This window comes from Leptospira saintgironsiae (assembly GCF_002811765.1).
Classification (GTDB): Bacteria; Spirochaetota; Leptospiria; order Leptospirales; family Leptospiraceae; genus Leptospira_B; species Leptospira_B saintgironsiae.
Window position 1 is genome coordinate 1 of record NZ_NPDR01000010.1, and the last position, 57671, is coordinate 57671.

51 protein-coding genes and 2 pseudogenes (1 of these 53 running past the window's edge) are annotated in these 57671 nt (G+C 39.9%); 28 read left to right on the forward strand and 25 right to left on the reverse strand.

From position 1 onward, the window contains the following. From CH362_RS16955 to CH362_RS16965, 3 genes and pseudogenes are all read right to left on the reverse strand, one after another. A pseudogene (locus CH362_RS16955) lies at positions 1-613 on the reverse strand (PDZ domain-containing protein); the annotation flags it as partial. Next, positions 610-2079 (reverse strand): S1C family serine protease, encoded by a 1470-nt coding sequence (locus tag CH362_RS16960; RefSeq protein ID WP_100711512.1) that lies wholly within the window; start codon positions 2077-2079, stop codon positions 610-612. The pseudogene CH362_RS16955 and the gene CH362_RS16960, both read right to left, overlap by 4 nt. Further along, complete coding sequence (locus tag CH362_RS16965; protein WP_100711590.1) at positions 2072-2956, reverse strand: LIC11113 family protein; 885 nt, start codon at positions 2954-2956, stop codon at positions 2072-2074. The genes CH362_RS16960 and CH362_RS16965 overlap by 8 nt, the downstream gene beginning before the upstream one ends. A 194-nt stretch (positions 2957-3150) precedes the next feature. Between CH362_RS16965 and CH362_RS16970 the strand changes: the two genes are divergently transcribed. From CH362_RS16970 to CH362_RS16990, 5 genes are all read left to right on the forward strand, one after another. Next, complete coding sequence (locus tag CH362_RS16970) at positions 3151-4002, forward strand: sulfurtransferase (protein WP_100711513.1); 852 nt, start codon at positions 3151-3153, stop codon at positions 4000-4002. Positions 4003-4064: 62 nt separating this feature from the next. Then, positions 4065-6221 (forward strand): alpha-glucosidase, encoded by a 2157-nt coding sequence (locus tag CH362_RS16975; RefSeq protein WP_100711514.1) that lies wholly within the window; start codon positions 4065-4067, stop codon positions 6219-6221. Positions 6222-6285: 64 nt separating this feature from the next. Further along, positions 6286-6699 carry a thiol-disulfide oxidoreductase DCC family protein gene (locus tag CH362_RS16980; RefSeq protein WP_100711515.1) on the forward strand — a complete coding sequence of 138 codons (414 nt, stop codon included), beginning with the start codon at positions 6286-6288 and terminating at the stop codon, positions 6697-6699. Positions 6700-7227: 528 nt separating this feature from the next. Next, positions 7228-8013, forward strand: coding sequence for a M23 family metallopeptidase (locus tag CH362_RS16985; protein ID WP_425269078.1), 786 nt, complete (start codon positions 7228-7230; stop codon positions 8011-8013). Between the two features lie 5 nt (positions 8014-8018). After that, positions 8019-8837: an HAD family hydrolase gene (locus CH362_RS16990; RefSeq protein ID WP_100711516.1), complete on the forward strand. Its 819-nt coding sequence runs from the start codon at positions 8019-8021 to the stop codon at positions 8835-8837. Between the two features lie 34 nt (positions 8838-8871). Here the strand turns inward: CH362_RS16990 and CH362_RS16995 are convergent, their stop codons facing one another. Both CH362_RS16995 and CH362_RS17000 read right to left on the reverse strand, forming a co-directional pair. Beyond that, positions 8872-9717, reverse strand: coding sequence for a hypothetical protein (locus tag CH362_RS16995; RefSeq protein ID WP_100711517.1), 846 nt, complete (start codon positions 9715-9717; stop codon positions 8872-8874). 31 nt (positions 9718-9748) lie between these two features. Further along, positions 9749-10456, reverse strand: a complete 708-nt coding sequence (locus CH362_RS17000) for an RluA family pseudouridine synthase (protein ID WP_100711518.1) — start codon at positions 10454-10456, stop codon at positions 9749-9751. Positions 10457-10552: 96 nt separating this feature from the next. On the opposite strand from CH362_RS17000, the gene CH362_RS17005 reads away from it, so the two are divergent. Then, the gene (locus tag CH362_RS17005; protein WP_100707703.1) at positions 10553-11167 is read left to right on the forward strand and encodes a helix-turn-helix domain-containing protein; all 615 of its coding nucleotides are present in this window, start codon (positions 10553-10555) and stop codon (positions 11165-11167) included. After that, positions 11133-12146, forward strand: coding sequence for a hypothetical protein (locus CH362_RS17010; RefSeq protein WP_425269079.1), 1014 nt, complete (start codon positions 11133-11135; stop codon positions 12144-12146). Before CH362_RS17005 ends, CH362_RS17010 begins: the two co-directional genes overlap by 35 nt. Positions 12147-12186: 40 nt before the next feature. On the opposite strand, the pseudogene CH362_RS17015 reads toward CH362_RS17010, so the two are convergent. Further along, positions 12187-13491, reverse strand: a pseudogene (locus CH362_RS17015) (sodium:proton antiporter); the annotation flags it as partial. 408 nt (positions 13492-13899) lie between these two features. Here CH362_RS17015 and perRB point away from each other — a divergent pair. Continuing rightward, positions 13900-14349 (forward strand): peroxide-responsive transcriptional repressor PerRB, encoded by a 450-nt coding sequence (perRB, locus tag CH362_RS17020; RefSeq protein WP_086449223.1) that lies wholly within the window; start codon positions 13900-13902, stop codon positions 14347-14349. Positions 14350-14355: 6 nt separating this feature from the next. Here the strand turns inward: perRB and lpdA are convergent, their stop codons facing one another. Continuing rightward, entirely contained in the window at positions 14356-15774 is a 1419-nt protein-coding gene (lpdA, locus tag CH362_RS17025; RefSeq protein ID WP_100711521.1) for a dihydrolipoyl dehydrogenase, read from the reverse strand. A 57-nt stretch (positions 15775-15831) separates the two neighbouring features. Further along, the gene (locus CH362_RS17030; protein ID WP_100711522.1) at positions 15832-16575 is read right to left on the reverse strand and encodes a class I SAM-dependent DNA methyltransferase; all 744 of its coding nucleotides are present in this window, start codon (positions 16573-16575) and stop codon (positions 15832-15834) included. Positions 16576-16642: 67 nt separating this feature from the next. On the opposite strand from CH362_RS17030, the gene CH362_RS17035 reads away from it, so the two are divergent. From CH362_RS17035 to CH362_RS17050, 4 genes are all read left to right on the forward strand, one after another. Beyond that, on the forward strand, positions 16643-17743 hold the full coding sequence (locus CH362_RS17035) for a hypothetical protein (protein ID WP_100711523.1): 1101 nt from the start codon (positions 16643-16645) through the stop codon (positions 17741-17743). Further along, a complete protein-coding gene (locus tag CH362_RS17040) occupies positions 17734-18246 on the forward strand; it encodes a chemotaxis protein CheX (protein ID WP_008591954.1) in 513 nt (170 codons plus the stop codon). Before CH362_RS17035 ends, CH362_RS17040 begins: the two co-directional genes overlap by 10 nt. 20 nt (positions 18247-18266) lie before the next feature. Further along, positions 18267-19292: an alpha/beta hydrolase family protein gene (locus tag CH362_RS17045; protein ID WP_100711524.1), complete on the forward strand. Its 1026-nt coding sequence runs from the start codon at positions 18267-18269 to the stop codon at positions 19290-19292. A 253-nt stretch (positions 19293-19545) separates the two neighbouring features. Beyond that, the gene (locus CH362_RS17050; RefSeq protein WP_100711525.1) at positions 19546-21036 is read left to right on the forward strand and encodes a DUF342 domain-containing protein; all 1491 of its coding nucleotides are present in this window, start codon (positions 19546-19548) and stop codon (positions 21034-21036) included. On the opposite strand, the gene mtnA is transcribed toward CH362_RS17050, so the two are convergent. Beyond that, positions 21037-22116 carry an S-methyl-5-thioribose-1-phosphate isomerase gene (gene mtnA, locus CH362_RS17055; protein ID WP_100711526.1) on the reverse strand — a complete coding sequence of 360 codons (1080 nt, stop codon included), beginning with the start codon at positions 22114-22116 and terminating at the stop codon, positions 21037-21039. A 162-nt stretch (positions 22117-22278) separates the two neighbouring features. Here mtnA and CH362_RS17060 point away from each other — a divergent pair, with 162 nt between their 5' ends. Together CH362_RS17060 and CH362_RS17065 are read left to right on the forward strand one after the other, a co-directional pair. Beyond that, positions 22279-23304, forward strand: coding sequence for a rhomboid family intramembrane serine protease (locus CH362_RS17060; protein ID WP_100711527.1), 1026 nt, complete (start codon positions 22279-22281; stop codon positions 23302-23304). 136 nt (positions 23305-23440) lie between these two features. Continuing rightward, entirely contained in the window at positions 23441-23884 is a 444-nt protein-coding gene (locus tag CH362_RS17065) for an LIC11177 family protein (RefSeq protein ID WP_100711528.1), read from the forward strand. Between the two features lie 84 nt (positions 23885-23968). Here CH362_RS17065 and CH362_RS17070 read toward each other — a convergent pair whose 3' ends face one another. Both CH362_RS17070 and CH362_RS17075 read right to left on the reverse strand, forming a co-directional pair. Next, positions 23969-24958 (reverse strand): HpcH/HpaI aldolase/citrate lyase family protein, encoded by a 990-nt coding sequence (locus CH362_RS17070; protein WP_100711529.1) that lies wholly within the window; start codon positions 24956-24958, stop codon positions 23969-23971. Between the two features lie 102 nt (positions 24959-25060). Further along, complete coding sequence (locus tag CH362_RS17075) at positions 25061-25993, reverse strand: ornithine carbamoyltransferase (protein ID WP_100711530.1); 933 nt, start codon at positions 25991-25993, stop codon at positions 25061-25063. A 294-nt stretch (positions 25994-26287) separates the two neighbouring features. Between CH362_RS17075 and CH362_RS17080 the strand changes: the two genes are divergently transcribed. Next, a complete protein-coding gene (locus CH362_RS17080; protein ID WP_100711531.1) occupies positions 26288-27913 on the forward strand; it encodes a peptide chain release factor 3 in 1626 nt (541 codons plus the stop codon). Positions 27914-28125: 212 nt separating this feature from the next. Continuing rightward, positions 28126-28731 carry a CsgG/HfaB family protein gene (locus tag CH362_RS17085; RefSeq protein WP_100711532.1) on the forward strand — a complete coding sequence of 202 codons (606 nt, stop codon included), beginning with the start codon at positions 28126-28128 and terminating at the stop codon, positions 28729-28731. A gap of 244 nt (positions 28732-28975) precedes the next feature. On the opposite strand, the gene CH362_RS17090 is transcribed toward CH362_RS17085, so the two are convergent. Continuing rightward, positions 28976-31057, reverse strand: coding sequence for a (Fe-S)-binding protein (locus CH362_RS17090; protein ID WP_100711533.1), 2082 nt, complete (start codon positions 31055-31057; stop codon positions 28976-28978). A 267-nt stretch (positions 31058-31324) separates the two neighbouring features. On the opposite strand from CH362_RS17090, the gene mqnC reads away from it, so the two are divergent. After that, positions 31325-32425 carry a cyclic dehypoxanthinyl futalosine synthase gene (gene mqnC / locus CH362_RS17095; RefSeq protein WP_100711534.1) on the forward strand — a complete coding sequence of 367 codons (1101 nt, stop codon included), beginning with the start codon at positions 31325-31327 and terminating at the stop codon, positions 32423-32425. 92 nt (positions 32426-32517) lie between these two features. After that, positions 32518-32916 carry an LIC11299 family lipoprotein gene (locus CH362_RS17100; protein WP_100711535.1) on the forward strand — a complete coding sequence of 133 codons (399 nt, stop codon included), beginning with the start codon at positions 32518-32520 and terminating at the stop codon, positions 32914-32916. Here CH362_RS17100 and CH362_RS17105 read toward each other — a convergent pair. From CH362_RS17105 to CH362_RS17130, 6 genes are all read right to left on the reverse strand, one after another. Then, positions 32864-33994: a GGDEF domain-containing protein gene (locus tag CH362_RS17105; RefSeq protein ID WP_244280629.1), complete on the reverse strand. Its 1131-nt coding sequence runs from the start codon at positions 33992-33994 to the stop codon at positions 32864-32866. The two genes, CH362_RS17100 and CH362_RS17105, sit on opposite strands and share 53 nt — an antisense overlap. Before the next feature lie 400 nt (positions 33995-34394). Then, the gene (locus CH362_RS17110) at positions 34395-34697 is read right to left on the reverse strand and encodes a DUF3817 domain-containing protein (RefSeq protein ID WP_100711537.1); all 303 of its coding nucleotides are present in this window, start codon (positions 34695-34697) and stop codon (positions 34395-34397) included. Positions 34698-34699: 2 nt separating this feature from the next. Continuing rightward, positions 34700-35164, reverse strand: coding sequence for a hypothetical protein (locus CH362_RS17115; protein ID WP_100711538.1), 465 nt, complete (start codon positions 35162-35164; stop codon positions 34700-34702). Between the two features lie 10 nt (positions 35165-35174). Beyond that, positions 35175-35795 (reverse strand): TetR/AcrR family transcriptional regulator, encoded by a 621-nt coding sequence (locus tag CH362_RS17120; RefSeq protein ID WP_100711539.1) that lies wholly within the window; start codon positions 35793-35795, stop codon positions 35175-35177. 69 nt (positions 35796-35864) lie between these two features. Next, a complete protein-coding gene (locus tag CH362_RS17125; RefSeq protein ID WP_165780287.1) occupies positions 35865-36698 on the reverse strand; it encodes a GerMN domain-containing protein in 834 nt (277 codons plus the stop codon). 57 nt (positions 36699-36755) lie between these two features. Then, positions 36756-37427: an HAD family hydrolase gene (locus tag CH362_RS17130; RefSeq protein ID WP_100711541.1), complete on the reverse strand. Its 672-nt coding sequence runs from the start codon at positions 37425-37427 to the stop codon at positions 36756-36758. Between the two features lie 98 nt (positions 37428-37525). Here CH362_RS17130 and CH362_RS17135 point away from each other — a divergent pair, with 98 nt between their 5' ends. Genes CH362_RS17135 through CH362_RS17145 form a run of 3 tightly spaced genes read left to right on the forward strand, consistent with a single transcriptional unit; the run spans position 37526 to position 40595 of the window. Beyond that, positions 37526-38800: a KamA family radical SAM protein gene (locus CH362_RS17135; RefSeq protein ID WP_100711592.1), complete on the forward strand. Its 1275-nt coding sequence runs from the start codon at positions 37526-37528 to the stop codon at positions 38798-38800. Then, positions 38797-39921 (forward strand): D-alanine--D-alanine ligase family protein, encoded by a 1125-nt coding sequence (locus CH362_RS17140; protein WP_100711542.1) that lies wholly within the window; start codon positions 38797-38799, stop codon positions 39919-39921. The genes CH362_RS17135 and CH362_RS17140 overlap by 4 nt, the downstream gene beginning before the upstream one ends. After that, positions 39918-40595 carry an iron-containing redox enzyme family protein gene (locus tag CH362_RS17145; protein WP_100711543.1) on the forward strand — a complete coding sequence of 226 codons (678 nt, stop codon included), beginning with the start codon at positions 39918-39920 and terminating at the stop codon, positions 40593-40595. Before CH362_RS17140 ends, CH362_RS17145 begins: the two co-directional genes overlap by 4 nt. On the opposite strand, the gene CH362_RS17150 is transcribed toward CH362_RS17145, so the two are convergent. The 4 genes from CH362_RS17150 to bfr form a co-directional block, all read right to left on the reverse strand. Then, positions 40592-40939, reverse strand: coding sequence for a DCC1-like thiol-disulfide oxidoreductase family protein (locus CH362_RS17150; RefSeq protein ID WP_100711544.1), 348 nt, complete (start codon positions 40937-40939; stop codon positions 40592-40594). The two genes, CH362_RS17145 and CH362_RS17150, sit on opposite strands and share 4 nt — an antisense overlap. Next, positions 40939-42117 (reverse strand): acetylglutamate kinase, encoded by a 1179-nt coding sequence (locus CH362_RS17155; protein WP_100711545.1) that lies wholly within the window; start codon positions 42115-42117, stop codon positions 40939-40941. The genes CH362_RS17150 and CH362_RS17155 overlap by 1 nt, the downstream gene beginning before the upstream one ends. An 18-nt stretch (positions 42118-42135) precedes the next feature. Continuing rightward, entirely contained in the window at positions 42136-43302 is a 1167-nt protein-coding gene (locus CH362_RS19540) for a THUMP domain-containing class I SAM-dependent RNA methyltransferase (protein WP_100711593.1), read from the reverse strand. A 702-nt stretch (positions 43303-44004) separates the two neighbouring features. Next, positions 44005-44472: a bacterioferritin gene (gene bfr, locus CH362_RS17165; RefSeq protein ID WP_100711546.1), complete on the reverse strand. Its 468-nt coding sequence runs from the start codon at positions 44470-44472 to the stop codon at positions 44005-44007. A 131-nt stretch (positions 44473-44603) separates the two neighbouring features. Here bfr and CH362_RS17170 point away from each other — a divergent pair, with 131 nt between their 5' ends. From CH362_RS17170 to CH362_RS17185, 4 genes are all read left to right on the forward strand, one after another. Next, positions 44604-45728: a thiolase family protein gene (locus CH362_RS17170; protein ID WP_100711547.1), complete on the forward strand. Its 1125-nt coding sequence runs from the start codon at positions 44604-44606 to the stop codon at positions 45726-45728. Next, complete coding sequence (locus tag CH362_RS17175) at positions 45729-46751, forward strand: glycosyltransferase family 9 protein (protein ID WP_100711548.1); 1023 nt, start codon at positions 45729-45731, stop codon at positions 46749-46751. It abuts the gene before it with no gap. Between the two features lie 2 nt (positions 46752-46753). Next, positions 46754-48043: an aminopeptidase P N-terminal domain-containing protein gene (locus tag CH362_RS17180; protein ID WP_100711549.1), complete on the forward strand. Its 1290-nt coding sequence runs from the start codon at positions 46754-46756 to the stop codon at positions 48041-48043. A gap of 324 nt (positions 48044-48367) precedes the next feature. Further along, positions 48368-48799 (forward strand): hypothetical protein, encoded by a 432-nt coding sequence (locus CH362_RS17185; protein WP_100711550.1) that lies wholly within the window; start codon positions 48368-48370, stop codon positions 48797-48799. 210 nt (positions 48800-49009) lie between these two features. On the opposite strand, the gene CH362_RS17190 is transcribed toward CH362_RS17185, so the two are convergent. After that, the gene (locus tag CH362_RS17190) at positions 49010-50188 is read right to left on the reverse strand and encodes a M20 metallopeptidase family protein (RefSeq protein WP_100711551.1); all 1179 of its coding nucleotides are present in this window, start codon (positions 50186-50188) and stop codon (positions 49010-49012) included. Positions 50189-50314: 126 nt separating this feature from the next. On the opposite strand from CH362_RS17190, the gene CH362_RS17195 reads away from it, so the two are divergent. Further along, positions 50315-51532, forward strand: a complete 1218-nt coding sequence (locus CH362_RS17195) for a PQQ-dependent sugar dehydrogenase (protein ID WP_100711552.1) — start codon at positions 50315-50317, stop codon at positions 51530-51532. 2 nt (positions 51533-51534) lie between these two features. Here CH362_RS17195 and CH362_RS17200 read toward each other — a convergent pair whose 3' ends face one another. After that, a complete protein-coding gene (locus CH362_RS17200; RefSeq protein ID WP_100711553.1) occupies positions 51535-53109 on the reverse strand; it encodes an FAD-dependent thymidylate synthase in 1575 nt (524 codons plus the stop codon). 152 nt (positions 53110-53261) lie between these two features. Here CH362_RS17200 and CH362_RS17205 point away from each other — a divergent pair, with 152 nt between their 5' ends. After that, a complete protein-coding gene (locus CH362_RS17205) occupies positions 53262-54251 on the forward strand; it encodes an aldo/keto reductase (protein ID WP_100711554.1) in 990 nt (329 codons plus the stop codon). 3 nt (positions 54252-54254) lie between these two features. Next, the gene (locus CH362_RS17210) at positions 54255-54854 is read left to right on the forward strand and encodes a TetR/AcrR family transcriptional regulator (RefSeq protein WP_100711555.1); all 600 of its coding nucleotides are present in this window, start codon (positions 54255-54257) and stop codon (positions 54852-54854) included. Positions 54855-54890: 36 nt separating this feature from the next. On the opposite strand, the gene CH362_RS17215 is transcribed toward CH362_RS17210, so the two are convergent. Next, positions 54891-57671 carry the 3' portion of an efflux RND transporter permease subunit gene (locus CH362_RS17215; protein WP_100711556.1) on the reverse strand. The gene runs 510 nt beyond the window's last position, so the window shows 2781 of its 3291 coding nt (coding positions 511-3291); its start codon lies off the right edge, out of view — the gene reads right to left on this strand; the stop codon is at positions 54891-54893.

The following is a 57671-nucleotide window of genomic DNA, read 5'->3' on the forward strand; positions in this document are numbered from 1 at the left end:
GGAAAAGGAGAAGCAGAAGAAAATCTACTCTGGTAAAATCTACGAAGAAGGTCCGCACCTGCGTTCCAGGTGTTCCGTCGGTAAATCCACAGACTTTTTTACCTGAAAAAAGAAAACTCCTGGTCCCGTCTTGATTTTCCTTTCTGGAAAGTTTAGAAAGAGGTAAAATTGATTTAGAAAATTCTAAACTTCCCCATTCAAAATTTGTGAAGAAGGAGGAACATGTCCCTAAAGTTCTGGCACCTTCTTCCAATAAGGCGATAGGGGAGGCCTTTTTAGATCTTCCAAAGTTCTCAGGAAGGAGAACGATACCAAGTCCAGTATCCAGATCTACTTTTTGGAAATATGCTTTTCTTCCCGCGGATTCTTCAGGATGGATTTCCGCAAATAGAGGAACTTCTCCTGGTTTTAAAAGTGCGAGTGCAGTTCTTTCATCCAAACGGATTGCAGAGATCTTTTTCTGGTATGGAGTTCCTTTCTGGAAAGGATTATGATGAGAATACTTCCTAAAGTGGACCAGAAGTGAAAATTCTGAATCTGCTTTAGCTTCTAAATTTTCTAAAAATCCTAACAGTGAGAAGATTAGAAGGAATACTAATTTATGAGATCTCATTTTCCCTCCTTGGATTCGTCAGACTTGATATCGAATCTTTTTCTGACCCTTAAGTCTATTGTCCTAACAGTTTTGGCATCCAGAACCAAAGGAAGTCCAACACCTCTAAATTTTAAAACTAAGGTTCCATTGGAGAATTTTTTCCAATAGTCTTTAAATTCAGAAATATTAGCAGGGGTTTTTCCATTAATGGATTCTAATATTTTAAAACGATAATTTAAATATTTAGAGTTAAGAGGATCTGGGAATAAAGTGGTTAAGATCAAATCTCTTTCCGTAAATTTGAAAAGGTCATCCTGTATAAAATAACTGTAATGGTATCTGAGTGCAGTTTCTACTCTTTGGCTTTCTTTACCAAATAACGCACGGTTTACTGGTTGGAATAAAAGTCCTGCTCCTAAAAAACTTCTGATCTGACGATCTCTATACAATTCAAGAGAATCTGTTTTTTTTAGTTCTGCTTGGATCTTGAAGTTTTTTCCATTTCTATAAAAATACAGAGTCAGTTTTTGGCCTACAAAACCAGGCTCAATCAGATCTACGATTGTTCTCCCAGTAAATTCCAGAAGGCCACCTTCATTATTTAGATATGCCTCATCTACCTTATACAAAAAATCATCAGTTTGCAAAACATCCGAAAAAGAAGAATTCGGATATACCTTATTCACAAGTACACCTTGCAGATTCTGAGGAACTCCAAGGTATTTTTTTACGGACTCAGAATTCCCATTTTGGAAAGTAAAACCTACGAATGGAAACCCATCGTATTGCCCGTCTTGTATATCTTTTAAGAAATGTTGTACCACTTCTGGCGGAATAAGATATGCAGTATTTCCTTGGATTTGGCTTACCTCGAAAATGATCCCCGCCACTTTTCCATTTTGGATAGCTGGCCCACCTGAATATCCAGGAAGAATATTTGCACCTACACGGATTACTTTTCTGTAATCTAAGCCTGTAAAAGAATATCTGAGCCTTTCTACACGATTGACGAGTCCATTCTCCAAGGTGAGATTTTCTGCACCCTCCGGATACCCTAACATCAAAAGATTACTTCCGAGAGAAGGGGATTCATCTGCGATTTCCAGAGGTTCTACAGTGGAAAAAAATTCTTCGTCTTCGACTGAGATCAAGGCTAGATCACAGTCGAAACCGATAAATTCTACTTTTGCGTTATAATATTTGCTGCTATTAAAACGTTTTACCTTCAAATACTTGGATTCTGAGATCACATGAGCATTTGTTAATATTCTATTTCCTGCAATAATGAAACCTGAGCCCACATCTCTGGACAGATCCTGGTCCCCGAATTCCAAAGGATCAGTTGCATCCGGATAAATATCGCTTCTAACGATAACAACACCATTCAATAATGTTTTAAGATCGGAGTTTCCATTTGTTTGAGAAAATACAGGAAAACTAAAAATTATGACTATCCCTGCGCGAAGTATCCAAAACTTATTCATGAAACAACTCCGCGTCGGACCATACAATTTTATCCTTTTCTACTGATTCTAATTTCAATTTTGCCAGGTAACGTGCTCCTTCTTGGAGTTCTTCAGTTGGTTGGTTATCCACTAAAACATTTCCGCTCAGATCGGCTTTGATCCTGATCCAGGAATAAGGAGAATCTGGTAAACAACTTGCCTGGAAAGAATAATACAAAGATTTATCCCAATAAAAATCTGCATCCTTCCCCAAATAAAGAAGAGGGCAGGAAGAATCAAAAAAGATCTCTTTTCCTTTAGGGGTGGGGCGATCTATCGGGTGTTTGGCAATACTTAAAAAATATTGCAGACTAAAATTCACAGTGGAGGCTTTGTCTACTAGTTTAGTTTCTGGATTGGACTTATCACCAGGCATTGATTTGGAACTCGCTGCTTTTAAATTCTCCCCAGAAAATTCAAGCTCCCAATAAACAACTTTGCCTAACTTAACTGGGCCTTTCACTCTGAAGGAATCGATTTTTTCAGGAGAGCGTAATCTTTCTTCTCCCGAATAAAAGAAACCATTCAGTTTTTTTCCAGGACAATCCAAATAAAGAACCTGTAATTCTTCCATTTCAGGAAGAGATCTGAACTTACACTCGCCAATATGAACGGTTCCATGTTGTTTGAACCATTCTTTCAAAGGCCTCGCGTCTTTTTCTTTGGAGTATTTTCTCCAAGCTTCCTGAAATTCTTTCTCAGCAAAGTCTCCAATCCGGGAATTTGTCTTTTGGAGCTGAGCTTCTTCTGCGAAACTTCCAGAATCCGGAATAAAAACGGAAAAAAACAATAAAACTCCCAGGCTCACAAAAGAAAGAAGGAGTCTTTTCGTTCTTAAATGGAAAATATTCTGCATCGGGGAAAACATTCTTAATTATTATCGGTTCGGGAAAAAGCGGATTTGACAGATCTGAAAATAGAAGAGGAATTTCCGTAGAATTCTTATGATTATGTCTCGAAATTCCAAGAATACCAAAAAAAAGTTAAACTCTTAAACGGGACTCTGGAATATGGTTAAAACTAAGAGTAAAAAATATAACGGTATTCATCTTGTCTCACTGGAGTTTTCTTAAAACCGACCTGAACGAAAAGCAGGACTTATTCATCGATTGTCGCTCCCAAGCGCAATATCAGGAATCCACCTTAAAGGGTGCGTATTATTTTCCATTCGTCAAAAAGGCTTTTGCTTCTGATCCGGACTCTTCCAAAAAATTATTGGGCCCGATCGAAGAGATACTTGCTATCGCTAAAAAAGAAGAGAAGTCCAGAATTTTGGTTTTCGACGAAGGAATGGGGATGTTCGCATCCAGACTCGTTTTCCTATTGAGATGCGCAGGTTTTCAAAATGCGTTTTTGATAGGACAACGTTGGCCTGTGGATGGAGCAAAGGAAAAAGGTTCTAAAGAATTAGATATAGGTCCTTCTTCCAAAGTCCGTAAACTGGAAGGAGTGATAGATAAAGCTTTCTTAGAAAAGAACCTGACTAGACTCCAAATTTTCGATACTCGCACACCAGAAGAATACGATGGGAAACTTCCACGTTTGACTGCTCCTGAACCAGGAAGTCTTTGCGGAAGATTGCCAGGTGCTTTCCTTTGGGATTGGAGAATGTTGTATGACGCGAACGGTGAGCTCGTGGACAAAACCTTCTTCAATAAAAAGTTAAGAGGTTTCCCTTTCATGCCAGAAAGGACCACTGTTATCTATGATTATAACGGAGCAAGATCGTCCTTGCTCGCAATGATGCTCAAAGAAGTAGGATACAACGACGTGAACGTTTATGTTGGTTCTTGGTTTGAATGGAGAAAATCCAATCTACCTAAACAAGCAGCGAATATTTACGGACAGACTGGGGCAGGAGCTTCTGCACCAAGAGTCGGCGGTGTAGACAGAAAAAGTTAAAAAAAGAAAGACTTCTAAGGCTTATTAAAAGAATCTCTCGTTAGTTTCTAAGAGGAATAACGATGAGGTTCTTTTTTATTATCAGCATACTATTCGCATTTTTATTGGATTGTGGATCCAGATTTGAAAAAATCTCTCCATTTTCCATTCCTCCTCAAGAATTCGATCTTGGCAACGGGGTCAAAGCTGTATTTCTACCGACTGAACTATCGTTCATTACTTCCAAAGGTAGGATCCTAGAATTTTCCGTCCAAGATCCATTTCTTTCTTCTGCAAAAGGAGAACAGATCGTAAATTATAGAAAGGCAACATTCAAGATCAAAGATAAGATCTTATTAGAATGTGGATCTCAAACGATTGAAAGTCTTGGATTAGAATCTGGTGCATTAATACTAAAAGGAAAACTTACCGGAAAAAATTGTGAGACATCTTACTCAATTCGATTCGTATCTTCTTCCAATTCCGGATTAGATTGGAAGGTAGAAATTTCTAACCCAGAATTAAATCGTACATTTATAAAATTCAAATCGGACGAAAGAGAAAGTATCTATGGACTTGGTGAACAATTTTCTCATCTAAACCTAAAAGGAAAAAAACCTTTTTTATTCTCTGAAGAACAAGGAGTGGGAAGGGGAGACCAACCGATTACCTGGGGAGCAGAATTATTAGAAGGCGCTGGCGGAAATGAATACAGCACTTATACTCCCATTCCATTTTTCCTCACTTCTCGAAACAGAGCATTCTTCTTTGAAAATAGTTCTTATTCAGTTTTCGACTTTGAAGAAGATTCCGAAATTGCAATAGAATTCAGAGAAAGAGGACTGAATGTTAAGTCCTGGAAAGCTGCAAATCCTAAAGAAATTCTAAAACAATACACTTCTCATACCGGAAGATTTCCGAATTTACCTGATTGGGCTTATGGAACCTGGCTTGGGATCCAAGGCGGAAAATCAGTTGTATTAGAAAAGATAGAAGAAGCAAAACAAGCTGGAAATCCGATTAGCGCACTTTGGATCCAAGACTGGGTAGGACAAAGAAAGACAGTATTTGGCTCCCAACTTTGGTGGAAATGGTTTCCGGATGAGACCAGATATCCTGATTTCAAAAACTTCGTAAAAGAATTGAACCAAAAGAATATTCAGGTTTTAGGATATATCAATCCTATGCTTGCTACAGAAGGGCCTCTATTCGAAGACGCGGTCAAAAATAATTATTTAGTAAAAGATAAAGAAGGAAAAGATTATATAGTCCAAACTGCGGGATTTCCTGCAGGATTACTCGATCTTACAAATCCTAAAACTCGGACCTGGATCAAAAATATAATCAAACAAAATCTAATAGGTAACGGACTCTCAGGCTGGATGGCAGATTTTGGAGAATGGTTGCCTACGGATGCAGTATTATTCTCTAAAGAATCTGCAGAGATCTATCATAATCGATATCCAGTAGAATGGGCAAGGTTAAATAGAGAAGCCATCCAAGAAGCGGGAAAAGAAGGGCAGATCGTATTTTTCACTCGTGCAGGTTACAGTTATTCTAATAAATATTCCACTTCCTTTTGGGCAGGGGACCAGATGGTAAGTTGGGGAAGACATGATGGGATCGTATCATCTCTGATCGGAATATTGAGTGGGGGAATGTCTGGACTTAGTTTAAATCATAGCGATATAGGCGGATACACTACCATCCCGAGTCCTATTAAAGATTATTTCAGATCAAAAGAATTGTTTTTACGTTGGTCAGAATTGAATGTATTCACTCCAGTTTTTAGAACTCATGAAGGAAACAGGCCAGGGAAAAACCACCAACCATATTCCGATCCAGACACAATAAAAGAATTTGCAAGATACGGACAGATGCATCTCGCATTAAAAGAATATTTCAAATTTCTAAACAAAGAAGCAAGTGAATCGGGACTGCCGGTTTTACGACCCCTTTATCTTTCTTATCCTGAAGACAATAGTACCAGAGATTTACAAAACCAATTCTTACTCGGAGAGGATCTACTTGTAATCCCAGTTTTAGAAAAAGGAGAAGATACAGTGAAAGGGTATCTACCTAAGGGAGAATGGGAACATGTTTGGACAGGCAAAACATTCCAGGGAGGCGTTTGGATAGAAACATCTGCTCCAATAGGATCTCCTGCCATCTTCTTGAAAAAGAAAGGTATTTGGTATGAAAAACTAAAATCTGCACTTTCCACTTTCAAAAAGAACTGAGTATATGCGGTTTTATTTGAATAACAAAACTTCTAAACCGTCTAAATAAAAGAAGAAGGGCCTTTTGTCAGAATTTACAGATCCAATTGTACTATTTGATGGAGTTTGCAATTTATGCAACGGTGCAGTAAATGTACTTTTGGATTTGGACAAGCATAAACGATTAAAATTTGCGAGCCTTCAATCTGAATATGCAGAAAACCTAATTCAGGTCCAAACCTTGGAAGAAAAAATCCGAGGTATAGACAGTATTCTTTTCTGGGATGGGAAAGAAATTCATATCAAATCAAATGCAATCATCGAAATCTGCGGCAAACTGGGTGGCTTCTGGAAAATTTTAAAACTCAGTTATATGATCCCAAGACCGATCCGTGATCTTCTATATGATCTAATTGCAAAAAACAGATATAGACTCTTCGGAAAAAGAGAATCCTGCAGAATGCCAACCCCGGAACTAAAAGAAAGAATCTTAGGATAGGGTATTCGCACAGAGCTCACGGAGGACACAGAGGGCGTGGCGTGTAGAGTTTCCGATAGTATACTCTGTGTCCTCCGTGCGAACCCTTTCCTGTTCAACCTTAAAGGTTATTTTCTCCAAAAACTTAGAAAACCCGCACAAAATCTGGCCATTAAGTGCCTCACTTTATGTCTATTCCATCCATGTTTCCAGGTTCAGCCACGACGAAACTTTCCCTAAATTTCTGAAAACTTTTCAGTAAGTTTGCATTTTTTCGGGACTCTATATGTGGCACCTCGCAAAAACGCAGAAAATCTATTAAAATATGCTAAAAATTGATAGAATAGGGATTAAAATAATTAATTTCATTAGGATTCGGTCGAATTCGTTTGATATCGTTAAATCCCCTGGATTTGGGTGGAGAAAAATCCTTGTCCCAAGATTATGGACCAGGAGGATAGGTTGAACTTTCGGAAATTTACTGCCGATCTTAAAAGCAATACCCGTTTTTTAAGAGAATTTTTGGCGGCGCAAAAAGGAAAGAACCAAATGAAAAGAAAAACTATTCTTTCGCTAGTCGGCGCATCCGCCCTTATATTCCTTTCCTGGAAATCTTTCGCAAATACATATTTGGAAGAAGTAAAGGTAGATAACCAATTCATCCAAACCTATCAATCAAGAGAAGGGATCTGGATTGTTCCAGGAAAAGTAAAAGAATCCTTAGAAGATCTTTACCATAAATTCGGAACGTCAGAAAGAGAAGTTCGTCTTCTGAACGGCATCCATGATAGCGGAAAAATCCAAAATTCAGAGCCGGTATTCTTCCCTTATAACGCAAATTATACACGCAATTTACTATTAGAGGACAAAGGAAGAGAGATCTTCACCTCTGATGCCAGAGAGTTGATCTGGCCTTTAAGCTTCAAATATTCCAGAGTAACTTCCAGATTGGGAAGACGTTGGAACGCACTTCATGCTGGTGTGGACATTGCTTGTCCAAACGGCTCTGTAGTGATCGCAGCAGCTGACGGAGTGGTATCAGATTCTAAAAGAGATGGTGGATATGGACTGAGAGTAGTTCTTTCTCATCCTCAGATCAATGGGATCCAAACATTATACGCTCATAATTCTCTTCTTTTCGTAAAGCAAGGTGATAAAGTTAAAAAAGGGCAGGTGCTTGCACTTTCGGGTAACACAGGACACACGACTGGACCTCATGTTCACTTCGAAGTTCGTTATCAGAACGTGGTGCTAAACCCTGAACATTATCTTCCTCCTTTCTTAGCGGATAAAGAATCCCAAGTTGCGATTGCAAAAGAAACCATCCAACAATAATCACATTGTTCTCTAATTCCGACTGGTCTTCCGAAATCTTTTCCTATTTAGAAGAGAACCTGACCGGTCGGAAATTCAAAACAGCTCTATTCGATTTTGATAATACTCTTGTCCGAGGTGATTTCGGAGAAGAAGTTATGTGCGAACTTCTAAGAGCAGGAGTTCCTTGGATCCAGTCACTTTCCCCTTTTTTTCCTGAGCCCGAAATTTCTGAAAAATTGGAAACTTTGCGTAAGACTGATACTCAGGCCTTCATGGACGAGATCTGGAAATATTACGAATCCAAAATAGAGAAAGAAGGCTTAGGGATCGCCTATAGATGGTCCACCTGGATCTTTTCAGGAAGATCTGCTAAAGATTTACAAGATACTGCAAAACTTGTTTGGGAAAGGCATCAGTCGGATACGAGCTCCCATGCGGTCCAAGCATTTGCCCCTATGTCTGAACTTGTAAAAGAACTGGAGAAGATCGGGACTAAAATTTGGATCGTAACTGCTTCTCCTGAACCTGTGATACAAGTGGTCTCAGAAAAATGGGGAATTCCTAAAGAGAATGTGCTTGGTATGAGACTTGTCGAAAAGAATGGAATCTTAAGCCAGGATCTGATAGAACCTTTCACTTACGGGATCGGAAAAGTAGAATTAGTCAATCTTGCCAACGGAAACCAAGGATATGATATTGCATTCGGAGATTCAGAGAATGATTTCCCTATGCTATCTCATGGAAGATCCAATAGTATATTTTTAGATAGAGGCAAGAAGAAGGTCCCACCTACAGGGACTCTTATCCAATCCGTGAAGAACTGGAAAACGATCCCCCTATAAAAAACTCTGTGCTCTCCGTGAACTCTGTGTGAAATTATCTTTTTTTCAAATACTCAGGCATTTCTGGAAGTTTGTCTTCTGTCCAGATCCAATCTCCTACTAAGGAAACGATCGGTGCCTTCTCTCCTTCTAAAATTTTAAGCAATGCAATTTTCAGATCTTTCGGTTCGGTAATCCTATATGGAATCGATGGGAAGTTTTTTCCAAAACTTTGATTTTCCTTTTGCTGGATATAATCAATGAAGAAGTCTCCGAACTTTTTACCTGAGGTTTTTTGTTCTTCCATCAATTTTTGTAAATCAGGATGAGGAGAAGATTTTGCAAGTCTTTGCAGAATGATCGTGATCCCTCTTACACTTTGGCTGAAAAAAGTTCCTGCACGGATGATCTTTCTGGAATCAGGTTTTTGGACTGCCCATTCTTCCATTTTCTTTTTGATAAATGCTAAAGAACCGTAAAATGTAAGTAAGTGGGGAAGATAATAATATGCAGAATATCCAACTGTAATCCTTGGATTTAACTTTTTCTCCAAGTCCAACATTGGATCTAAACAGAATTTAGCAGTGGCTATAATATCTTCGTCAGGTGTTTCGGATACTGGATATCCTAAGTTTCCTCTGGCAGGTGTATAAATTAATAAATCCACTTTTGCATTTTCATTATTTAAGAATTTCTGAATATTCGAAACTGCTTGTTCAGGCTCTTCTAATTTGATGAGTGGAATAGTTTTGTCTGACCCTTGTACTTGAGATTCTCCCGAGGTAGTGGAGTAGACCTTCCAAGTTTGTCCTGTTTTGGAAGAATATTCTCTGATCGCTTCAATGGCGCTATGGCCTGCTGCTCCTGATCCACCTATGATCAATGCTATAGACTCACTCATTTTCGCCTCCCGGAAGTGAGGACCAGCTTACTTATTCTGGGAATCGTATGCCAGAAAAAAAGCGTATATAAGGTTGAAAATCCGCGGGAAGCTCTGAAACAATTTTAATATCTTCTTCGAATTCGTTTCTGAACTTTAGAAGATAGGAATGTAATAAAAAACGTTTTGGTTTAGAAACTAAACTTTTAATAGAAGTATCAGTATAAATTTCATCTCCTAAGATAGGAGTTCCGATAGAAGATAGATGAAATCGGATCTGGTGCCTTCTTCCTGTAACTAATTTTGCGGCAATCAAAGAGATGTTCTTCTCCTTTGAATAAGAAAGAACAGTAAAATCAGTGATCGCTTTTTTTCCACCTGAACGAACTGAACTTACTTTTCCTTTTCCATCTTTTAAAAAGCACTCAACTCTGAATTCTTTCTCTGTTGGAATTCCAACAGAAACGGCCAAATATGTTTTTTCCGAAACTGCTAAGATTGAATCCGCTTCTTTATTTTTGGATGGTTCTTTGCAGAATAATAGTATGCCACTTGTATCTCGATCAAGTCTGTGAAGTAATCTTAATTCAGGCTCCTTCTCCTGTTGCCTTACAAGATCTTCCAGGTTCGGACGGTTTGGATCGAATGTAGCATGGACAGGGATCCCAGCTGGTTTTTCTACAGCGAGTAGGAACCCCTTCTCGTACCATTTGTGGATAGGATACTCAGGAGCCTGGAATTTAGGCTTGGTTTCCCTCATTTGTTCTCCTGCCTGTTCTTCTCTAATTTGATCATCCTCTTTTGAAAGGAATGAAATTGGATTGACACATCTTCCGTTATATTGGACGAATTAGGTATGAAACAGGCCGACGCCGAAGAACTGGATGGGAAGGAACTCATCTCCAGCGAACATATAACAGAAGTCGTTAAAGAAAACCTAAAATTAATTCGCCATACTAAAGGACTCTCATTAGACAAATTGGCATCTCGTTGTGGTGTGAGCCGGGCCATGCTTTCTCAAATAGAGCAAGGTAAAAGTGTTCCTACAATTGCAGTATTATGGAAGATCGCAACCGGTCTTAACGTTCCTTTCAGTGAACTTCTAAAAGAGAAGGGAACAGAAGGTGTTTTTCTCTTAAAAGCAGAGAATACAAAAGTCTTATATTCCAGCTCAAAGGTATATTCTAGTCGTGCCTTGTTTCCGTTCATCGGAGGCAGACGGGTAGAATTTTACGAACTGATCCTAAAACCAGGTGGAATCGAAGTTGCAGAAGCTCATAAAGCTGGAACAACTGAGAACCTTGTAGTGGTCCAAGGAAAATTGCGCCTCCGTGTTGGGGACAAGGTGGTAGAACTGGATGCAAAGGATTCCGTATATTTTAGAGCGGACGTTCCCCACGAATATATCAATCCAACAGATACCGAAACTCTCATGTATCTGGTCATGGAATACACGGACGAAGCTAACTAAACTTTTAGTCCTAAGTTTATTTCTCACTCCGGGCCTTCTATTTTCAGAAGCGCCCGATCCTTCTACAGGTTATTTTGGTGCCGACAGGTACGAAGAGCAAATCTCTTGTCACGAACAAGATTGTATTCGTTATACTTTGGATGAATTAAATTCCAAAGGTGGAAAATCAGAAGTTCGAAAACTTTTAGAAGAGAATGCCGGAAAGGTTTTGGTAGATCTTTCCGGAAAAAATCTAAAACTTGCAGATGATGAACTGGATGATCTCAGGGATTTTCTATTAGAAATTTCTAAAAGAGATGGAAGAGTCGCCATCGAAAAATTACATATTGCCATCCGCGGATTAGAGATAGCTGATCCTCCAATTTTAAAGGACGTTGGCCTGATAGGCTGGGGCCTTATTCGAAGAATTTACAGAAGTGTATATTTCAAGAGGACAGGTGATTATAACGCAAAAGTACTATATCATCCAGGAAGTGGAAAGATCAATCTGATCTTCTTCGTTCATAAAAGATATGGTGATATCTGTGAGACTGTATTTTCTTCCTGTAATGAAATAGAATATTTGGATGAAGATACATTCGATCTTCAATTATCCACTGCACTCAGAGAATCCAAAGAAAAAAATCTTCCAGTCAGAGTAAATTTCAAACAGGTCCAAGCATCCTTTCCGGAAACAAAACTGGAATGGGAGAATGTAAAAAGTATAGGAAGATCTGCTAGAATGTATAAGTGGCTTGCACTTCCTCAGGAAACAGAAATGAAACCTTTGAGCAGGTCCAGATTTCTTCCCTTGCAAGCTGCTTTGACTGTGATCGATTATTCTGTTTCGGTATTTGATTATGTGAATCAAATTATAATGTACAAACCTGCAAGAAACACAAAAGCAGAAGTGATGTACACTCAAAGACTAACGGAAGATGGAACACCAGGGACCAAAACTATTCATTCGGTTGTGTTTGTTCCGGTTAAGGAAGAGTAAAACTTCTCCGCCTCTAGGAAGCGGAGAAGGAAAGGATCTTTTAGACGAAGAAGATCCAGGTTAAAAGTAAGAAGGTAGGAACCAAAAGTAGGAAGGAATACACCACATATCCTCCAAAACTTGGCATTTTGATCTTATTCTCTTCTGCTACTGATTTTACCATGAAGTTAGGAGCATTACCTATATAGGTCAATGCGCCCATAAATACTGCACCCACGGAAATCGCTTTTAGTAATTCTTCGCCTACAGGATCTGCCAGGATCTGAGTTACATTAGAGAATCCTAATAATCCTTTAGCCAAAGATAAGAATGTCAAATAAGTTGGAGCATTGTCCAGGACTCCTGAGAATCCACCTGTTACCCAGAAGAATTGCCATCTTTCTGTGATTCCTAATTCTTTTCCATGATGTTCCAGAAGCAAGAGCGCAGGGATCATAGTTAAGAAGATACCGATGAACAGATAAGCAACCTCTTGAATAGGACCTAAGGTGAACTTATTCTTTTCTCTCAGTTTAGGATCAGATGTTACTTTCGAAAGAACGATCAGACCAACTAATACTGCTTCTCTAATAAATGCGAGGAACGGGTATTTTTCGATCGCAGGAATATAGTTTTGGTTCAAGAAAGCTACTGAAAGGATCACTCCTAAAAGCCAGAGTAAGTTTACTTGGCCTTCTAACCCAAGAGGTTGTCTATGAGAATGATCGTAACGGATATCCTTTTTGGTTTCTTTTCCGTGCATGATCGTGTCCCAGATAAAATAGATCACGAGCAAAATCCCGGAAGCGATGATCATCTGAGGGAATAGTTTAAATGTCCAAACGAATGGGACACCTTGCAGATAACCTAAGAATAGAGGAGGATCTCCGAGAGGAGTTAAGGAACCGCCAATATTAGAAACCAAAAAAATAAAGAAGATCACTGTGTGGACCACATGTTTTCTTTCCGAGTTGGTCTTTAATAGAGGTCGGATCAGAAGCATAGAAGCTCCAGTGGTTCCGATAAAGGAAGCAAGGAAAGTTCCCACAACCAAGAAGATTGTGTTATTTACTGGAGTAGCTTCTATATCTCCTTTTAAAACGATCCCACCGGAAATATAAAATAATGCCGCGAGTAGAATGATAAACGGAATATAATCAAATACCATAGTGTGGAAAATTTTTCCACCCCAGCTATGTGCCATTAAGATCCCGAAAGAAACTCCTCCAAGAGCTAAGGAAAGAAGAAGTTTGTTATTATTGTTTTCCCACCAATGCTCAGTCGTATGAGAGATCAGAGGTAGAAGTGCAATACTGAGTAGGATTAAAACGAAAGGAATGACCGACCAAAGAGGAAGATCGTCTCCTGCCTCACCATGAGCCGCTGCAGTCTCTTGGTGGCTGTTTCCATTCCCATGTTCCCCATGACCAGCATCCGTTTCGGATTGAGCTAGTGTATTTGTTTGAGGGGATACCCCTGTTTCCGCCCATACGGAAACGTTTAGGACCAGGGAGAGAAAGAGTAGGGTAGTAAAAAATTTGTTTCTCATCATTCTCTGCTTTTCAAAGATTTTTCGTCAGGTTATAGAGATTCCGATAAGTTTCAAAGGAAAATCCATGATTTCTCTGGTTTTTTGGACTCCTTTTTTTGGATTGCATAAATCCTTCCTTTTTTGCAAGATCCTAATAGGAATTCATATCTTCTAGACTTTTTGCTTTATATTCGGCCCTTTCGGACCGTCAGATATATAGGCCCATAGAGAGAACCGACGACCATGACTGTTTTAGGTAAACACAAACAATACTGCCTGACTCCGGACGAAATAGAGAGTAGATTAAAATCGGTTTCAATACAACCGACCATGCAAAGGATTTCCATTTGCCAATACGTACTTTGTGAAGCGGATCATCCAACCGCAGAAGAAGTAAAAGAATGGGTAGATAAACGTTCTTTGAAGATGAGTTTAGCAACCGTTTATAATACTTTAAATGTTTTAGTATCTGCAGGTCTATTAAGAGAATTTAAATTTTCCTGTTTAGGTAAATCAGTATTCGATAGCAATATCGATGACCATTTTCACTTCTTCGATGAGAAGTCAGGTAAATTTCATGATCTGGACTCGGAACTTCTAACAATTGATTCTAAACTACCTAAAGAGTTTAAAGTGAATAAGATGGATATCCTATTCACCGGATCTTTGGAAGAATCGAACGTTTCTGTTTAATCTTAGTTAGATATTAATCGCTTCGCCTAAAGCCTGTCCTGCTGCTTCCATTACGGATTCTGAAAGTGTAGGATGGGCATGTATCCTTCCTGCAATTTCTTTTAGAGTCAGTTCAGATCCCATTCCCAAATTGATCTCTCCTAAAATTTCGGTTACGTTTGGTCCGATTAAATGGGCTCCTAGTACTTCTCCGGTTTTGCGGTCAGCTACTAGTTTTACCATCCCTTCTACTTCGCCAAGAGCCTGTGCTCTACCGTTTGCTCTAAATGGGAATTTTCCTACTACAACATCTACGCCTGATTTTTTAGCTTCTTCTTCTTTTAGGCCGACTGAAGCAACTTCAGGATGGCAGTATGTGCATGCTGGAATTTTAAGATAATCTAATGGTTCGTAAACTAATCCATGAGGATTTTTGTTTTGGATGGAGATTGCTTCTGCGGCTTTCAATCCTTCTGTAGATGCCACATGAGCGAGTAGAGGAGCTCCGATACAATCTCCGATTGCGTAGATATTCGGGACCTTGGTTTTAAATTTAGTATCTACCTTGATAAATCCTTTTTGAAGAAATACTCCAATCTCTTCCAGATGAATACCTTCTGTATTTGGAGTAACCCCAATGGCGACTAATACCTTATCGAATTTTTTTCTTTCTCCTTCTTGCGCTATCCCTTCTCCTTTTAGAAGAATAGAAACTCCATCTGATTCCAGTTTTGGCTCTGAAACTCCTACACTTGTAAGGATTTGAATGCCTCTTTTTGTGAAAGAGCGGTTAAGTAGATTGGATATTTCAGGATCTTCTAATGGAAGGATTTTGTCCTGCATCTCTACGATTGTGACTTGGGTTCCCATGCTAGAGTAGAAGTCTGCAAATTCAATTCCTATTGCTCCTGCACCAATGACTGCCAGAGTTTTAGGAGGAGATTCCTGTATCATTGCATGTTTGCTGGATAAAACCTTTTCCCCATCGAATGGAAGTCCTGGAAATTCTTTTGGTCTAGCACCAGTTGCTATGATAAAATATTCTGATTGTATCTCTTCCTTAGAAGTATCCGGAAGCCAGATCGTATTTTTATCTTTGAATACTGCGCTTCCTTTCTTTACGGAAATCTTATTCTTCTTCATCAAGAACTCGACTCCGTTAGACATTGTGTCTGCAACACCTCTGGAACGTTTGATTATATTAGGAAAATCTGGGGAGGCTTTTTCTACCTTCAGGCCGAAGGATTCTGATTTGCGAATGGACTCTAATAAATGTGCGGATTCTAAAAGTGCTTTAGTAGGAATACAACCCCAGTTCAAACATACCCCGCCTAGTTTTTCTTTTTCCACTAGACATACGTTCAATCCGAGTTGTGCTGCTCGAATGGCAGCCACATATCCTCCAGGGCCTCCGCCGATCACAGTTAGGTCGTAGTTTTCCGCCATCTCATTCCTCCGGATGGCAATTTTGGATTTTTATTCCGACTCTGGGAAGAAGATTTTCTAATTACTTTTTTTCTTTAATACAAGAATCATTCTACTCGCGTTACTTTTGAATTTTACTTCGTTGTAGTTAGAGTAGACCTGCAGGATTTCCATCCTGTGTTTTGCGAGCATTCTTTGGAATTCCACTAGAAAGTAGGCTCTCATCAAATGTTTGTCTTTGATCTCTTTTGCATTTAGATTATAGATATAATTTACTTCAACTACTGTGGATTGGTCCGCCCTGACTAGACGAAATCCTCTGTTTCTCTGGATGGTAGTATTTTTGGCTTTGATCTGAGCAACCGGGCCGATTGCTTTTCTTTTGATCTTGCGAAGAGGTTCCGCATTCCAAACTTCTAAAACTGCGATACCTGCTGGTTTCAGATTCAGCTCCAGATTTTTGAGAGCCGCTTCTACTTCTTCATTAGATAATAAATAATTAAAGGAACCGAATAAACTGATGATCGCGTCCCATTTTTCCTGGGACTTATAGGATTGCATTGCTCCCACTTCGAATTTGCAATGGGAGTATCTTTTTTTAGCGACCTCTATCATTTTGATGGAGGAATCTATGCCTCTGGATTTATATCCAAGACTTTGGAAATGGGTAACATGCTCCCCAGTTCCACAACCCAGATCCAAAATATTTCGGACCCTGTGTTTTCGGAAAAGCCTGTCTATAAACTGGGTTTCCATCTCGAATTTTCGAGCGTTCTTTTCAATATCGAAGTAATATTCTGCCAGTTCCGAGTAGAGTTTCATAGAAAAATCGTTTGAGCCGGACCGGGGAAAACCCGTTACATATAGTAACGGAACTGAAGTTTACAAAATGCAATTTTTCCCCGAATTTTTTCCCATTTCAGAAGTTTTTCCAATCGCTTCCACTTCTCTTTCCACCTGGATAGACGGGGAAGTTTTGGCCTTGGGTGGGATCTCATTCTGCCTTCTTTCCCTTTTCGGTTACGTAGTTCATACTACAATGGATAGAAAAGAGGATAAGGATCATGCGTCCGAGGTTCCATTCTTCCAAGCAGTTTCAAAAGAAGACGTTTCTGAGGTCCGAAAGGAAGAAGCTTCTGAAAAGAGTCTTTTAGAAGAAGGTGTTCCTACCATCTTAGAAGAACAGTTCTCATACATCTACAAAGAAGATATTCCCAAGGCGAGCATTCCATTCCAGTCCTTCTATTTTCCTGTCCGAGGGAAAACTTACGAAGCAGTGAAATCATTCTTAGATTCTGTCCGAGCTGGAGAAGAATATTGGGAAGTTTTACTCCATGATTCTAAGGGAGATCTACAAACTGTAGCAAGTAAGACTGGAAGTATTTCAGTATTTCCATCCGAAAGAAAGAGGGCACGAGAACCAAAAGAGGGAGCAATCATTTGGAAATTGGAATGGGATTCCTTTTCCTTAGGAGAAGTCAGACAAACTTCTTCTGCGACTACTGAATTTTCCCTTGATGAAATTTCTTTTAGATTAGATAAACTTGTAGAAGGATTGGTTCTTGCCGGAGAATCCCAGGACGGAGAGACAGGCTGGAATTCCTACCCAGTATTTTCCCAACATCTAGAAAGGGAGAAATACGAGGGAGCTGATACCAAAATTTTGGTCTTTATGGAATTCGAGTCAGACGGTGATTTAGTTTCTGATTTCAGAAGTTTAGGTAATTGGTGGAAATCTAGATTTGGGGAAAGTTCTACTATCTATCGTATCCGAAAAAACCGATTAGCAACTTTCTTTAATGCAGAAGATTGGATGAAATTCCAAAATTCACTTTCTGGGCTTATGGAATTTTTAGGTCCAGATAAGACCAGATTGAATATTGGTGCATCTGTTCGGGTCAGAAAAGAAGATTCTGAATGGGAACCAAGAGCGAAAAAAGCATTACATTCTTCTAAAGAAGAGGGACCGAACCGATTAGTATGTCTTTGAACATAGATCCTTTATTGGATGAAAAATTCATACTTACAATTTCCCAGATTTTCCCTGAGTTTTTGGAAAAAAACCTGGGAGTCCATGCTGTGCGTGAAGCATTCGGTCCTTCTAAAAATGAAGGTCTATGTTACGAAAATTGTACAGCAGTGGAGTTCCAAGGAGAAGCGAAGGGAAGGCTTTTTCTTGCAATGGACGGTTATACTAAACTTAAACTTTTACCAAAGATCGCTAGATCCTTTCATATAGATCCAACAATCCGAAGCCATGCAGCTTCTATTATGCTGGAATTTGCAAACCAGATCTGTGCTGAACTTATCTCCGAAATGAAATTGGGAAGATTCCAGATAGATATTCTTCCTCCTGAAAATCTGAATAATAAACTGGTACCTATCGATCTAGAAAATTTAAGACAGTACATTCTGATCTATTTTTTGAAAGATGAGGATGCCAAAGAATATCTGGGCAGGATCTATCTCATTCTTCTGATGCAAAAATATTAATATATAAAAAGGCTCCGGACATGATTCGATACTCTTTCCAGGGACTCCCATTCTTACTCAAATACGCAGACATGATAGATTCTCCCGATTCTGAAATCAGGGAGGAAAATTTAAAAGTTTCTAAGAAGTCTTCCTTCAGGACCAAAATATTTCCAGGTCCAAAACATTCTCCAGTGATCTATCTACAACATGGAATGAGCAATCGTGGGATTGATGATCCGCGAATTCTAACACTTGCGAAACATCTAAAGAATACCGGAGCCACTGTATATCTTCCTGAACTTACAGAAGTTAAGGGGCTCGAGATCTCGGATGATACCGTTCCAAACATCAGGTCCTTATTCCAGGAGATTGTAAAAAGAGAAGGTCAGGCGATCTCATTCTTATCCGCAAGCTTCTCCGCTGGGATGGGAATGGTGGCATTGTCTGGAAAGGAAGAACAGAAAAATCTAAAATCTGCTCTACTTGTTGGGACATATTCTGACTTCGCAGATACTCTTCCTTTCATTCTATCCAATTACGAAGTGGATCCTTATGCGGTTCATGTTTTACTTTATAATTATATTTCTAAGCTTAGGCCCAAACTTTCCAAATTAGAAGAGTTCTATTTTGAAGCCGCCTTGGATAATGGATTAAAAAGAACGGGAGAAGCGGAGAAGTCTTCTAAACTTCTGAAAAAACTAAACGAGAAAGAAAGGGATTTCGTATACTCAGTCCAATCGGATCCAGTATTTAGAATGAGTTTGGTGGAGCCTATTCTATCTGTACTGCCGCATAACTTCATTTTGCGGAATTCTCCTAAAAACTTCCTCTCTGATTGGAAGGCACCTATCGCCTTATTGCATGGATCAGACGATCCAGTGATCTCTCCTGACGAATCAGAGCAATTATTCGATTCTTTGGGGAATGGTAAGGGAGAATGGAAGGTGATCTTAAGGTCCAAATTGATCACTCATGGGGACCATCTTCCTTTTTACACGCAACTAGGTGAGATCCCGAAGCTTGCTGGACTATGGGGATTTTTTCTAAAAAATTCTGGTCTCTAATATTCTTTACGTTATATTTTCTGAAAATATTCCGTCCTTAGAGGTAGGCCCCTTGTGTCTTTTTTTGGACTCCGGACTCTTGTATATTCGGAGCAAAAGGTTATAGTGGTCTGTCGTTAAAAACGCGAAAAGGAATAACCTCGCAGGTTCAAATACGATCTTTTTCGGATCCTTTAGAAGGTTTCGAAAAGGGATTTCTTCCGTGATAAAAAAAGGCGGAGGAAACTTCTTATTGAATTGTTAGCTAGGTAGTATGGTTGTGAGTACAGAGCAAACTTCGGGTGTGTCAGATCAAGAGACAAGTTGGGAGAGTGTATTCTCTCTTAAGATTAGTTCGGATAATCTGGGCGCCGATCTAACGATTCGTCCCGGCATGATCAAGGGCAGGGCTCTTTCCACTAGCATTGTTATAGAATATCTTCATAATAAGGATATTTCCCAAGACCGTATTATCGGGGACAATATCTATGGCGCATTAAAACAACTACAAGCATCCACAGGTAGGATGGATTTTTCCCCTATTTCTTTCGTGGTTGCCCAAGGTTTTCCTCCTGTTAGAGGTGAGGATGGTTGGGTAAAATTCTATCATCCCCAAGCAAAAAGGGTCAAGATAGGTGAGGATGGCCACGCAGATTATAGAAATATTGAAAGATATATATATGTAAAAGCAGGCGAGAAGCTTGCGACCCTATTCGAAGGGATTCCCGGCAAACCAGGAATGGATGTTTTCGGAAAACCGATTGCTCCTCCTCCCATCAGAAGACCTAAACTTACAATTGGTAAGAATGTTCAAGAGAAGGGTCTTGTCCAAGAAAACAAACCTTTAGTAGAATATTTTGCTACCTGCAACGGCGCTATTTTCTCTACTGAATCTTCTATCACTGTTTCCCAAGAATTGCAGATCGATTCTAATGTTGGACTCGGAACTGGAAATATCAATTACGACGGAAACGTTCTCGTAAAAGGAGATGTCGAAGCTGCTACTTCTATCAAGACCCAAGGGAACTTGATGGTAAAAGGAAATGTGGAGACTTCCGATTTAGTAATCGCTCGTGACCTAGAGGTGAGTGGCGGTATTAAAGGTGATGGAAAAAATGTAATCAAGATCGGCGGTCATCTTTACGCTAAGTTTATTGAAAACGCAGAGATAGAAGTAGAAGGAGATGTTATTGTCGAAGGTTTTATCCTAAACTCTAAGATCCATTCTTTAGGAAATGTGATCCTGAATGGATCCAGCGGAAACTTAGTATCTTCTACCGTTTCAACTTATATGGGTTTGACCTGTGCAACTTTAGGTTCTCAAGCGGAGTTGGATGTAACTGTGGAGTTAGGATTTCATTTTAGGAATGAAAAAAGTTTCCAAGATCTCACTAAACGTCTTCAAGTTGCGGAGAAGGAAATAGAAAAAATCCTTCCTAAGGTCCAACAGATCAAACAGATGGTCCAAAGGTCCAGAGGCCAGATCCCTGAGGATAAAAAAGAAGGTTATCGTATTGTTTTTGAGGAATATAATAAGCAGAACAAGTTTATAGAACTTGTGAAACAAAAACTGGAAGTATTAAAATCTTCCAGGTTTAATCCAGGGGAAGTTCAGCTTGTAGTTCGTAAAGGTTCTTATAAGGGAAGTATCATCAAATATAGAAGGCAAGTGGAGAAGGTTGAAAAATTCCAGTCTGCATTTATGATGCGTTTCCAACCAGGGCAAGACAAAGCTGCCATGGTTGCTATCAAACCTCAAAAATAATCAGCCAAAAAACTCTTTGATCTTATCCGGAGGAACAATTCCTTTCTCCGTGATAAATGCTTTGATAAGACTTGCAGGAGTCACATCAAAAGAAGGATTGAGTGCTTTTACTCCGACTGGAGCAATTACACCTTCTGCAAGAATTGCTTCTCCCTTTTCATTTTTTAAGAAGTTTAAACGAGTCACCTCATCTTGTGTTCTCATTTCGATTGGAATTTGGGAACCGTCTGTGATCTTAAAATCAAAACTTTTTTCTGTGGCTGCAATGTAGAATGGGATCCCATGGTGTTTTGCTAAAACTGCCAAAGGATAAGTTCCAATCTTATTCGCAGAATCACCGTTAGCGGCAACTCTATCTACGCCCACAATGACTGCGTCTATTTTTTGAGAGGACATGAGCCAGCCGGCCATACTGTCTGTGATCAGATAGTTTTCGATCCCTTCTTCCATTAGTTCCCAGGCGGTGAGTCTTGCCCCTTGTAAATACGGACGGGTCTCGTCTGCATATACAGTAAGATCATGTCCTGCTTCTTTTAGAGAACGGATCACTCCTAATGCAGTTCCATGTCCTGCGGTTGCGAGTGCGCCTGTATTACAATGAGTGATAATTTTTAGTTTAGAAGGAGAAGAAGGAAAAAGTCCCACACCATTCTTCGCTAATGCTAAATTGTTTCTGATATCTTCTTCGAAAACATGGATTGCAAATTCTTCCGATTTCTGTTGGAGTTCCGACAACGAAACCTTATCATATTCTTCTTCCGGAAAAAGTGAAGAAAGTTCTTCGAATGCTCTACGAAGATTTACCGCAGTAGGACGGGAACCCAGGATTTTAGAAAGTAAGGTTTGGAATTCTTGGTAATCCGGTTTTTGAGAAAACTTTTTTAATTCTAAAACTGCACCGAATAACCCGGTAATGGCGATTGCAGGAGCTCCCCTGACAACCATCTCTTTGATGGCGAAAATTGCGTCCTCGGAGTTTTTAGCAGTGAACCATTCTTTTTTGCCAGGGATCTGTCTTTGGTCTAAAAGTTTGAGTCCTTCTTTTTCCCAAAAAATCGGCCTTAAGTTCTCTTTTTTCATTTTTTTACTCTCCGAGGCTAAAGCAGGCCTTTCATTTTTTCGATGATTAAACTGTGATTGAAATCATCCACCGACTCCCCGGCGGATGAGGACGAACCGGGGCAGATCCCGCCCCGGCTTTGCCTACTTGACTAGGATACCAGTACCTTTAATCCTTACATAATGGCAAAGAGAAATCCGACCTCAGGTCCGAAGCTTTTCGGATTCTCGCTAATTCATCCACTGAATCTGGTCTTATTCTTTAATATTTTCGTCTGGGCACTTCTCATGATGGAAGGTGGGCGAGGAATTATTACCTACTTTTTCGGATTAAACCCAAGCTTCGTTATCGAAAAGAAAATGTATTGGCAGGTGTTCACATATGGATTCCTGCACGTAGTCGGTGGTGATTTTTTTTCTTCTCTCATCCATATCGGGATGAATATGTTCGGACTATTCACAGTTGGTTTTTGGCTCTGTAGATATATTGGCGGTTGGAAATTTCTAAGTGTGTATCTTCTTTCCCAACTAGGCGGCGGACTTTTCGTTTTGTCTTTTTCTTATATAGGTTGGAAGACTGGGTTAGTTCCTGAAAATTCTATCTGGGATAGTTATCATTCCGCCACAGTTGGCGCAAGCGGCGGGGTTTTCGGAGTTCTTGCTGCATTCAGTCTAATGTTCCCTGAAGCAAGATTTGTGTTTCCTCCTGTGAGAGCAAAATTTGCTCCGTGGGTGTTGATCGGTTTTGGGTTTTCTGTAGATGCTTACTACCTTCTTCAATTCCATTCCAGCGGAGTCATGTCCCAAAGTTTTTTTGGAATGATGAGTAACTCTGGACATTTGGGTGGAGCAGTATTTGGTCTGTTTAGTTTATTAGGTCTGCAAAAATTCGGAGGAAAAACCAGAACTCCAATCTTTGTAAGAAGATGGGAGAAGCCTAAGGAGAATCAGGAAAGGGTAATCGTTCGTCCTAAAAATTTGGAAGACCCGTTTGAGACACAGGTCCGGAAAAATAGGGAACTCTTAAGCCAATTATATGGAATTTCGGACGCAAGGGAAAAGGAAAATATTCTCTCTCCTATACAAGCGGAGAATACGAATCTATGTCCTCCCTCAGACTACAATCCTGAGGATATGTTTTGTCTTCGTTGTGAATGGCTTCAGAATTGCGAATTAAGAAAATTAAAGAAAGATCTCCCTGAACTTTGAAAGAATTTTTGAGAACTTTTTCGTCTATCTTGTTATAATAAGTATAGGCGGAAATTTCTGGACATAAATTGAATACGTCCATAGAATAGTTTCCGTCCGAAAATTCGGACAATCGGCTTTGAGGACCTCAGTAAAATTGGCGGATAAAAAGAAAACAATTCTCCCCGACGTTCTTATGAGGGAGAAATTACAAAAAATCGCCCTTAACGAAAAAGCAAAAGCAGCCAGGATAGTAGGGTCTGACAAAGTCGGATCTGAAGTTGATCCCAGAAGGGAAGATGGGCCAGGCTCTAAAATTTTTAAGGCCATAGACGAATCCCTCTCTGATCTTAGATATTATTTTCTGGAAGGAGAATACGGGGACAAGGTTGCGGACCTATTCAATCGTAACGAAAGCCAATTCGACAGATTGGGTATTACTCCCAGAAGATTTTTGGAATTCGCAAGAGAGTCCTTTGATCGTTTCAAACAATTACAGAAAAAAATGCCTTTAGAACCAATGAACAAAAAGGGTTGGGAATATCTAGAAAGAAGTTTGTCTGAATTAATCGGCAAACTTAATGAGAAATTCAATAAGTAAGATTTAATCCTTCTAACCACTTCTGAATAAATAAAAAAGCCGCAGAATTCTGCGGCTTTTTCGTTTTGAGATCCAGTTAAAAGATTAGAAGAATCTTTTCGAAGCTTCTTCTGGAATTGCAATACCAGTAAGTTTTGCTTTTTGAAGAACTTCCCAGAAGTAACGGTAAGTTGCTCTGTCGTGAAGATCTCCGTCGTGTTGGATTGGTCCCCATTCTGCATCCTGAGCTTTTACAAGGATCGCTGCAGAAGTTTGAACTTCGCTATAGTCTGGAGCCATCGCATCTAAGATTGCTTGGATCTGAGTTGGATAGATGGACCACATACGAAGGAATCCGAACTCATCGTGAGCTCTTTTTGCATCTTTATAAGTTTGGTATTGGTTTTTAAGGTCAAGAGTAACGTTATGAGCTGGGATTACTCCGTGAGCGAGTGCTGCAGCCACACAAGAAGCTTTTGCTCTTCTTAATAATTCGTGATCGAATTGTCCTGGGCTTTTCATACAAGAAGCAGGGATTGCTCCGTGGTGTCCTGAGATGAAGTCCATTAGACCGAAATCAACTACTTGCATCCAAGGAAGAGCAGCGATCTTGTCAACGTCAGCAAGTGCTCCGTGAGTTTCGATCAAAACGTGGATTGGGATCTCTCTAGTGATTCCTGCTTTTTTAGCAGCACCTTGGATATAAGTAATCATTTCTTCCACTTGGGAAGCTTTTGTAGGTTTAGGAATAGTGATGTATGCGATCTTGTTTCCTGCACCTGGAACGATAATGTCTACGTCTTGTTTCCAGAAAGCGTTGGTATAATCGTGGATCCTTACACCGCTCATGTTATGTTTATTGAGTTCGGAGTTTTGGATACGGACGATCATTTCCGCGTGTTCTTTTTCTTTTCCGGTTTGAGCACCATCTTCGCAGTCCATGGTGATGTCGAAAAGACCGCCGAGTTTGTTTTGTAACTCTAGAGCTTTAGTGATCAGTTTTTCGGATCCGGCAAAATGTTCGCAGGCCGGGATGATAGGGAAAGGTTTTTCTCCTTCGAATAATGCATCCTTAGGATGTGGTAATTTGGACATACAAGTACCTTTTAAGTTTTTGCGATTTTAGCCTAGCTCGGCTGTCTTAGAACAGGGTTTTCAGGAAAGGCCTTCCAGGCAACGGATTTTTGGAGCGATTGCTTAGGCTTCTAAGAGTTGTAGAATGACCGCTTTCTGTGCATCCAGACGGTTCTCCGCCTGTTGGAAGATAATGGATCTAGGACTTCTGACCACTTCTCTAGTAATTTCGTATCCAGAGTGGATAGGCATATCGTGCATAACCTTTGCCTTGGTCTCTTTCAATAATGAATCATTGATCTGGAAAGGCATCATTAGGTTCATACGTTCCTTCTTCTTGTCCGCGAAAGCTGGATCATTGAAGAATTCCATGTCTACCCAGGTATCAGTATAAATATAGTCCGCATTCTTTACGGAACGGATCAGGTCAGTCTCCCATTGGATTGTGCCCTTCTTCTTCGCCCTTTCCACAGTGTCCTGATCTATGTTTTCTGTCTCTGCAATCGGGGTGAGAAGAGTAAGTTCCATTCCTAAAGCGGAAGTGATCCCGATGAGAGAATTTACTACGTTATTATGCACACCGATATAGGTGAGCTTTAACTCTTTAAGAGGTTTAGGATTGTCCATCACGATGGTGAGAATATCCGCAAGAGACTGGCAAGGATGGAATTTATTACAACATCCATTGATGACTGGGACCTGAGAACCCGACTTGAGCTGTAAAAGTTCCTCATGTTTTCTCATCCGAGCCATGATAACAGAAACGTTTCTGGAAAGATATTCTGCTTCGAGGTCAATGTCAGAAAGAAGAAAGTTAGAAGTCATCCAATCCAAATAGATTGCATGTCCTCCCATTTCAGTCATTGCTACTTCGAAAGAAACTCTGGTACGAGTGCTAGTCTTTTGGAAGAGCATTGCAAGAGTTCTACCGGTCATATGTCCCAGATAATTGGCCCTATGATTTTTCACATGGACAGCAAATTGTAGAAGGTCCAGGACTTCTGCGTCCGACCAATCTTGCCAAGAGATAAGATGTTTGATTTTAGGTGCTTCCATAGACCGGTAAACTATTACAGTCTAGAAAATCAGCGCAGGTAGATTCGACAATCTCAAAACTCTGATAGGTAGGGAAGGAAAAGGGGGAGGGATATGAATCTCCCTCCCTAAGTGTTTTCCGGGGAAAAAAGCGTGATCCAGTTTCTTTATAAGAAATGGATTAGGCCGGAAGAATAAGACCTTTTAGTTACGCTGGTTTTACCGAAGGAATACGAATCCGTGAAGAATTAAGCTCTGTTTTCATGCTGACAAGGGCCATCGTTCCAAAAACGTTTCCTAATAGAGAGGGGAAACGTGTCGGAAAGCGCTTTTGGCCAGAATATAGTAGAAGAGGAAACCAAACGTAGGAGAACCTTCGCAATCATAGCCCATCCGGATGCGGGTAAGACCACTCTTACCGAAAAGCTTCTATTATACGGAGGCGCTATCCAACTTGCTGGTGCAGTAAAGGCACGTAAAAACCGTAAGGCTGCTACTTCTGACTGGATGGAGATGGAAAAAGAAAAAGGGATCTCAATCACTTCCGCAGCTCTTCAATTCGAATATAAAAATCATGTATTAAATTTATTAGATACTCCAGGTCACGAAGACTTCTCCGAAGATACTTACCGCACATTGATCGCAGCAGACACCGCAGTGATGGTGTTAGACGCAGGAAGGGGAGTAGAGCCTCAAACAATCAAATTATTTAAAGTATGTAGGGACCGCGGGATCCCGATCGTTACATTCGTAAACAAGATGGACCGCCCGACTAAAAAAATGTTCGAGCTCTTGGATGAGATCGAAAAAGTTTTAGGCATCACTGCAATTCCAATGGTATGGCCTATCGGAACAGGAGTAGATTTCAGCGGAGTTTATAATCGTGTGGATAAAAAGATCTACACGTATGATAAAACTCCTGGCGGTTCTCAAAAGTCTGCATTCCAAAGTTCAGGGATAGAAGATACAAATCTGGACTCTATGTTTGAAGACTGGGTCTTAAAACAATTTAGGGAAGAAGTAGAACTCGTAGAAGAAGGGATCGCTCCATTCTCTTTAGATGAATTTATAGATTCTAAGATCACGCCTGTATTTTTTGGATCTGCTGTGAATAATTTCGGGATCCAATTATTCTTGGATCATTTTTTACAAATTGCTCCTCCTCCTTTATATTTTCCATTGAAGAATGGAGATCGTTTAGATCCAATTACCACCCCTTTTAGCGGATTTGTGTTCAAGGTGCAAGCCAATATGAACAAGGCTCACAGAGATAGGATTGCTTTCTTAAGAGTATGTTCAGGTAAATTCGAAAGAGGACTTAACGTGAATCACGGAAGATTAGGAAAAGCTGTAAAACTTTCTTCTTCTTTTGCATTCTTTGGCCAAGACAGAAACACTGTGGATGAGGCATATCCTGGAGATATTATAGGTCTTGTGAACCCGGGTACTTATTCTATTGGAGATATATTGGCGACTGGCAAAGTCCCTGATCTAAAACCTCTTCCCGTATTTGCTCCTGAAATTTTTGCTACTCTTTCCTGTGTAGAAACAGGCGCCCTTAAAAGTTTCAGAAAGGGAATAGAACAGCTCGCAGAAGAAGGTATTCTTCACTTATTCACTTCTCAAACTGTGGGTGGTGGATTGCCTGTGATAGGTGCGATGGGTCAGTTGCAGTTTGAGGTATTTAGAAGAAGACTCCAAGATGAGTATTCTGCCCCTACGAATATTAATATTCTTCCTTACCAAGTTTCTTGCTGGTTACTTGAAGAAGATATTCCTAAGGTTCCTCAAGGTTCAAATCTTGTGACTGATAGTTTGGGCAGGGCTGCTCTACTATTCGATTCGGAATGGGAGAAGGGTTATTTCCAAAAGAAAAATCCTGAGATCCGATTATTGGATTATCCTACACAAGATGTTTCTGAACTGAATCAGGAATACTAAGAACTCAGGAATCTCGGAATGCAGATTCCCATTTGCGGAGGGGATTGGCAAAGCTCGCCCCCACCCTGACTTTGGGAGGGGGGAGTGGCCCGTGGGAGCCCGCAATTCGCTTATCACAGATCTAAGTTTTCCGCAAGTCGGTTTATTTTCATAATTTTGTAGGAGCTCCTACATATATCTCTTGTCTAAAAATAAACTTTTAGGCGGCCTCTATGCGACGATTTCCGATTTTAATTTTCTTATCTGCGATATTTATTTCCTTCTATGGTAATTGTAGAAGTCTTCCTTCTTATGATGCTCAACTGAGCTTGGGCAAAAACCCTTCTAAATTCAAAACTTCCAAATATATAGTCTTTCCTTTTGAGTTTGCAGAAGGTCTGGAATTAACCGATTCTCAAGAGAATTCTCAAAAGATCGTTTCTGCGAGAAATAGAGAGAAGGCGGAGAAGGCTTTATTCCAAGCTGGATTCACCGTTTTAGAAAGAGGCAAACTGGATAAATTGATAAACGAAATTACCTTGAGTAAGACAGGTATAACTGAATCAGAAGGTTTGAATCTAGGTAAAATGGTGAATGCAAACTCTGCAGTCTTCGGTAAGATCACAAATTATAACGTTGCCAGGCGCAGGCTTCGCAAACATTTCGTGGCTGAAATTATCCTAAAAGGGGTGGATATCGAAACTGGAGAAATCCTTTGGGAATCCACTTTGAAGGGTCATGCTCCCTATATCAATGGACAGCAAACATTGTTAGATACTGAGAATAAACTATATGAGAAGTTTGTGAAAAAATTACAGGAAAATACAGGCAATAAGTAGGGATTTCTAATCCTTTCAGTCTAGTTTTATGCCCAGAAATTTATTTCTAAAGAAAATAAATAATTTCCTGTAGCGTGGCGTAAGTTCCCACCGTCGTATATAATGTATTTGCACCAGATGATTCAGGGCGGGATGGAAACATTCCGCTATTTTTTTGCCTTTGCGAGCAAGCCGCTTGTTCTAAAATAAAAAAGCCCCGACGTTACCGCCGAGGCTTTTATTTAAGCGAAGATCAAACTTCTTCTTATTTCAAGTTTTCCGCGACTAATTCCGCGATATCCTTTACTTTTACTTCTTCGATCTTTCCTTCTTGTTTTACCCCGTCTGTGATCATAGTGATACAGAAAGGACAAGCGGTTGCGATCGTAGTAGCTCCAGTATCCAGAAGCTGATTGGATCTCTTAACGTTGACCCTTTCGCCGTGCTCTTCCATCCACATCTGAGCTCCACCTGCACCGCAGCAAAGTCCTTTGGAGTGGTGGTCAGAAGCTTCTGCGAGTTTTCCGCCGGAAACCTTTTTAACCAGGTCTCTTGGATTCTCGTAGTTGTCGTTATATCTTCCGATATAGCAGGAGTCGTGGTAGGTATACTTTCCAGCATTCGCATCTTCTGCAACACCTACATCAATCTTTCCTTCTTTGGAAAGTTCGTTGATGAACTCAGAGTGGTGGATCACTTCGAAGTTTCCGCCGAACTGAGGATATTCATTTTTGATTGTGTTATAGCAGTGAGGACAAGCGGTTACAACTTTTTTCACATTGTATCCGTTCATTGTGTCCACATTAGATTGTGCTAATGTTTGGTAGAGATATTCGTTACCACCTCTACGTGCGGAATCTCCGGAACATCCTTCTTCAGTTCCTAAGATACCGAACTTAACATCTGCTTTTTGCATGATCTTAACGAAAGATTGAGCGATCCTTTTGTTGCGATCATCAAAAGCTCCAGCACAACCTACCCAGTATAGAACATCTACATTGGAATCTTCTGCCATGGTTTTAACGCCAAGACCTTCTGCCCAATCTGCTCTGGAGTGTGCAGCAACTCCCCAAGGGTTGGAGTTGTTTTCCATGTTTACGAATGCACCTTGTAATTCAGCAGGGAAGTTAGAATCAACAAGTACTAAGTGTCTTCTCATTTCCATGATAGCGTTCACTTGGTTGTTTCCAACAGGACAAGCTTCTACACAAGCATAACAAGTAGTACATCCCCAAAGTGCTTCTTCAGAAAGCCCTTCGTATTTTCCGATCACAGAAGTATCTAATGCAGCAACTGCGTCAGCAGCTCCTTCTGGATTCGTTTCTCTGATCTTTACAACTTCTGGCATTTTATCCATAAGCGCGTGTTTTAATTCCACGATGATCGCTTTAGGATTCAGAACTTTACCAGTACGGTTTGCAGGACATTGCACTTGGCAACGACCACATTCAATACAAGAAAGTCCGTCTAAAAGGTTCGGCCAAGGGAAGTCCTCAGTTCTTGTAACACCCCAAACAGCAGTCTCATCTTCCAAATTCAATTTAGAAAGAGCACCTTTAGGAGTATCTGATTGTAAGAAATAGTTAAATGGCGCGAAGATCAAGTGTGCGTGTTTGGATGTTGGAACATACAACATGAACGCGAACACTGAAAGAATATGGGTCCACCACATGATTTGGAAAACTAAATCAGCGGAAGAATATTCTACACCGATTGCTTCCCAAATAGCTCCGATACCGGCAGCGATTGGAGCCGCATCATGGAATGGGTTAGCGTATTCTGCTCCAACTGCTCTTGCACCTTCTCCCAATAGGGTAGAGATCATGAGTATGGAGATCATTCCGATTACGATTGCAGAAGCAGGAGAATGAACATCTAATCCTTTTGCTTTTTGGATCCAACGTCTCCAAGCAAAGAAGCCGAGGCCCACGAGTACTAAAATGGAAACTACTTGAAGAGCAGCTTCGTAATAATGGTTCGCAGTTTCTCCGAATAAACTTCCAACTAAGGTAAATTTGTAAGGATCATCCAACGCATATCCAAATACACCGGAGATGAACTGACTGGTAGTATGTAGTAAGTATGTGACGAATCCGTAAAATACGAACGCGTGCATGATACCGCGTAATGGTTCTTTAAAGTTCTTTTTTTGTAAGATTACGTTTAATACGAAACTTTTGATCCGGAATCCCCAGTTTTTATGTTCCAGGAAGTTTTCGGTTCCGTTTGCCTTTCTAGCATTAAATACAAGATTTAATCTGTAGAGAACGGCACGAACGAATACAACATTTGCTACTATAAATAGAGCCGTGAAGATCACGTGGAAGGCGATTTGAGAAATAGCCATAGTTTTTCAGGTTACCCTTTGTATTTGGATGGTCTTTCATAGCAGGCTACTGATTAGGAGGCGCCCTGTCCAGGAAAAAAGATACTTAGTCTCTTTGTGGGAATTCCTACATATTTAGAAAAGATCCGGTCCCTTCTTGCTTTAAATCGTGTACATATTTAACTGCGACTCAATCGCAATAAATGAGAATGTGATTTAAAAAGGACGTGCATTTTTGAAGAAATAGAAAACTTTGAAGAAGTTAAAGGAACAAAACTTTCCATCCAGATGAGCCGAATATTCCCAAATCATTCTACAGATTCTATATTAGAAAAAGCCCTAGATGGAGAACGAATTTCTCCTGGGGAGGCGTTGGAGTTATACGAATCTGGAGACCATCTTAAAATTATGGCAACTGCGAGAACCTTGAGAGAAAGAGTTCTCCCTCACACTAGTGCGAGTTACACAATGTTCAGAGTAGTGAACTACACTAACTATTGTAATGTTGAATGTAATTTTTGTTCCTTCATGGACGAGATCGGAAATGGAAAAGGTTACGTACTTTCTAAAGAAGAAATATTAGAAAAAATGGATTATGCCGTTTCGGAAGGAGCGGACCAAATGTTCTTACAAGGTGGAGTTTATCCCGATCTACCTTTCGATTATTATTTGGATGTGATCTCTACCGTAAAATCCAAATATCCTGACATGCATATACGTGCATTCTCTCCTGTAGAAATTATCAATTTAGAAAAAATCACCGGCAAATCTTTATTCGAAGTTTTGCAAATCTTGAAATCGGTCGGTTTGGATTCTGTTCCTGGTGCAGGCGCTGAAATTTTAACGGATAGAATGAGAAACATCATCTCTCCTAAAAAAGCAACTACTGAAGAATGGGTTCGTGCAATGGAAACCTGTCATGAAGCAGGACTACTCGGAAGTGCAAATATTGTTTTTGGTTCAGAAGAAACCAAAGAAGAAGTTATAGAACATCTAACTGTGGTTCGCAATCTTCAGGATAGGACTGGAGGATTTCTTTCTTTTATTCCTTGGACATTCCAACCTCAAACCAAAAGATTTAAAGTAAGGGCAGTTTCCACGCAAGAGTATCTGAAAGTCCTTGGAATCTGTAGGATCTTCTTAGATAATATTAAACATATTGAAACTTCTGTAATGGTTCTTGGGAAAGGTGTAGGGCAGTTGGCACTTACAAGTGGTGCTGATGATATTTCCTCCGTGGTGATTGAGGAAAATGTATTACGTTCCTTCGGTCTTAAAACAGAAAAAGAAGCTGTTAAATTCTTGAAAGAAGGTGGATTCATACCTAAAAGGAGAGACCTTCTTTATAATTACGAAAGATATGAGGGAAGAGAACTTTCTACAGTCTGATCTTTTCTTATACGATTGTAAATTTTTTTCAAAAATCCGGATGACTTAGTCCGTAAACTTTCCTAAATAGATAGATTCGAACGGGGGAAAGAATGAAAAAATCTTTGAGTTCTAAAATACTGCAGTTATCCGCGATTTGTGGATTTCTATTCTGTGTATCAAATTGTTTGGATTCTCATAGAGAAAGGGTCCATATGGATACCGGAGTCAGTGTAAAAACCTTGGGTCCTCATAAGTATCAATTCATAGCGATCGGGAAAGCTTCCGTTCCTTCTGTAGAAGAACAGGATTTTTTCAAAATGAAAAAGACTTCCTGTGAAGCTGCAAAATTACAAGTCACCCAAAGATTGGATGAGTTGGAATCAGACCAAAAACATAGACAATTCTTCTTAGAACAAAAAGAACAAAAGTATTTTGGCGATGGAGAATACTGCGAACTTACTTATATATACGAACTTCCTCAGGCCAAGAAGCAGAAAGATCAACCTTAGTATTTAGCTTAGTAGCTTCTACTATTGTAACTCTGTTTCTACCCGAAGATTTTGATTTATACAATCCTGAATCTATGGATTGGTATAGATCATCAAAAGTAAAATCTTCATCATAAGAAAGAATGGCAGCGCCTATGGATACAGTGATATTCACAGGCTTGTCATTCGGATCTCTGACTGAAAGTGGATGAGATTCCACACCTTTACGCAAAGACTCACATAAAGTTTTTAAACTTTTAGGATCTACTGAATCTAAAAGAACACAAAACTCATCTCCACCGATACGTGCACAAATATCAGTAGATCTAACTCTAGACTTCATAACAGCAGAAAGTGTTTGGAGAGCATCATCTCCTGCCATATGTCCGTATTTATCATTGATCTCTTTTAAATGATCTAAGTCCAAAATCACAAGTGCCATTTGAAATTGGTGACGTCTTGCTCTCTTCTTAAATATATCGAATTGTTCTATTAGATATCTGCGATTATAAAGATCAGTAAGATCATCCAAGTTAGAGATCATTCTGATATGCAGATTTTTTGCTTTCAACCTTAGGACTGCACCGGATAATTTTTTTTTATCTCGGTAATCCATAGTTCTCCAATAGTTCATGATCACATTTCCGAATGTTCCTACGAATAGATAGGTTAGAAGGATCGGGAACTCTTGCATAGCTTCTACAGGAGAATCTCCTAAATAGCACACACCTAAGAACATGAAACAGAATGCAAGGTTTGTGGCAACTGCAGTGGTAGTCGTTAACCAAAGAAGAAGGTTCATACTAAGTAAGATCGCGGATGCCTGGTGAAGATAGACATCGTAGTGGACCTTATCAGAATATAAAAAAGGAAAGAATGAGATTAGAAGGGTAGAAGAAGTCCATACTTTGTAGAACTCCAACTTTTTAGGGACCCAATCTTTTTTGCGGGCATGTCTCCACAAAAATATGAGTGAAAGAACGATTAACGTGATTCTGCTAGATTGTAGAAGGATTAGAGATTCGTCTTCGAAGTCCCGCGAATTCGGCAGGAAATAGGTGATTAAACTGATTACGATGCAAAGAGAATAGTGGGCCACCAAGGACTGCCGGATTTCGCTCCAATTGGTCTCTAAAAATCCTTGGGGGTATCGATTAAAGAAGATTCGCTTTGATAGTAAGCGAATTCTTCGGTCTATGCCTGGGAACCACTTGAACATTGTTTTAATTTCCGCATGGAAGGCTTTTTAGGAAAACCTCCATAATAAGACCACGGTTCAAGCATAACGTATCTCTGAGCAAGGAAGAATCTAATTTTAGTCAAAAAAAAATCTAAGGCAAGTGATTGTCGTTTTTGTCAGAAGATTGGAATTCCAATTGCGTTAGGATAAATCGCAACGCAGTATTCGCCTCGAAGGTGTAGTTCCTTCATTTCATTGATATCGAAGATGTTGGAACTACTACAAAATTTATCCACAAAGGGATAAATTTTGGGACCAGTTATAATTTTCTTAGAATGGTGCTATCTATATAGAAAGTTCCAAATGGAAAGACTGAGCCAAGGGCTACTTTCCAGGTTCTTTCTCTAAAACTCCATGAATTCTCGATTGAGAAATGAAATGTTCCAAGAAGGAATAAAAGAAATAGTCCACCATGGATTGGGCCTAAAAGTTTAACAATTTCCGGCGATCCGAAATAATATTTCAAAGGCATTCCAATGAATATAAGAAGAAGTAGGGATGTTCCTTCTAAAAAGCCTAAAAGTCTGAGCCTACCAAGCTCGGTTGTGAAAAATTTTGTCATTTCTAAAACTCTCTGATATAGGGTCTATTTGCGAATGGAGAAAAAGGCCATGGAATCGCGATAAACATTAGTAGTATCGAGATTAAAATCCATACGAATAAACTTTTGAATTTTTCAGAGTCTTCTTTTTTGCGTTTGGATACTGCAGATCCAACTGTAAGAAATACTACTGAAATGATCATAATAGAAATATGGATTATTGCGAAAAATCTTATATCTGAAACCTGAAAGGCTCCGACAGGATCCAGGAAAAAAGCCTGAACAATAGGGCTTTTGAAATATAGGAAAAATCCTAATACCAATTGAAAATGTGAGAATGCAATCATTAGGATCCTTCCTAAATTGTCCCATTTTTCGAAATTCTTTTTAAATATTATTCCTCGGATACATCTTACCAAAGTAAATAAGAGTAAGAATAGAACGATCCATCTTGTGAATGAATGGAATATTAATAAATGTGAATACATAATCTCTCCTTTATTTTTTGGTTTTTCTTTTAGATTTGGATCTTTCTAATAGATCTTCGAATGATCTAGTAGCTCTATAATCCGCTTTAGGATCCTTTAAAAATCGTAACGAAGTATGATGAACTAAATAGATCCCACAAAGTTCCCAGACAAATTGATCTAAATCCAGATCAGATCTTAATTCTTTCAGGTCCACACATTCCTTAGCGAGCTTTTTTAAAAAAGTTCTCCATTCTGATTCCATCGATAATAGTTTTTGGCGGACTGGACCTTTTGAATCATCTAATTCGAATAATCCTGCAGCGATAGGGCATCCTCCAGGAAGTCCCGCTTTTTTGGACCAACCCATCCAATGTTTTACTAAGGAACGAAGTCTAGGAAGACCTTCTTTGGCCCTTAATGCAGGTTCTAAAACTTTTGATTTAGAAAACTCCGCTGTATGATCTAAAATAGAAATTTGAATTTCTTCTTTGGAGCCAAAATGAGCGAATAATCCACTTTTGGACATCCCTGAAAGATCTGCCAAAGGACCAAGACTCAAACCTTCCAGACCTGATTTGCTTACTAACTCAAGCCCTTTATCTAAGATATGGTTTCTTGTTTCTTGGCTAAGTTTTCCGCCAGTGATCATGAATAAAAAGAACGACCGATCGTTCTATTTTTTTCAAGAAGAATATTCCGAGATCGAAAAGATTTTAAATTAAAGAGTAGCGATCTTTCTTGGATTTTTGGTCAGAACTTCCGGGATCGGAAGTCCTACACCACCTAAAGAGCGGACTTGTTTTCCATTAATAAAGAGCCTAATCCCTCTCAGCTCAGAGTTTTCTAGAATGCTGTAACAGATCTGGTCCACTCTATCTTTTAAAAGTTCAGGGCCGGCGCCTGCTTCGAAATCAGGGCCTAGGTATAATTTTAATACTCCATTTTCTACAGAGTATTCTTTAGAATATTCCATTCTGTTTGGAAGTGCGTTCAGGACACCTTGTGTTTTCTCATCTGAAGAAGGACCCTTAGTGAGTTCTTTTAGAATGAATAGGATCTTATCCCCATGATCGAATTTTCTTTTTAGCTGAACCAGTCTAGAGTGGCTTTTGTTTCCTCTTCCATAAAACTTCAGAAAGTAAAGTTTGATCTCTCCTGGAGAATGATCCAAACGAATTTTAGGAGAAGGTCCAGTTGGTCCAGGCTTAGGCATTTCTACGATCGGGATAAACATTTCTTCCGGATCGTTTGAATCAGAGGAGAGTTCTTCGGAAGAAGAGTTTTCTCCATTCTGCATTAGCTCGGTTAAGATTTCGTCTTCTGCCTGATCCATTACCTGCTCATGAGTTTGTTTCCCTTTGTTCTCTGAAGAAGAAGTAGGAGATAACGGATTTGTTTTTCCGATCGTATTAAATTTTGAAAAGAAAGAATGGGATTCTTGTCCGGGGGAGGTGGTATTCTTATTCCCCATAGACTTATCCAGTAATACTAAAACGAATAGAGCCCCTGTCAGGATATAAAGAAGCGATTTAAGTTTATCCGATTCGGGCACAATACAATTTTCGGCTGATCCGGAAACTGCCTTCTCACTTTTTCCCAGGAAAAGTGATTAGAATATTGCGTCCAGATCTTCCAATTTTGCCAGACTCACTTCCCAATCAGGAATTTCTCCCTCGGGTGCGTGTCCATAGGCGCAGAATGCAAATGGGCTACCGTTTTTTCGGGCCGCCTCGTGGTCTGAACTTCTGTCCCCGATCATCAGGATCTCATCTGGGGAATAAGAATAATCTCGGATGTATTTTGCGACTATATCAGGCTTGGTTTTAATCGTTTCATTGTCCAAAACGACGATTGGATCGAATAAGGACAGGATCCCGGAAACTTCCAGGATGGTTTTGACATAGGGCATTCTGCCATTGGAAGCTGCCAAAATTTGGTACCCCTTATTTTTGAGAGAAGTGACCGTTTCTTTGACCTTAGGGTAGAATTCACCTTCTCCTTGTCGGATCTTAGACACTAAAAGTTCCAAAACTGAGTCGGAGATCTGGTCTCTTTCGGACTCTTTAAGCTGGGGAACCAGGTTCAGAAAAATAGTTTTGACCGGTTTTCCGATCTCCAGCATGATTCTTTCTCTATCTGGAACCTCGAGTGGGATCTGGGAGTTGACTGAAAATCTGCGGATTGCTTCCGCATAGGTTTCTAAAATGATTCCTTCGGAAGAAAATAGGGTTCCGTCCACATCGAAGGCAAGTGCGCGGACCCGTTTGGGATTCCAATCCATTAGCTAGACAATAGTTTTGGGTGGGGAATTCGGGGCATTCCTTTTTTCCTTCGCTTGATTTTCCCTGCACGGGCATAAGGATGGGAAAAGAGTTCCGGATGGAGAGATTGGGGAAAAACCGGGGAATAGCGGATCTAGAGTCACCTGTTGATTCTAGAAAGAATTTATATTCTTCTTTTGTTTGGACTGATTATAAGGCCCAACTCCAAAAAAGGGTACGAGCAGAAGATCTTCCAAAATATTTTCATTTAACCGAATCTGAGAAAATTGGGATCCAAGAAACTATCCGACTCAATGTAGGAACTACTCCTTATTATCTTTCTCTTTCTGATCCTGAAGATCCAAATTGCCCCATCCGAAAAATGATCGTCCCAAGAAAAGAAGAATCCTTCTTCTCTCCGGAAGAAACATTAGATCCTTTGCATGAAGAAGATCTTTCTCCTGTAAAAGGTCTTACTCATATGTATCCGGATAGAGTATTACTTTTTTCGAATCATGAGTGTTCCGTTTATTGTAGACATTGTATGAGAGGAAGAAAAGTTTCAGATTCTTCTGAAAGAATGGAAACTGCGGATCTGGAATTATGTTTTGATTATATTCGAAATCATCCTGAAATTTCAGATGTTGTGATCTCAGGTGGGGATCCACTCAATCTTGCTGATTCTAAAATAGATTGGATTTTAGAAAATTTAGAAAAAATCCCTCATGTAAAAATTTGCAGGTTGGGGACAAGAAATCCAGTCACTCTTCCTATGAGGATTACTTCTGATCTATGTAAAATTATAGAATCCCATAACACGGATCATTTATCTATTTTTTGTAATACTCAATTCAATCATGAAAAAGAATGCACTTCCGAAGCAAAAGAAGCGATTCTTAAACTTCTAAAAGCTGGAGTAAGCGTAGGAAACCAATGTGTGATCCTAAAAGGGATCAATGATGATGGAGAAACAATGCTTAGGCTCCATCGAAAACTTTTGGAACTTAGAATTCGCGCTTATTATATGTATGATCCTGAATTGATTCCAGGATCTCGCGGTTTTAGGACTCCACTTGCAAAAGGTATTCAAATAATTGAATATATGCGTGGAAAAGTTGCAGGTATGGGAATTCCGCAGTTTGTGAATGATCTTCCTGGTGGTGGAGGAAAGGTGAGTCTTGGCCCGAATTGGTATCTTGGATTTCACAAACCTTCTCGAAATCATGTGTTTCGATCGGCAGTAAGAGGGACTTATCATTTGAGTCCAGAACCAACTGATAGTGAATACGAGGAATTTTATCCTGAGATCAGTGAGGAGACTTGGTTGCTGGTACTGCAGAATTCCTATTCTGCATTTAAAGGCCTTGGACCTTTGGGAGAATCCGGAAAATGAATTCAGATTCTCCAACTGTTTTGATCGTTGCGGATATCCAAAATCCAGACATGGATCCTAAGGACACTCAAGAATGGGAAGATCGGAGTTCTGTTGAAAAGATTAAACATTGTCTGGAGGAATTGGGAGAGAAGGTGGAGATCATTGAATTTCCGTCGAAGTTACTACAAAAACTCTCAGATTATTCTTCCTTAGAATCTTTGGATAGACCTGTTCTTTTCCATTTGGTAGAAGGCTTTCGTTCCCGAAATAGGGAGGCACTTCTTCCTGGGCTCGCAGAATATTCAGGATTTCCTCATACTGGATCTGATGCTTACGCTCAGAATTTGAGTTTGGATAAACATCTTTCTAAACTGTTTTGTGTGTCTGCAGGTGTTCCTACCAGTCCTTGGAATATAGTAGAGAAGAATTCTGTCGAAGATACTACATCATTACAGAGTCAGGAGTTAGATCCAGCGCGGAATCTGGATTCCACGTTCCGCGGTGCCAGACTTCCACTCGAATCTGAATTTCCAGTTTTCTTCAAACCCAGATTCGAAGGTTCAAGTCTTGGGGTGGGAGAAGAAAATCTGATCTCGAACCAAGCTGACTTAAATCAATTCCTCCAATCCAAATTTAACGAATACTCCTCTTGGATCTGCGAATCTTATTTGCCGGGAGAAGAATGGACATTGGCAGTTATAGGTTCACCAACTTACGGATATAAGGCAAGTCAGGTCGCAAGGATCGGTTTGGAAAATTCTCCGGAAAAAATATACGGAGAAATTACCAAAACTAAACTGAGTATGCCTGAAAAATTACATTTCGATCTGGATAAAAAAAGATCTGAATATATACAGAAATGTGCATTAGAATTATGTAAATTAATCAAAACTTCCGGAGCAGTTCGTTTGGATTGGAAGGTGGATGCGAAAGGGAAGCCAATGTTTTTGGAATGGAATCTGACTCCTGGTTTATCCTCTTATTATAGCAGTTTTCCGATTTGTTATTCTGAAAGTTTCGGAACGTATTCGGACCTGATGAAAGAATTATTGGAAATTGCGAGAATAGAATTTTTAACTGAAAGATTTACTTATTCCAAACTGAAAAAAGAAAAACAAACGAGCGGGATCGAAGGATGAAAACGTTTCGAGAAGAATTAATAGACCAGGTCAAATATCATCCTGTATTGACTGCGAATTTATGGTTAGAAGAAAAAGAAGAAAGAATGGAACATTCTGACCTTCTTCTTTGGTTGAAGCAGGAATATTTTGTGTCTGTAGAGTTTGTGAATTGGTTTTTGAATACTGCGGCCCTCACAAATTTTGTCCCATCTAAGATAATACTCGTAGAAAATATATGGGAAGAATTGGGAGAAGGTAAGGAGGAAGATTCACATGTTTCTATCCTTAGAAAATTCCTTTCCGAGATGGGGGAGACAGTGACTGGGGAAGATATGCTTCCTGAAACCGGAGCATATCTTGCTTTGATGAAAAGAATTACTACCACTGATTTTTATTCCGCACTAGGAGCACTTGGGCCTGCGAATGAGTATCTTCTAAAATTAGAATATTCCAGAATGTATAAGTCTTATTCTGATCTTAAATCCAGGATTTCCCTTCCGGAAGGAAAATTTTTCCAAGTGAATTTGGAGGCAGATGAATCTCACTCCGAAAAAATGTTTAGATTAATAGAAACTGTAGCAGTTGATCCTGAAAAAATGCAAAAAGTAAGAGAAGGTTCTAAACTCGCATTGGATGCACGTTTAGTATTTTATGAAGGTCTAAAAAAGATAATCTCTCCGATTTCTCTTTAAACCTTAGATCGAACCGATTTTAAAAGGCTCATAAAAAACATTCCGAGTATCGGAACCAAGGGCAAATAAAGAAGGGGAGAAGCCCATCTCCATCCTTTTAAAGAATGAGAAAGTTTTCGGACTGCAAAAAAACCAGGGTATCTCATATTTCCTGAGATATATTGCACATTACCCGCAACTAATTTGGGTCCTAAACTTGGATGTAATTCTTTTAGGTTTTGAGAAGATAGATCTCTGAAACTTACAAATTTTACGCTTTTGTCTAAGGATAGCTCAGATAATTTAGAAGCGAGACCTGAACAAAAGCCGCAGTCTCCATCATATAAAAAAACATTTTGTTCCATTAGGAATCGATCCGTTGCTTAGATTCCAAATCTTCAGGAAGGTTTCTTAAAAAATCGCATACCGCAGGAATTTCTTTCTCTTTCAATCCGATCCAGAAATAGATCCAGATTCCTTCTTTTTGAAGGCCGCTACATTCTTTTGCATACCATTTGGAGATTGTATTTTCTGCTCTCGCTCTCCAGAAAAGAACGGGGGCTTTTTTTAACATCTCGTCCCAGATATCTCTTCCTACACCTTCTCCTCTCGCGATCTCGTTCACTGCAAATTTAGAAAGAAAGGTTCCCCAAGGAGTGTTTTGTAGAAGTGCGCATCCTTTGTATTCGGACTCCAGAACAATCCCAGAAAATTCCTTATTCCAAAAACCTTCTTTTAATCCTCTTCCAAAAGAATCTTCGATCAGTCCATTTAATCTTTTAGGATCTAAATTTTGGAAATCAGTATGAAATTCTATTCTATTCTTTTTTCTTAATAGAGTCCCACTACCTTTGATAGTGAATAATTCCTTTAATAGGCTAGGGGCGGAAGTAATCGCGATCTGAAGATTCGGATCTCCAGTGTATTCAAAAATCATTTTACATTCTTTGAATAATAATTCGTCTTCTTTTTGAAGAGTTTCAGTAGATTCGAAATCTAAGATGGAAATCTTTTTATCTTCCGAATTATGGAGTCCACTTCTTGTTGTAAGAAGGATTAACTTTTTAGTTCTAAGTTCTTTGCATAAATTAGAAAGATAAGGATAAATTTCAGATCCGCTCTGGTCTGTTACGAATACCGGGATCTTCTTCTCTTTTAAAGATGAAAGAACAGATTCCAATGCTTGGCTTGGATTTCTGAACCATTTTGCAGGAAGGTTTCTTGAGCCAGGAAGTTCTTGTCCTTCTTCCAATGAGTCCTTGATGGACTCCAAACTGATCTTGGAAGCAGGGGAGCGATAGAATAAATTTGCGTAAGATACTCCGTCCTTCTCCAGAACGACTACAGGGAATAACTGTAATTTTTGTAATAATTTTAAATTGTATAGGAATGCTTCCGCCGACTCTGTCAAGGTTTCGGAACTTGCATGGATGACCGCGAATTTTTCGGGCTCCAAGGACCGGAATAGTTTCAGGAACTGAAAACTGTCCTTGGAGTTTTCTGTGACTTCTAAAAGTTTGAGTAGGATCTCCTGGTGATTCATCTCTCCCGGGAGTCTGGTTTAGTCGATCCGATAGGCAACTAATTTTCCTTTTAACTTTGCGATGGTGACAGATTGTTCTTTATCAGACTTCAGTTTTAGGAAGCCCAAAAGGGAAGGATCTCCTGCTACCATTGCCACATAGGATCCGGAGAAATTCTTTTTCAAAGCCTCTCCCCAGGTCGAATAGAGTTCAGAAACGGATTCCTTATCTCCCAAACGAACTCCGTAAGGAGGATTTGTCACAATTTTCCCTTCTTTGAATCCTAGGCTTTCATCCAATTCTTCTGCGGAAGCAACCTTCCAGCGGATCAGGTCTGCGACTCCAGCTTCTTTTGCATTCTTCTTTGCGAGTTCAATTGCTTCTTCTGAAATATCTGAACCAAAGAGTAAGATCTCCTTAGAGTCCCATTCTTCTTTTGCTTTGCATGGTCCAAAAAGCCTAGTGAAGATAGAAGATCTGGATAAACTTTTATAATTCACCCAACCGCCGTTTCTCATTCTAAGTGCTGCTTCTATCAAAAGAGTTCCAGAACCACAGAATGGATCGTACAATGCTTCTCCAGGTTTCCAACCTGAAAAACGGAGTAATGCTTGTGCCAGAGTTTCTCTGAGTGGAGCTTCTCCACCTTCTCTTCCATGCCCCCTCCTTTGTAAAGGTTGAGCATGTAATGCCACAAATAATTTTACCTGGTTCATTCTGGAACGAAGATAGAATAATACCTCAGGTTCTTCACGATCTGCTTCAGGTAGTTCCAGGCCTTGGGCTCTGAATCTATCAAAGATCGCGTCTTTTAAGCGGTAGGTTGCATAACGTGAATCTTGCAGATTATCTTTTGTTGCAGCATCTATTCTAAATTTTGTTTTAGGAGAAAGTAATTTCTCAAAAGGGAACATTGCTGCGACTTCGTATAGATCGTCTGGTCCTTGTATGTCCGACCAAGAAGACAATTCAAAGCTGATGCCGGAAGAAATCCCGGAACTTAAACAAAAATCTCTGACCTTTTTAGCGGGCCCTCTGAAAAAAACTCCTCCTCTATTGTCGGAGAGAGTTTCTAAGCCTGCTTCCTTAACCTCTTCCTTTAATAGGAATGCAAGGCCATCACCGCATGATGCGTGATAGGTGAGTGCTTCTGGTCTATCAAATTCTGAAAGAGAAAGTTTTGCTGATTGCCAGCCTGCGCGGATTCCTTCTCTGAAATTATCTTCTTCGTAAGGGCGGGCTGGACGTTCAGAACGAAATCCTTCTTTGCCTCTAGGTGAGAAAGGACGTCTTTCTCCACGGTCCGAGTCACGAGAGAAAGGTTTTCTTTCACTACGGTCTGAATCGCGAGAGAAAGGTTTTCTTTCGCCACGATCTGAATTACGTGAGAATGGTTTACGGTCGCCGCGGTCAGAACTTTCTCCGTAGGAACTTCTGCCTTCTCTTCTTGTATTTCCAGAAAATGGTTTTCTTTCACCACGATCGGAGTCGCGAGAGAAAGGTTTTCTTTCTCCGCGATCTGCATTGCGGGAGAATGGTTTGCGATCTTCTCTGCTAGAATCTTTTTCGCGGTAAGGTTTTCTGTCATCGTCTGAAAATTTACGATTTCCGGAACGAGAAGGGGATTTTCGATCATCGCCAGAACGAAAAGGTTTGGAACCACCTTTTTCTTTTGGTTTGTCGGAAGAATATCCTGATTTAGAATTTCCGTCTTTGGAACGATAAGGTTTTTCTGAATCGCTTCTTTCTTTAGAGCGATACGGTTTACGATCTGAATCTCGATCGGAGTCTGAACTTTTGGAGCGAGTCGGTTTTGAAAAAGAAGAACCTGATTTATTAGCAGGCCCCTTCTTGCCATAACCGGAAGAAGGGGATTTTTTAGGGGATGGTTTTTTGGAATTCAATGCTTAGGCAATTTGTTGGGCCAAATAATTTTGGACCCCAATGGTTTTGATGATCTCTAGCTGGGCCTCGAGCCAGTCGATATGCTCCTCCTCGGAGACGAGGATCTTCTCGAGCAATTCACGTGTGCCGTTGTCTTTATTCTTGGTGGTAATTTCTATCCCACGATTCAAACGTTCTACGGCATTATACTCTACGTCTAAATCATTTTTTAGGATACTTTCAATATCCTTGCCTACATTGATCTTCATGTATCTTTGCAGATCAGGAATTCCATCCAGGAAGAGTATACGTTCAATCACTTGGTCTGCGTGATTCATCTCTTCGATGGATTCCTTCTTCATGTAAGAAGCAAGCTTGTCATAACCCCAGTTCTTGTTCAACTTAGCGTGGATAAAATACTGGTTGATCGCTGTGAGTTCGGCGGAGAGCACTTCCGCTAAGATTTCGAGGACTTCTTGGTTTCCTTTCACGTCGTTTCTCCTACCTGAGATCACTATAAACGAGAGTGCCTATTTTGAAAAGCGAGATTCTAAAAAAGGCAGAATAGATCTCTAAGTTTTTGACTTTGCTCGAAATCAGGAGCAGTAAAATTTGTAGGAATATGACCTCGGCCTATGTGCTAGACTCTCATTTAAGTAAATTTGGCAAGACTGAGTCCGACTATCAATCGCTATCCTACGATACTGCGAATCATTTACTTAAGAAGAATCCGGGTTTTATTCCTGAATTTCTAATATTTGCATGTATGGCCCCGGAGCGATATACTGGGGAAATTTTTTTACCAGCAAAGATCAAAGAAGATCTTGGACTTTCTTCTTTATTCGCGATCCGTTCGGAAACTGCATCTTCAAGCGGGGCTTCTGCTCTACATCTGGCCCGTTATCTTCTTCTATCAGGAAAATTTAAAAGAGGGATTGTGATCGGAACAGAAGTCATGAGTAGGCTTCCGAGAGAAGAGAATAATCTTCTTTTAGGTTCTGTACTTTCTTCCGGGCAAAGAAACCTTGCAATGTCCATGGCTCAGGGTGGGGCATTGACCGCTACCAGGTATTTAAGGGATTTCGGATATACTAGGAAGGAACTTTTTAGATTATCTAAAAAACTTCATGATAACGGTCTTGAAAATAAGATCGCGCATATTCAAAAAAACTTAAACGAAGAGGAATATTTCTCCTCTCCGATGTTTTCCAGTCCATTATGTTTATATGATATTTCTCCTTTATCTGACGGTTCCTGCGCATTATTATTAGAAACAGATCCGGCAAGATTGAAGAAGGACCGCAAAAAAATTGAGATCACTGGTACTGGGCATGGTTTAGGCCAGGTGAACGGGGTTCCTGGCGGACTTAGTTTTACTGCATCCAAATCTGCATTTAAGCAGGCCTATGAAGAAGCTAGTAAAAAACCGGAAGATATCCAAGTTGCTGAACTTCATGATGCATTTACGATTTTTGAGATCATTGCAGCTGAAGATGCAGGTTTATTTCCTCAAGGAAAGGCACTTGCAAATGTTGCAGAAGGGATCACTGATAAAAGAGGAAGGCTGCCTATCAATCCATCAGGGGGATTGAAAACAAGAGGTCATCCAGTGGGAGTTTCGGGCCTCGCACAGATTGCTGAACTTTGTGAATTTATGAATGAGAATGATTCGGACACTGCACTTAGTTTATCCATCGGAGGATTGGGTGTAAATAATTTTGCAACCATCTTAGAGGCCAAAAAATAAATGTCTGAAAATATTTTAGTCATCCAAACTGCATTCTTAGGAGACCTGATCTTAACTACTCCGTTATTTAGGGAGATCAAGAGAAGGTTTCCTGGTTCAAGAATGACAGTGATCGTGAACAAAGGAACTGAATCCGTTTTGGAAGCAAACCCTTGGATAGATCAGATCATTCCTTTGGATAAAAAGCAGATCAAGTCTTCCATTTTTGGTTTTTGGAATTTTTGCAAAGAATTAAGAAAACATAATTTTACACTTTGTATTTCTCCACATTTTTCATTTCGTTCTTCTATAATTTCTTTTTTGAGTGGAGCTAAAAGAAGGATCGGATATAAAACCGCCGGATTTTCTTTTTTATTAAATGAAAGAAAATCTAGAGTATTAAGAGGGCCACACGAGGTGGACAAACTTCTTTCTCTTATTTATGCAGAAGAAGAAAGAAAAAATATTTCAAGACAGCCTGAACTATTTTGGAAACCAGAATCAGTTGTCGGTATCCAATCCGAAATGAAAAAAAATGGTTTGGAAAAAGGGAATTATATACTGGTCTCTCCTTCTTCTGTTTGGGAAACAAAACGTTTGCCTTCGGATAAATTCAAAACGGTTAGCAAACTTCTTCATGAAAGAACTGGACTGAAAATTGTTCTGACCGGAGGCAAAGGAGACATCAAACTTTGCGAAGAAGTAGGAGAAGGTTTCGGGATCAATCTTTCTGGAAAGACAAGTCTTCCGGAGATGAGTTATTTGATGAGCGGAGCAGCCCTTCTTGTGACAAATGATTCTTCTCCCATTCATTTTGCTTCTGCATTTAATATTCCAACTTTGGCTGCTTTCGGTGCCACGATCCCTGCATTCGGTTATACTCCTTTGGCGAGTCGCGTTTTTATATCCGAGGTAAACGGCCTAGACTGTCGTCCTTGTGGTATTCATGGAGGAAGGGTCTGCCCTAAAAAACATTTTCGTTGTATGTTGGAACAGGATACGGACAGAATGGTGGAAGAAGGAATTCGTCTAATAAAAGGATAATTATGGACCAAAACATTTTTAGAAAACGGATCCGAGAAGTTCAGAACCTTTTAAAAGAATCAGAAGTTTTACTCATCTTTGCGGCCCCTCAGAAGATCCGTAACCGAGATGTAGAGTATAAGTTCAGACAGGATTCCGATTATTATTATCTGACTGGTATTGAGGAAGAAGATGGTGTTTTGGTTCTACGTAGGGACTTCTCTTCTCATTTTGCACTTCCTAAAGATAAAGAAAAAGAAATTTGGACAGGCATTCGTCTAGGTAAAGAAGAGATCAAAAAAAGATTGGAGCTGGATCAAAGTTTTGATCTTGGAGAATGGGATTCTAAGATTTCGGATATTCTTACCAATCAATTTACATTATATCATTTTTTTGGAAAAGACTCCAAAAGAGATTCAGAGTTACTCGAACTAATCAGTTCTTTAAACAGAAGATTGAGAGAAGGTAAGTTCGGTCCACAAAGATGGGAGATCCCGAATTTTCTTCACGAAATGAGAATGTTAAAATCTCAAGAAGAGATAGAAAAATTAAAAGAATCTTCCAGGATTACAGCTCTCGGTCACGAAAGATTATTCAGAGAAACTAAAGTTGGAATGTACGAATTCGAATTAGAGTCCATTCTTGAATCTGAATATTTGAAACATGGTGCTTGGGGCGGAGGCTACGGCCATATAGTCGCCGCAGGAAAAAATGCAACCATTCTGCATTATACAACCAATCGTGCGAAGATAGGTGATAACGAACTTATTTTAGTGGATAGCGGAGCGGAGAAGGATTATTATACTGCAGACGTTACTCGCGTTTTCCCATCCGGAAAAAAATTCACTTCGGAACAAAGAACTATCTACCAATTAGTTTTGGATGTGCAGAAACAAGCGATCTTGGACACAAAACAAGGCGTAGAATTTAATGCAGTTCATGAGAAAACTGTATTAAATTTAACTTCCGGATTGATTGACTTAGGTTTATTGAAAGGAAATCTTTCAGAGGTCATAGAAAAGGGAGAATACCGCAGATTTTATATGCATAGAACCGGTCACTATCTGGGAATGGATGTGCATGATGTAGGACGCTATTTCGAGAATGGAAAAAGTAAACCTATGCAGAATGGGCTCGTAGTAACTGTGGAGCCAGGGTTATATTTTGATCCTACAGATGAAACGATTCCCGCTGGTTTCAGAGGAATTGGAGTTAGGATAGAGGATGATGTTTTGGTTAACGGAGATAATCCTGTCGTTCTAACATCTATGATAGCGAAAGAAGTAGATGAGATTGAGGCGATGAGAGCGTGAGCTAAGAGTGGGTGAGTCAAACTTCGCTTATTCAGAAACAGGGATTTAAGCGGAATTGAGATTCATTTCTTATCTTCATTAATCAAATTTTTATAATATATACCGGAATATTGATTCCAGATCTATCTTAATCTTTGGAAGCCTTGTCGGCTTTTATGATTGACCGCCGTTTTGATTTCCTGTTTACGTCTCCAAACTTTTCGTCTTAGTGCCTAATTTCGACCTAAGACGAACTAAATTCAAAAATTTTAATATTCCTTTCATTTTTTATTTGAAGATATTTGTTCTATATTATGGATTCGATCCCAACATTCGGGAGCGAATATGGAAGAAGTTTTTAGAAAACAAATACTAGAGAACAGAGGAATGATCCAAATCGATTGGAGAATTCCGATGGAAATGGAGTCGATCTGGAGAGATGCAGTTTTACGTTTGGGAGAACCGAAGGAGATCCTGCAATTCATAATTTCCTCCTTTAGAGAAAGACGGCAAAAGGGTAGAATCCTAAGGTTCGATTTCGAAAAAGTGAAAAATAGCGATTCTCGAAAAAGGATCAGAGTTTATGGTTCTGATTATTGGGAAGCGATGGGTTACGCTAACGAGAGAAACGTCTCCACTAGTAGTTTTTTAAGTTCACTTTTGAAAATGGAATGGATCTTGAGTTCAGGATTTCAGTCTTTTAGAAAGGAAAATTCAGAACTAAAAAAAGAAACTGAGAAAAATGGGGAGAAGTTTCTACCTTGGGACGCAGCGTGACCTGTTTCTTTAGTTAAGCCTGGAATGTTGGAATTCCAACATGAATTGTGGGCGTAAATTGGAGTTGAAGATTAGGTGATTTTAGTGTATAGGGGAAATAGCTTCTCCCACAAGCCCACCTCCTCCACCCGAACCGGGTGGGGGCGATCTTCACTCCCATGTAGGAGTTCCAACAAACGGCTAATCTCTCACTCAGGAGTTCCTATATTCTCAGTTATTTTCCAGATAAAGTCTGATAGCTTCCTTCATGACTGATAATCCAATTGGAAGAGATGTTTCATCAATGTCAAACTTTGAACTATGATGTGGATGGATTAAACCTTTCTCCTCATTCATGGAGCCGACAAAAAAGTAACATCCAGGAACCTTCATTAAAAATGCAGAGAAGTCTTCTCCGCCCATGGTCTTAGCATGTTCTTCGGTGACTGAATTTGGACCTAAAATATTCTCCGAAGCCTTTCGAACAATATCTGCCATTTCAGGATGATTGATTGTTGGGGCATTCGTTCTTTCGTAATGAATGGTTGCCTTCGCTCCAAAAGCAGAAGCAGTATTTTCTACGACTCTTTTGAATAACTCAGGTGCCTTATCGAACATTTCTTTTGTGAATGTGCGGATCGTTCCTTTTAATTCTGCTGTTTCGGAAATTACATTGAATGCATGTCCAGCATGAAAAGCTCCTACCGTAACAACGCAGGAATCTAAAGGATCAGTGTTTCGTGATACGATACTTTGTAGAGAAGTAACTATATGAGAAGCTACTAATATAGGATCCACTGTATGTTGTGGCATTGCTCCGTGGCCGCTGATCCCTTGGACAGTAATTTGAAATTCATCTACTGCGGCCATCATCGGGCCATCTACAACTCCCACTTTACCCACAGGGATATGATTCCAAACATGAAGAGCCAATGCAGCAGAAACATCGTATTTTTCTAATATTCCTTCTTCTATCATGCGGTCTGCGCCTTGTCCGCCTTCTTCCGCTGGTTGGAATACCAACAACACTCTTCCTTTAGGAACTATAGCGCTTGGATTTTCTTTTAGTTCCGAAGCAAGTCCCATTAAAACAGAAGTATGAGCATCATGACCGCATGCATGCATGACTCCATTATGAACGGAAGTATAATCCGTCTTATTTTCTTCAATAATGGGAAGGGCATCCATATCCGCTCTTACCAAAAGAGTTTTGCCTGGTTTTCCGGAATCTATAAGGCAAGCGATCCCTGTTTTTGCTATCCCAGATTGGAATGTATAACCTAAGGATTGGAGATGTTTAGAGACGAAGTCCGCTGTCCCGACTTCTTCGTATCTGAGTTCGGGATGTTTGTGAATGAATCTGCGGTATTGGACCAGTTCTTCGGTCCTTGTAGTGGAGACTGTTTTCATGATCTGCTCTAGGATGATTTACCCTGAAATAGGTTTTTAGTCCCTTCTTTTTTTATTTTTTCGAAAAGAGAGAAACCGGAGCTTTCGGCTTGTTTTCTATATTAATAGGTCAATAAATTAAAGAAGATGAAACCATCATCTAAAATCCAAAGGATCTGCATTTATACGATCTTCTTATATTTTGTATGCTTATTAGCATGTTCTAAGCCAGGTCATTCTAATATTCCACTTCTTCCATTTTTGACCGGATGTAACGAAGATAGAAATCCTCCTTGTTTGAAACTCACTGAGGTAGCTTCCGGATTTAACGCTCCATTATTTCTTGTTTCTCCTTCTGGAGATGCGAGTAGGATCTTTGTCTTGGAACAAGGGGGGAAGGTCCGTTTGATCAAAGACGGTTCTCTTCTTGCTTCACCTTTTTTAGATCTGGGATCGGAAGGTCTGGATCTAATTTCATTCTCAGGTGAAAGAGGCCTACTTGGTATCGCATTTCATCCTAATTATAATTCTAATGGTAGATTTTGGGTAAACTATACTCGAAAATCAGATGGAGATACTGTGGTTGCTGAATATTCCAGATCTTCTTCCGATCCTGATCTTGCAAATATAGGCTCTGGTTCTATTTTATTTACGATAGATCAACCATTCAGTAATCATAATGGAGGAATGATGACCTTCGATACTGGAGGTTATCTTTTAGTGGGAATGGGTGATGGAGGTGGCGCAGGAGATCCGAATAACGAAGCGCAGAATTTGGAATCTTCTCTTGGTAAAATTTTGAGGATAGATGTAGATAATTATCCAACTCCCGCTCCTGGAAATAGACCTGCTACTGGATTAGAAAATCCTCATATTTGGGATTGGGGCCTTAGAAATCCCTGGAGATTCAGTTTGGATAGAGGAACTGGAGATCTATATATTGCAGACGTAGGGCAAAACAATTATGAAGAATTAAATATAGAGCCCGTGAATACAGGAATTAAAAATTACGGATGGAGACTCACAGAAGGAAATCATTGTTATGATCCTTCTATTGGATGTAATACTTCCGGGATCAGTTTTCCAAAATTAGAATATAGTCATTTTATAGGAAGTTCTATCACTGGTGGTTATGTGTATAGAGGATCAAACTTTCCTGAATTGAACGGAAGATACTTTTATGGTGATTTTATCACAGGAAAGATCTGGTCCATTCTTTGGGATGGGACCAAAGTTTTGAACTTAATAGAACATACTTCTGAAATGGGATTTTCTTCCAATGTATCTTCCTTCGGAGAAGATTCAAATGGAGAAATCTACGTGGTAGATTATAACGGAAAAATTTTCAGAATAGAAATACGATAAAACTACAGAGTTCTATCGTATTCGTCTAATTCTCTTTTCCAAACTTGGGTTCCGCAATAATGATCACCTTCAGGGCAATATGGCTTAATATCACCTTGTAAGCGGATCCAGCAAGGAGCCTTGATCCATTTTGCGATCTCCGGTTGGACCTTTGTCAGATCTATAAGTTCATTGATAGAAGCCTGGAAAATTTCTTCCTGAGCATTATAACAAGTTCTCGCCCTCCATTTATGATGAAGATTTAACAGATCCCCACTTTCATAAAAACGCACAGGAAAAGCATTCGGAAGAAGATAAGAAGCATGTTCAGTAGATCCTCCTGCTTCAATAAAACGGTTCAGGTTTTTGAAAATGCCGTCCATTTTTCTTCTATAAGTTTCTTCTAATTGAGGATATTTTAATACTACTTTTGGAACGATATAGTCTGGCATTCCAGTGTATTGGCTCATTAATACTGGACGAGAACCAGGGACCATTCTATGTCTTTGGTCTTGGCTATCCGCAGAGTGAGAAATTCTCTTTTTGAATGAATAATGAACATTGAACATCGCTCTGGAAAGAGGACTCATTGTAGTTTCATTCAGGGTAGAAGTCAGATGTTTGTTCTTAGAAGGATCCATCACGAGTCGGATCGCTTCTTCATCGTTTAAAGAATTTTTAGATAAACCTAAAACCGCACGGACAGAAGAAGCCAAAACTTCAGGTCCATTAGAAGAATAGGAAACCAGTCTTGCGTAACGGTTATCCATATCCTCATCGAATTCTCTTACGAAATTTTTAGCAGCCTCCGGTCTATACTCAGAAGAGCCATCTTGGTAGAAGTCTTTGAAAAATTTATATTCTGCAGTTTCTTCCAGAGGGATCGGATCATCCATTTCTTCCACATAAAGAGGATCGATCTCTTTTACTTTTTCGATCATCTCTTCTACAACTAAACGTTGTTCCTCAGGTGCGTCGAAAGAATTCATCAAACGATGATATCTATGAAGAGTAAGCCCGTTTACTGAGTGATATAAATAAGTATAAGTTCCTAAAGGAAGAAGATAACGTGCCACTTCTAAGCACTTCTTCTTGATTGGAAGCTGCCATTTTTCCGGATAATTTGCACGTGCCTTATATACTAGGAAATATTCGTCCTGGATGAACGGATGTAGTAGCTCCACAAATTCAAAATACGCGTTAGAGGCATATTCAATCGCTTCTAAATAATATTCCTTCTGCTTTCCCGAGAGAGTAGGCGGAATATAATAATTTTCTTTTTTAACTTCTACATATCTTTGGCTCACCTGTTCCGAGTTATAGTACGGATGAGAATGTAGAAAAGACCAAACGAACTGACGGGACACTTTGTCTAACGTGAATATAAAATGAGGATGTTGTCTTGTGGTAAGGTGGCCAGCTTTCTTCGTGGATTTGGCTACCTTATCTCTGATTTCCAAGGATTTTTCAGTACGGATCATGTCTTCAGGAAGAAGGATCCCCTTAGAAGAATAGCAAGTCCGAGCGGAAGCGATCGCTAGATTGAAAGGTTCTGTGGTCGCATCTAAAAGTTGAACGATCGGTTTCTGGTGATCCATGGATTTGCTACTCCGGAACGCTAGAATGGTATTATGTCGGTAAGCGAAAAGCAAGAAATGTGGGAACTCCCACAAAAATCAGGCTTAGAAAATGCTTGCCATTTAGTTACAAATTATATAAAATGTAAATTGTAACTAAATGGAGGTTTCGAATGAAACTGAGAAAATTAGGCAAAAGCGGCCCTGAGATTTCCCAAGTAGGCTTGGGCTGTATGGGGATGTCGGACTTTTACGGCACAAAAGAAACCAGAAACAGGCAAGAATCCATCGCGACCATTCATGAGGCCTTGGATTCCGGGATCAATTTTCTGAATACCGGAGACTTCTACGGGATTGGGCATAATGAACTTTTGATCTCAGAAGCGTTGAAGGATAGAAAAACCAAACCAATGATCAGTGTGAAGTTCGGCGGACTTCGCAATCCAAATGGAGCATTCATCGGATACGATTTCAGACCGAATTCTGTGAAAAACTTTGCGGCACATTCTCTCACCAGACTTGGAGTAGATGTGATCGATATTTATCAGGCCTCTAGGGTTGATCCAGAAGTTCCAATCGAGGATACTGTGGGTGCGATTGCAGACCTGATCAAGGAAGGATATGTGCGATATCTCGGACTTTCGGAAGCTTCTCCCGAAAATTTGAGAAGGGCTCATAAGGTTCATCCGGTCACTGCTTTGGAAATTGAATATTCTTTGGCAACTCGTGTGATTGAGAAGGAACTCCTCGAAACCGCGAGAGAACTTGGAGTGGCAATCGTTCCATACGGAATTGTGGGAAGAGGACTTCTGACCGGAAAAATTGAAAGCTCTTTGGGTGTTTCAGATTTTAGATCCATTTCTCCTCGTTTCCAGGGAAAAAACCTTGAAGCGAATTTGGAGCGTGTGAGTCTGCTTCAAGAGCTTGCAAAGAAGAAGGGCTGCACTACTGCTCAACTTGCTATCGCTTGGGTGCTTCATAAGGGAGAAGATATTTTTCCTTTAATCGGTTCCACAAGAAGAGAAAGTCTTAGGGAAAATTTAGAAGCTCTTTCGGTGCAATTAACTCCGGAAGAAGTGAAAACCTTGGATGATACTTTTCCGGAAGGCGCTTTCCAAGGAGATAGATATCCTTCTCATTCGATGCAACTCGTCGTTAAATGAGAGATGCCTAAAACAGGTTTAAAGCCAGAAGAACTACAAGAAAAAGTGCTCGATGCCGCAGAGATTGAGATTAGAAGAAACGGTGTCGAGCGTTTGAAACTTACTGACGTGGCTAGGAATCTAAACCTAAGCCACGCCGCATTATACAAACATTTCGCTGACAAAGAAGCGTTGCTCGATTCTATTTCCAAAAGATGGTTGGATCGAATCGATCTAGCTCTCGCAGAAGTTTCCTCCAAAACAAGTCCATTAGAAGAAAGAATTTTAGAGTGGCTAATGACTCTCCATATGATGAAAAGAGAGAAGGTCCAGTCAGATCCTAGAATTTATACTGCATTCAATAATTCAGCAGAGAAAACAAGACCATTCGTCAAAAAACATATCCAGACAATGTATGAACAACTGGAAGCAATGGTCCAAGAAGGATTACAAAAAGGATTATTTTTTTGTAATACTCCTAAAGAAGGAGCTCGGATCATTTTTGAAGGGACTGCTGCCTTCCATCATCCTCGTCTGGTATTCGATAATATAGAAGAAGATCGGATCGAATTCCTTCGATCCGTTGTGAACGCGATTCTCTCTGGACTGAAGAGTAAGAAGTAAGAGCCGCGCTCTTCGCTTCGTTCGGATCAGAGGATCTTACTTCTTCCTTTTTAATCCATTCTTAGAACGTTTAGATTTAGAACTTATTATATCTTCCGGCTCTTCTTCTTGGATCTCTTCTGCTTCCCAGGAAACTTCTTCCAAAGTTTGAGGAATTCTTTCTTGGGCTCTGGAAGCTTGGAACTCGGACTCTAATTTTCTTTTACGAGCTTCTTTTCTTCTTTCCTGGTCTTGGTAAATATTCAGTAGGAATTCCATCACGATAGGAAGAAGTACCCTAGATAAAACTGTGGCAACGATTACTCCGAAGATCACCACAGTTGCTAGAGGTCTTTGCACTTCTGCCCCTGCCATTGTAGAAATTGCCATTGGAATAAATCCAACTGCTGCAATAATCTCAGTTGTCATTACTGGGCGAAGTGAATGAAGCCCAGCTGAGAGCACTGCTTTGGAGATAGTAATCCCTTTTTCTAATTCTTCTTTGAGAGTGGAGGCGTATACAACCCCGTTCAATACTGCGATACCACTTACCGCGATAAATCCAACACCAGCAGGAATACTAAAAGGAAGGCCTCTAAGCACGAGTCCTATGATCCCTCCTGCAACTGCGAGTGGTACTACGATGAATACTCCCGCCGCATAATATACGTTCCCGAATGCAGCGATTAACATCACGAATATGATCCCGAGTGCGATTGGCACAACGAGCATCAATCTGTTCTTCGCTCTTTGGAAGTTCTCGAACTGGCCACCCCAATCTGTTCTATAACCTTCCGGAAGAGTTTTTTCGATATCCGCTGTTACTTTCTGGGCCTCATTTACGAAACCTACTAAGTCTCTTCCGCGAACGTTGGCTTCTACCATGATCCTTCGTTTTAAGGATTCTCTGTAAATTGCAGCGGGACCTTCTACAAATTCAATGGTTGCTACTTGGCCAAGAGGAACTGTGACTCCTGTAGAAGTCATGACTGGAATATTTTCTAATTTATCCAGATCCGAAACATCCAATTGTAAACGAACTACTAAGTCGAACCGTTTGAATCCTTCGAATACCTTTCCTGCTTTTCTTCCGATACGTAATGATTCTACAGTAGTTAAAATTTCTTCTGCGGCGACTCCATAACGTGCCATCTTTTGTCTGTCTGCTTTGATTTGGATCAAAGGAAGTCCGAGTACTCTTTGCACTCTTAAGTCCGCAGCACCAGGGACCTTTTTGATCTTATCTGCAAATTTTGCTGCAGTGTCCTTTAATGTTTGGAGATCGTCTCCGTAAATTTTGATCACTACGTCTGCTTTGGATCCAGAGAGAAGTGCATTCACTCTGTTTTCAATTGGTTGTGAAAGTGAGATCGTGCTGGAAGGAACAGATTTTAGGATTGCGTCCTTCATTTTATCCATGAGCTCATCACGAGAAGAAGCGGATGTCCATTCTTTAGGAGGAATGAGCTTCACCATGGATTCTCCTTCTTCTGTTCCGATTGGTTCTGCTGCGGATTCACCTCTACCCATCTTGCTAACTACACTTGTTACTTCCGGGAATTGAGCGATTACCCTCTCAATCTCAGTATTTGTGTCTCTGGAATAATTGATAGAAGTAGATGGAAGTCTTTTGATATCTATCGCAAATTCCCCCTCGTCGATACGTGGAAGGAATTCTGATCCTAAGGTAGATCCTAATATTAGAGAAACTGCAAATACTCCTAAGCCAGTTCTTAAGAATATTTTTTTGTTGGCCATACCAAATTCGAGAAGTTGCATATACAGCTCTTCTGCTCTGTCCCAGAATTTGCTATGATGGAATACTGGAGTTTGGAATAAGATACTTGCTGCAGCAGGGAAGGTGGTAAGAGAAAATAAAAGTGCCATGGCAAGTGAGATTGCAACAGTCATTGCCATAGGTTTGAACATTCTACCTTCTACACCTTCTAATGTCATGAGCGGTAGATATACTAATAAGATAATACCGACAGAGAATGCTGCTGCTCTTGCTACTCTCACGCAGGAATCTGTGATGATCTGTTCTGCGGCGAGTTTTCTATCCTCTTGTGAATTCTGTTGTTCGTAGAATGCTTGTTTTAAGATAAAACCATGAAGAACCGATTCCAACATCACGATGGTTCCATCTACCAGGAGTCCGAAGTCCAAGGCTCCTAAAGACATTAAGTTACCAACAATGCCGAACATTCTCATAAATATTGTAGCGGCAAGCATCGGGATCGGAATAGATAAGCTAACGAGTAGCGCACCCTTTACTGTTCCGAGTGCAAAGATCAAAACGATAATTACAAGTACAGCTGCTTCTGCAAGGTTTGTGAAGATGGTTCCTAATGTTCTTCCGATAAATTCAGAACGATCGTAGAATGTTACGATCTTCATTCCTTCCGGTAGTCTTGCTCTCAGTATTTCTACTTTTTCTTTAACCTTTTTTACAACTTCCAAAGAGTTTTGGCCCATGAGCATCATTGCAGTGGCGCCTACAACTTCTCCCTTCGCATCTTTGGTCATAAGTCCAAAACGAAGTGCTGGACCAGTTTCTACTGTTGCGATCTGTCCTAAAAGAAGTGGAACCCCATCTCTTTCTGTTTGGACTGCTACGTTACGGATCTCATCTACAGTTTTGAACTGGCTTTCTCCGCGGATTACGATCTGTTCAGCACTTTTGGTGATATAACCACCACCGGTGTTCTGGTTGGCGGTCTCTAGTTTATCACAAAGTTGAGATAATGTAATATTATGAACTGCTAATCTTTGCGGATCTATCTTGATTTGATATTGTCTTGCTTCTCCGCCGATGATGTTTACATCTATAATCCCTTC

What these genes read in the sequence shown, in the direction of transcription:
- CH362_RS17170 (WP_100711547.1), top strand. Translation starts at nt 44,604, where the DNA reads ATGACCTCGGCCTATGTGCTAGACTCTCATTTAAGTAAATTTGGCAAG.
- CH362_RS17150 (WP_100711544.1), bottom strand. Translation starts at nt 40,939, where the DNA reads ATGGAACAAAATGTTTTTTTATATGATGGAGACTGCGGCTTTTGTTCA.
- CH362_RS17085 (WP_100711532.1), top strand. Translation starts at nt 28,126, where the DNA reads ATGCGACGATTTCCGATTTTAATTTTCTTATCTGCGATATTTATTTCC.
- CH362_RS17110 (WP_100711537.1), bottom strand. Translation starts at nt 34,697, where the DNA reads ATGACAAAATTTTTCACAACCGAGCTTGGTAGGCTCAGACTTTTAGGC.
- CH362_RS17145 (WP_100711543.1), top strand. Translation starts at nt 39,918, where the DNA reads ATGAAAACGTTTCGAGAAGAATTAATAGACCAGGTCAAATATCATCCT.
- CH362_RS17185 (WP_100711550.1), top strand. Translation starts at nt 48,368, where the DNA reads ATGGAAGAAGTTTTTAGAAAACAAATACTAGAGAACAGAGGAATGATC.
- CH362_RS17040 (WP_008591954.1), top strand. Translation starts at nt 17,734, where the DNA reads ATGTCTTTGAACATAGATCCTTTATTGGATGAAAAATTCATACTTACA.
- CH362_RS17030 (WP_100711522.1), bottom strand. Translation starts at nt 16,575, where the DNA reads ATGAAACTCTACTCGGAACTGGCAGAATATTACTTCGATATTGAAAAG.
- CH362_RS17035 (WP_100711523.1), top strand. Translation starts at nt 16,643, where the DNA reads ATGCAATTTTTCCCCGAATTTTTTCCCATTTCAGAAGTTTTTCCAATC.
- CH362_RS16985 (WP_425269078.1), top strand. Translation starts at nt 7,228, where the DNA reads ATGAAAAGAAAAACTATTCTTTCGCTAGTCGGCGCATCCGCCCTTATA.
- CH362_RS16965 (WP_100711590.1), bottom strand. Translation starts at nt 2,956, where the DNA reads ATGCAGAATATTTTCCATTTAAGAACGAAAAGACTCCTTCTTTCTTTT.
- CH362_RS17130 (WP_100711541.1), bottom strand. Translation starts at nt 37,427, where the DNA reads ATGGATTGGAATCCCAAACGGGTCCGCGCACTTGCCTTCGATGTGGAC.
- CH362_RS17115 (WP_100711538.1), bottom strand. Translation starts at nt 35,164, where the DNA reads ATGTATTCACATTTATTAATATTCCATTCATTCACAAGATGGATCGTT.
- CH362_RS17000 (WP_100711518.1), bottom strand. Translation starts at nt 10,456, where the DNA reads ATGAGGGAAACCAAGCCTAAATTCCAGGCTCCTGAGTATCCTATCCAC.
- CH362_RS17135 (WP_100711592.1), top strand. Translation starts at nt 37,526, where the DNA reads ATGGAGAGATTGGGGAAAAACCGGGGAATAGCGGATCTAGAGTCACCT.
- CH362_RS17200 (WP_100711553.1), bottom strand. Translation starts at nt 53,109, where the DNA reads ATGGATCACCAGAAACCGATCGTTCAACTTTTAGATGCGACCACAGAA.
- CH362_RS17180 (WP_100711549.1), top strand. Translation starts at nt 46,754, where the DNA reads ATGGACCAAAACATTTTTAGAAAACGGATCCGAGAAGTTCAGAACCTT.
- CH362_RS17050 (WP_100711525.1), top strand. Translation starts at nt 19,546, where the DNA reads ATGGTTGTGAGTACAGAGCAAACTTCGGGTGTGTCAGATCAAGAGACA.
- CH362_RS17205 (WP_100711554.1), top strand. Translation starts at nt 53,262, where the DNA reads ATGAAACTGAGAAAATTAGGCAAAAGCGGCCCTGAGATTTCCCAAGTA.
- CH362_RS17060 (WP_100711527.1), top strand. Translation starts at nt 22,279, where the DNA reads ATGGCAAAGAGAAATCCGACCTCAGGTCCGAAGCTTTTCGGATTCTCG.
- CH362_RS17005 (WP_100707703.1), top strand. Translation starts at nt 10,553, where the DNA reads ATGAAACAGGCCGACGCCGAAGAACTGGATGGGAAGGAACTCATCTCC.
- mtnA (WP_100711526.1), bottom strand. Translation starts at nt 22,116, where the DNA reads ATGAAAAAAGAGAACTTAAGGCCGATTTTTTGGGAAAAAGAAGGACTC.
- CH362_RS17090 (WP_100711533.1), bottom strand. Translation starts at nt 31,057, where the DNA reads ATGGCTATTTCTCAAATCGCCTTCCACGTGATCTTCACGGCTCTATTT.
- CH362_RS17210 (WP_100711555.1), top strand. Translation starts at nt 54,255, where the DNA reads ATGCCTAAAACAGGTTTAAAGCCAGAAGAACTACAAGAAAAAGTGCTC.
- mqnC (WP_100711534.1), top strand. Translation starts at nt 31,325, where the DNA reads ATGAGCCGAATATTCCCAAATCATTCTACAGATTCTATATTAGAAAAA.
- CH362_RS17140 (WP_100711542.1), top strand. Translation starts at nt 38,797, where the DNA reads ATGAATTCAGATTCTCCAACTGTTTTGATCGTTGCGGATATCCAAAAT.
- perRB (WP_086449223.1), top strand. Translation starts at nt 13,900, where the DNA reads ATGACTGTTTTAGGTAAACACAAACAATACTGCCTGACTCCGGACGAA.
- CH362_RS16960 (WP_100711512.1), bottom strand. Translation starts at nt 2,079, where the DNA reads ATGAATAAGTTTTGGATACTTCGCGCAGGGATAGTCATAATTTTTAGT.
- CH362_RS17190 (WP_100711551.1), bottom strand. Translation starts at nt 50,188, where the DNA reads ATGAAAACAGTCTCCACTACAAGGACCGAAGAACTGGTCCAATACCGC.
- CH362_RS17075 (WP_100711530.1), bottom strand. Translation starts at nt 25,993, where the DNA reads ATGGAAGCACCTAAAATCAAACATCTTATCTCTTGGCAAGATTGGTCG.
- CH362_RS17175 (WP_100711548.1), top strand. Translation starts at nt 45,729, where the DNA reads ATGTCTGAAAATATTTTAGTCATCCAAACTGCATTCTTAGGAGACCTG.
- CH362_RS17070 (WP_100711529.1), bottom strand. Translation starts at nt 24,958, where the DNA reads ATGTCCAAATTACCACATCCTAAGGATGCATTATTCGAAGGAGAAAAA.
- CH362_RS17155 (WP_100711545.1), bottom strand. Translation starts at nt 42,117, where the DNA reads ATGAATCACCAGGAGATCCTACTCAAACTTTTAGAAGTCACAGAAAAC.
- CH362_RS16995 (WP_100711517.1), bottom strand. Translation starts at nt 9,717, where the DNA reads ATGAGTGAGTCTATAGCATTGATCATAGGTGGATCAGGAGCAGCAGGC.
- CH362_RS17100 (WP_100711535.1), top strand. Translation starts at nt 32,518, where the DNA reads ATGAAAAAATCTTTGAGTTCTAAAATACTGCAGTTATCCGCGATTTGT.
- CH362_RS17120 (WP_100711539.1), bottom strand. Translation starts at nt 35,795, where the DNA reads ATGATCACTGGCGGAAAACTTAGCCAAGAAACAAGAAACCATATCTTA.
- lpdA (WP_100711521.1), bottom strand. Translation starts at nt 15,774, where the DNA reads ATGGCGGAAAACTACGACCTAACTGTGATCGGCGGAGGCCCTGGAGGA.
- CH362_RS16975 (WP_100711514.1), top strand. Translation starts at nt 4,065, where the DNA reads ATGAGGTTCTTTTTTATTATCAGCATACTATTCGCATTTTTATTGGAT.
- CH362_RS17045 (WP_100711524.1), top strand. Translation starts at nt 18,267, where the DNA reads ATGATTCGATACTCTTTCCAGGGACTCCCATTCTTACTCAAATACGCA.
- CH362_RS17195 (WP_100711552.1), top strand. Translation starts at nt 50,315, where the DNA reads ATGAAACCATCATCTAAAATCCAAAGGATCTGCATTTATACGATCTTC.